At 61.9% G+C, this 57,671-nt stretch carries 50 protein-coding genes (2 of these 50 only partly in view); 25 read left to right on the forward strand and 25 right to left on the reverse strand.

Going from position 1 to position 57,671, the window contains the following annotated elements:
• Positions 1 to 3: the start of an adenylosuccinate synthase gene (locus AC1ECN_RS12155; RefSeq protein ID WP_130665003.1), read on the reverse strand. The gene continues 1,296 nt to the left of window position 1, outside the view; the window shows 3 of its 1,299 coding nt (coding positions 1-3); the start codon lies at positions 1 to 3; the stop codon falls past the left edge of the window.
• Positions 4 to 193: 190 nt separating this feature from the next.
• Here AC1ECN_RS12155 and AC1ECN_RS12160 point away from each other — a divergent pair, with 190 nt between their 5' ends.
• A complete protein-coding gene (locus AC1ECN_RS12160; protein ID WP_130673010.1) occupies positions 194 to 1,111 on the forward strand; it encodes a DMT family transporter in 918 nt (305 codons plus the stop codon).
• Positions 1,112 to 1,114: 3 nt separating this feature from the next.
• Here AC1ECN_RS12160 and AC1ECN_RS12165 read toward each other — a convergent pair whose 3' ends face one another.
• Entirely contained in the window at positions 1,115 to 1,963 is an 849-nt protein-coding gene (locus AC1ECN_RS12165; protein WP_130673011.1) for a GNAT family N-acetyltransferase, read from the reverse strand.
• A 107-nt stretch (positions 1,964 to 2,070) separates the two neighbouring features.
• On the opposite strand from AC1ECN_RS12165, the gene AC1ECN_RS12170 reads away from it, so the two are divergent.
• Positions 2,071 to 2,331 (forward strand): hypothetical protein, encoded by a 261-nt coding sequence (locus AC1ECN_RS12170; protein WP_130673012.1) that lies wholly within the window; start codon positions 2,071 to 2,073, stop codon positions 2,329 to 2,331.
• 13 nt (positions 2,332 to 2,344) lie between these two features.
• Here the strand turns inward: AC1ECN_RS12170 and AC1ECN_RS12175 are convergent, their stop codons facing one another.
• The 6 genes from AC1ECN_RS12175 to AC1ECN_RS12200 form a co-directional block, all read right to left on the reverse strand.
• The gene (locus tag AC1ECN_RS12175) at positions 2,345 to 4,135 is read right to left on the reverse strand and encodes a putative bifunctional diguanylate cyclase/phosphodiesterase (RefSeq protein WP_130673013.1); all 1,791 of its coding nucleotides are present in this window, start codon (positions 4,133 to 4,135) and stop codon (positions 2,345 to 2,347) included.
• Positions 4,136 to 4,293: 158 nt separating this feature from the next.
• Positions 4,294 to 6,078, reverse strand: a complete 1,785-nt coding sequence (locus AC1ECN_RS12180) for an IlvD/Edd family dehydratase (protein WP_130673014.1) — start codon at positions 6,076 to 6,078, stop codon at positions 4,294 to 4,296.
• The gene (locus AC1ECN_RS12185) at positions 6,075 to 6,986 is read right to left on the reverse strand and encodes an NAD(P)-dependent oxidoreductase (RefSeq protein WP_130662103.1); all 912 of its coding nucleotides are present in this window, start codon (positions 6,984 to 6,986) and stop codon (positions 6,075 to 6,077) included. Before AC1ECN_RS12185 ends, AC1ECN_RS12180 begins: the two co-directional genes overlap by 4 nt.
• 215 nt (positions 6,987 to 7,201) lie before the next feature.
• Entirely contained in the window at positions 7,202 to 10,402 is a 3,201-nt protein-coding gene (locus AC1ECN_RS12190) for an efflux RND transporter permease subunit (protein ID WP_130673015.1), read from the reverse strand.
• A gap of 118 nt (positions 10,403 to 10,520) precedes the next feature.
• A complete protein-coding gene (locus AC1ECN_RS12195; RefSeq protein ID WP_018495560.1) occupies positions 10,521 to 11,711 on the reverse strand; it encodes an efflux RND transporter periplasmic adaptor subunit in 1,191 nt (396 codons plus the stop codon).
• 46 nt (positions 11,712 to 11,757) lie between these two features.
• Entirely contained in the window at positions 11,758 to 12,570 is an 813-nt protein-coding gene (locus AC1ECN_RS12200) for an alpha/beta hydrolase fold domain-containing protein (RefSeq protein ID WP_130673016.1), read from the reverse strand.
• Positions 12,571 to 12,734: 164 nt separating this feature from the next.
• Here AC1ECN_RS12200 and AC1ECN_RS12205 point away from each other — a divergent pair, with 164 nt between their 5' ends.
• Positions 12,735 to 13,646 carry a LysR family transcriptional regulator gene (locus AC1ECN_RS12205; RefSeq protein WP_003561999.1) on the forward strand — a complete coding sequence of 304 codons (912 nt, stop codon included), beginning with the start codon at positions 12,735 to 12,737 and terminating at the stop codon, positions 13,644 to 13,646.
• A 266-nt stretch (positions 13,647 to 13,912) separates the two neighbouring features.
• Here AC1ECN_RS12205 and AC1ECN_RS12210 read toward each other — a convergent pair whose 3' ends face one another.
• Together AC1ECN_RS12210 and AC1ECN_RS12215 are read right to left on the reverse strand one after the other, a co-directional pair.
• On the reverse strand, positions 13,913 to 14,815 hold the full coding sequence (locus tag AC1ECN_RS12210; protein WP_130662105.1) for an SDR family NAD(P)-dependent oxidoreductase: 903 nt from the start codon (positions 14,813 to 14,815) through the stop codon (positions 13,913 to 13,915).
• 86 nt (positions 14,816 to 14,901) lie between these two features.
• Positions 14,902 to 15,642 (reverse strand): SDR family oxidoreductase, encoded by a 741-nt coding sequence (locus AC1ECN_RS12215; RefSeq protein WP_130673017.1) that lies wholly within the window; start codon positions 15,640 to 15,642, stop codon positions 14,902 to 14,904.
• Positions 15,643 to 15,763: 121 nt separating this feature from the next.
• Here AC1ECN_RS12215 and AC1ECN_RS12220 point away from each other — a divergent pair, with 121 nt between their 5' ends.
• The 3 genes from AC1ECN_RS12220 to AC1ECN_RS12230 are packed head-to-tail and all read left to right on the forward strand — an operon-like array spanning position 15,764 to position 17,668.
• Positions 15,764 to 16,672 (forward strand): LysR family transcriptional regulator, encoded by a 909-nt coding sequence (locus AC1ECN_RS12220; RefSeq protein ID WP_018073688.1) that lies wholly within the window; start codon positions 15,764 to 15,766, stop codon positions 16,670 to 16,672.
• A 39-nt stretch (positions 16,673 to 16,711) separates the two neighbouring features.
• On the forward strand, positions 16,712 to 17,026 hold the full coding sequence (locus AC1ECN_RS12225; protein ID WP_018073687.1) for a hypothetical protein: 315 nt from the start codon (positions 16,712 to 16,714) through the stop codon (positions 17,024 to 17,026).
• A 27-nt stretch (positions 17,027 to 17,053) separates the two neighbouring features.
• Complete coding sequence (locus tag AC1ECN_RS12230) at positions 17,054 to 17,668, forward strand: DNA-3-methyladenine glycosylase (RefSeq protein ID WP_130673018.1); 615 nt, start codon at positions 17,054 to 17,056, stop codon at positions 17,666 to 17,668.
• A 123-nt stretch (positions 17,669 to 17,791) separates the two neighbouring features.
• Here the strand turns inward: AC1ECN_RS12230 and AC1ECN_RS12235 are convergent, their stop codons facing one another.
• Genes AC1ECN_RS12235 through AC1ECN_RS12250 form a run of 4 tightly spaced genes read right to left on the reverse strand, consistent with a single transcriptional unit; the run spans position 17,792 to position 21,390 of the window.
• Entirely contained in the window at positions 17,792 to 19,333 is a 1,542-nt protein-coding gene (locus tag AC1ECN_RS12235) for a DHA2 family efflux MFS transporter permease subunit (protein ID WP_130673019.1), read from the reverse strand.
• Positions 19,326 to 20,555, reverse strand: a complete 1,230-nt coding sequence (locus tag AC1ECN_RS12240; protein WP_130673020.1) for an HlyD family secretion protein — start codon at positions 20,553 to 20,555, stop codon at positions 19,326 to 19,328. The genes AC1ECN_RS12235 and AC1ECN_RS12240 overlap by 8 nt, the downstream gene beginning before the upstream one ends.
• On the reverse strand, positions 20,548 to 21,012 hold the full coding sequence (locus tag AC1ECN_RS12245) for a MarR family winged helix-turn-helix transcriptional regulator (protein WP_130725887.1): 465 nt from the start codon (positions 21,010 to 21,012) through the stop codon (positions 20,548 to 20,550). The genes AC1ECN_RS12240 and AC1ECN_RS12245 overlap by 8 nt, the downstream gene beginning before the upstream one ends.
• Positions 21,013 to 21,027: 15 nt before the next feature.
• Positions 21,028 to 21,390 (reverse strand): hypothetical protein, encoded by a 363-nt coding sequence (locus tag AC1ECN_RS12250; RefSeq protein WP_165406116.1) that lies wholly within the window; start codon positions 21,388 to 21,390, stop codon positions 21,028 to 21,030.
• A gap of 147 nt (positions 21,391 to 21,537) precedes the next feature.
• On the opposite strand from AC1ECN_RS12250, the gene AC1ECN_RS12255 reads away from it, so the two are divergent.
• Positions 21,538 to 22,713, forward strand: coding sequence for an efflux RND transporter periplasmic adaptor subunit (locus tag AC1ECN_RS12255; RefSeq protein ID WP_130673022.1), 1,176 nt, complete (start codon positions 21,538 to 21,540; stop codon positions 22,711 to 22,713).
• Positions 22,710 to 25,898: an efflux RND transporter permease subunit gene (locus AC1ECN_RS12260; RefSeq protein WP_130673023.1), complete on the forward strand. Its 3,189-nt coding sequence runs from the start codon at positions 22,710 to 22,712 to the stop codon at positions 25,896 to 25,898. Before AC1ECN_RS12255 ends, AC1ECN_RS12260 begins: the two co-directional genes overlap by 4 nt.
• 102 nt (positions 25,899 to 26,000) lie before the next feature.
• Here AC1ECN_RS12260 and AC1ECN_RS12265 read toward each other — a convergent pair whose 3' ends face one another.
• Positions 26,001 to 26,777: a metallophosphoesterase family protein gene (locus AC1ECN_RS12265; RefSeq protein ID WP_024319354.1), complete on the reverse strand. Its 777-nt coding sequence runs from the start codon at positions 26,775 to 26,777 to the stop codon at positions 26,001 to 26,003.
• Positions 26,778 to 26,941: 164 nt separating this feature from the next.
• Here AC1ECN_RS12265 and AC1ECN_RS12270 point away from each other — a divergent pair, with 164 nt between their 5' ends.
• Complete coding sequence (locus tag AC1ECN_RS12270) at positions 26,942 to 28,069, forward strand: monooxygenase (RefSeq protein WP_130673024.1); 1,128 nt, start codon at positions 26,942 to 26,944, stop codon at positions 28,067 to 28,069.
• Between the two features lies 1 nt (position 28,070).
• Here AC1ECN_RS12270 and AC1ECN_RS12275 read toward each other — a convergent pair whose 3' ends face one another.
• Together AC1ECN_RS12275 and AC1ECN_RS12280 are read right to left on the reverse strand one after the other, a co-directional pair.
• Positions 28,071 to 28,535 carry an RrF2 family transcriptional regulator gene (locus AC1ECN_RS12275; protein ID WP_024319352.1) on the reverse strand — a complete coding sequence of 155 codons (465 nt, stop codon included), beginning with the start codon at positions 28,533 to 28,535 and terminating at the stop codon, positions 28,071 to 28,073.
• Positions 28,536 to 28,710: 175 nt separating this feature from the next.
• Entirely contained in the window at positions 28,711 to 29,499 is a 789-nt protein-coding gene (locus AC1ECN_RS12280) for an SDR family NAD(P)-dependent oxidoreductase (RefSeq protein ID WP_025395731.1), read from the reverse strand.
• A 143-nt stretch (positions 29,500 to 29,642) separates the two neighbouring features.
• On the opposite strand from AC1ECN_RS12280, the gene AC1ECN_RS12285 reads away from it, so the two are divergent.
• Positions 29,643 to 30,413, forward strand: a complete 771-nt coding sequence (locus AC1ECN_RS12285) for a TIM barrel protein (RefSeq protein WP_130673025.1) — start codon at positions 29,643 to 29,645, stop codon at positions 30,411 to 30,413.
• Here the strand turns inward: AC1ECN_RS12285 and AC1ECN_RS12290 are convergent.
• Positions 30,410 to 31,429, reverse strand: coding sequence for a LacI family DNA-binding transcriptional regulator (locus AC1ECN_RS12290; RefSeq protein ID WP_130725888.1), 1,020 nt, complete (start codon positions 31,427 to 31,429; stop codon positions 30,410 to 30,412). The genes AC1ECN_RS12285 and AC1ECN_RS12290 overlap by 4 nt on opposite strands.
• 181 nt (positions 31,430 to 31,610) lie before the next feature.
• On the opposite strand from AC1ECN_RS12290, the gene AC1ECN_RS12295 reads away from it, so the two are divergent.
• From AC1ECN_RS12295 to AC1ECN_RS12330, 8 genes are all read left to right on the forward strand, one after another.
• Positions 31,611 to 33,536 carry an ABC transporter substrate-binding protein gene (locus tag AC1ECN_RS12295; RefSeq protein WP_018073673.1) on the forward strand — a complete coding sequence of 642 codons (1,926 nt, stop codon included), beginning with the start codon at positions 31,611 to 31,613 and terminating at the stop codon, positions 33,534 to 33,536.
• An 86-nt stretch (positions 33,537 to 33,622) separates the two neighbouring features.
• Complete coding sequence (locus AC1ECN_RS12300) at positions 33,623 to 35,731, forward strand: family 10 glycosylhydrolase (protein ID WP_130673553.1); 2,109 nt, start codon at positions 33,623 to 33,625, stop codon at positions 35,729 to 35,731.
• Between the two features lie 104 nt (positions 35,732 to 35,835).
• Positions 35,836 to 36,822: an ABC transporter permease gene (locus AC1ECN_RS12305; protein ID WP_025395736.1), complete on the forward strand. Its 987-nt coding sequence runs from the start codon at positions 35,836 to 35,838 to the stop codon at positions 36,820 to 36,822.
• Positions 36,823 to 36,832: 10 nt separating this feature from the next.
• Positions 36,833 to 38,023, forward strand: coding sequence for an ABC transporter permease (locus AC1ECN_RS12310; protein ID WP_130673027.1), 1,191 nt, complete (start codon positions 36,833 to 36,835; stop codon positions 38,021 to 38,023).
• Positions 38,024 to 38,033: 10 nt separating this feature from the next.
• Complete coding sequence (locus tag AC1ECN_RS12315; protein ID WP_024319346.1) at positions 38,034 to 39,761, forward strand: ABC transporter ATP-binding protein; 1,728 nt, start codon at positions 38,034 to 38,036, stop codon at positions 39,759 to 39,761.
• Positions 39,762 to 39,771: 10 nt separating this feature from the next.
• Positions 39,772 to 40,566 (forward strand): 2-oxo-tetronate isomerase, encoded by a 795-nt coding sequence (otnI, locus tag AC1ECN_RS12320; RefSeq protein WP_130662114.1) that lies wholly within the window; start codon positions 39,772 to 39,774, stop codon positions 40,564 to 40,566.
• Positions 40,563 to 41,438, forward strand: coding sequence for a 2-hydroxy-3-oxopropionate reductase (locus AC1ECN_RS12325; RefSeq protein WP_130673028.1), 876 nt, complete (start codon positions 40,563 to 40,565; stop codon positions 41,436 to 41,438). The genes otnI and AC1ECN_RS12325 overlap by 4 nt, the downstream gene beginning before the upstream one ends.
• A 108-nt stretch (positions 41,439 to 41,546) precedes the next feature.
• Positions 41,547 to 43,649 (forward strand): beta-galactosidase, encoded by a 2,103-nt coding sequence (locus AC1ECN_RS12330; RefSeq protein ID WP_075225453.1) that lies wholly within the window; start codon positions 41,547 to 41,549, stop codon positions 43,647 to 43,649.
• Between the two features lie 4 nt (positions 43,650 to 43,653).
• On the opposite strand, the gene AC1ECN_RS12335 is transcribed toward AC1ECN_RS12330, so the two are convergent.
• Positions 43,654 to 44,196 (reverse strand): carboxymuconolactone decarboxylase family protein, encoded by a 543-nt coding sequence (locus AC1ECN_RS12335; RefSeq protein WP_130662116.1) that lies wholly within the window; start codon positions 44,194 to 44,196, stop codon positions 43,654 to 43,656.
• Between the two features lie 114 nt (positions 44,197 to 44,310).
• On the opposite strand from AC1ECN_RS12335, the gene AC1ECN_RS12340 reads away from it, so the two are divergent.
• Positions 44,311 to 44,784, forward strand: a complete 474-nt coding sequence (locus AC1ECN_RS12340) for a cupin domain-containing protein (protein ID WP_130662117.1) — start codon at positions 44,311 to 44,313, stop codon at positions 44,782 to 44,784.
• Between the two features lie 86 nt (positions 44,785 to 44,870).
• Here the strand turns inward: AC1ECN_RS12340 and AC1ECN_RS12345 are convergent, their stop codons facing one another.
• The 5 genes from AC1ECN_RS12345 to AC1ECN_RS12365 form a co-directional block, all read right to left on the reverse strand.
• Positions 44,871 to 45,980, reverse strand: coding sequence for a sn-glycerol-3-phosphate import ATP-binding protein UgpC (locus AC1ECN_RS12345; RefSeq protein ID WP_018073663.1), 1,110 nt, complete (start codon positions 45,978 to 45,980; stop codon positions 44,871 to 44,873).
• Between the two features lie 12 nt (positions 45,981 to 45,992).
• Positions 45,993 to 46,907: an ABC transporter permease subunit gene (locus AC1ECN_RS12350; RefSeq protein ID WP_018073662.1), complete on the reverse strand. Its 915-nt coding sequence runs from the start codon at positions 46,905 to 46,907 to the stop codon at positions 45,993 to 45,995.
• 10 nt (positions 46,908 to 46,917) lie between these two features.
• Positions 46,918 to 47,802 (reverse strand): carbohydrate ABC transporter permease, encoded by an 885-nt coding sequence (locus tag AC1ECN_RS12355; protein WP_130673029.1) that lies wholly within the window; start codon positions 47,800 to 47,802, stop codon positions 46,918 to 46,920.
• Between the two features lie 232 nt (positions 47,803 to 48,034).
• Positions 48,035 to 49,390: an extracellular solute-binding protein gene (locus tag AC1ECN_RS12360; RefSeq protein ID WP_130673030.1), complete on the reverse strand. Its 1,356-nt coding sequence runs from the start codon at positions 49,388 to 49,390 to the stop codon at positions 48,035 to 48,037.
• 358 nt (positions 49,391 to 49,748) lie between these two features.
• On the reverse strand, positions 49,749 to 50,960 hold the full coding sequence (locus tag AC1ECN_RS12365) for an ROK family transcriptional regulator (RefSeq protein ID WP_130656100.1): 1,212 nt from the start codon (positions 50,958 to 50,960) through the stop codon (positions 49,749 to 49,751).
• 222 nt (positions 50,961 to 51,182) lie between these two features.
• Here AC1ECN_RS12365 and AC1ECN_RS12370 point away from each other — a divergent pair, with 222 nt between their 5' ends.
• From AC1ECN_RS12370 to AC1ECN_RS12395, 6 genes are all read left to right on the forward strand, one after another.
• Positions 51,183 to 52,421: an extracellular solute-binding protein gene (locus AC1ECN_RS12370; RefSeq protein ID WP_018073659.1), complete on the forward strand. Its 1,239-nt coding sequence runs from the start codon at positions 51,183 to 51,185 to the stop codon at positions 52,419 to 52,421.
• A 74-nt stretch (positions 52,422 to 52,495) separates the two neighbouring features.
• Entirely contained in the window at positions 52,496 to 53,380 is an 885-nt protein-coding gene (locus tag AC1ECN_RS12375; RefSeq protein WP_018073658.1) for a carbohydrate ABC transporter permease, read from the forward strand.
• The gene (locus tag AC1ECN_RS12380; RefSeq protein WP_018073657.1) at positions 53,380 to 54,225 is read left to right on the forward strand and encodes a carbohydrate ABC transporter permease; all 846 of its coding nucleotides are present in this window, start codon (positions 53,380 to 53,382) and stop codon (positions 54,223 to 54,225) included. The genes AC1ECN_RS12375 and AC1ECN_RS12380 overlap by 1 nt, the downstream gene beginning before the upstream one ends.
• A complete protein-coding gene (locus AC1ECN_RS12385; protein ID WP_130673031.1) occupies positions 54,222 to 55,244 on the forward strand; it encodes an SIS domain-containing protein in 1,023 nt (340 codons plus the stop codon). The genes AC1ECN_RS12380 and AC1ECN_RS12385 overlap by 4 nt, the downstream gene beginning before the upstream one ends.
• Positions 55,245 to 56,174, forward strand: coding sequence for a PfkB family carbohydrate kinase (locus tag AC1ECN_RS12390; RefSeq protein ID WP_018073655.1), 930 nt, complete (start codon positions 55,245 to 55,247; stop codon positions 56,172 to 56,174). It abuts the gene before it with no gap.
• Positions 56,171 to 57,244 (forward strand): ABC transporter ATP-binding protein, encoded by a 1,074-nt coding sequence (locus tag AC1ECN_RS12395; RefSeq protein WP_130665017.1) that lies wholly within the window; start codon positions 56,171 to 56,173, stop codon positions 57,242 to 57,244. Before AC1ECN_RS12390 ends, AC1ECN_RS12395 begins: the two co-directional genes overlap by 4 nt.
• A gap of 131 nt (positions 57,245 to 57,375) precedes the next feature.
• On the opposite strand, the gene AC1ECN_RS12400 is transcribed toward AC1ECN_RS12395, so the two are convergent.
• Positions 57,376 to 57,671 carry the end of a glycoside hydrolase family 16 protein gene (locus AC1ECN_RS12400; RefSeq protein WP_130673032.1) on the reverse strand. Its footprint extends 532 nt past the window's final position, so the window shows 296 of its 828 coding nt (coding positions 533-828); the start codon falls outside the window, past its right edge; it ends in the stop codon at positions 57,376 to 57,378.

Consider the following 57,671-nt stretch of genomic DNA (forward strand, 5'->3'; position numbering starts at 1 on the left):
CATCCAACTCTTCCTGTTACCGGCGCGGAACCGCGCACCTGCTCAAACCCGCGCATCTATAAAGCTTTGTTTTTTGGAAAGCGACCCTGTTGTCACAGCAGATTGGGCTTTTTACGTGACAAATCAGCAGCCGACAGGCTATTTCCCCTCACAAAACGCCGCACGGCGATCGCGGAAAGACGGAAGAACGCTCTTGCAAGCCACGGCCTATATCTGCCTCGTTATCGCCACCCTCTGCTGGGGTGGCAACTCTGTCGCCGGCAAACTCGCGCTCGGGCATATCAGTCCGATGATGCTGACCTTCCTGCGCTGGTTCCTCGCTGTGGCGGTGATCGCCGTGATTTCGGTACCGCAACTGCGCAAGGACTGGCCGGTCGTCATGAAGAACCTGCCGCTGCTCCTCTTCTACGGCGTCATCGGCTACACCCTTTTCAACGCTATGCTTTACTCGGCCGTGCAATATACGACGGCGATCAACGTCGCCATTGAGCAGGCCGGCATCCCGATGCTGATCTTCCTGCTGAATTTCATGTTCTTCCGCACCGGTATCTCGCTGGCGCAATGCCTCGGCTTCGGCATGACGCTGATCGGCGTCGCCCTGACCGCTGCGCATGGTGACCTCTCAACGCTGCTGCAACTCGGCCTCAACCGCGGCGACGGGCTGATGCTGATCGCCATTGCCGCCTATTCGGTCTACACGATCTTCCTGCGCTGGAAGCCGCCGCTCGACTGGCGCACGTTGATGGCGGTCCCGGCGCTCGGCGCCATGCTGACCTCGCTGCCGCTGCTCCTTTGGGAGGCCGGCCGTGGCGCTGCGCAGTGGCCGGACCAGGCCGGCTGGGTCATCACTCTCTACACGGCGATCTTCCCGTCGCTGGTGGCGCAGATCCTTTATATCAAGGGCGTCGTGGCAATCGGCGCCAACCGGGCCGGCCTGTTCATTAATCTCGTGCCGGTCTTTGGAACGCTGCTCTCCGTCGCGCTGATCGGCGAGCAGCTGCAGTCGTTCCATGTGATCGCGCTGGTGCTGACCTTGGGCGGCATCGCGATCGCCGAAAAGGGCCGGCCGAAAGCTTCGGCACAAACCGTGCCCGCCTCACCCGTTGATTAGAGCCTAACCGAGTTCCAGCGTTGTCACGCCGAAGACGTGCTTCAGCGGGATGGCCGGCGCCGGCCCGCGATACATGCGTGTCGTCTCGAACACCGGTTGAAGACCGAGCCCTTCGGCAAGCGCGACTGCCTCGTGGTTCGCCGTGGGAATATCGATGAAGACCACGGCCCCCTTCGCCTCGGGGATCAATTCGGCAAGCAGCGCTGCAGCGCTATCGGCATCGTTGGAAAAGAGCGGGCCGATCTTGTAGCCCTCGTAGCAGCGGCGGATCGTGCCGTAACCGCGGATCTTGCCGCTTTTGCGCACCACGGCCGAACGGCGGCCCTTGCGTCCGGTGCACCAGGAGGTGAGGAAGGCATCCCGCGGCTGCGGAAAGATCGCCGAATCATAGCGCTGCAATCCCTCGAGACGCGAATCCAGCACCGGTTGCGCGACAAGCGTCGAGACAGGCAAGGAGGTGGCGACACCGCCGTAGCGAATGGTGGAATAGGCGGGTTCGAAGCCGGCCTTGCGATAGTTGTCCTGCTGTGCGGCGACGCCGTCGAGACCGATCGTGCGGTCTCCCGCACTGGCGATGCCTGCCGCCCAGATCGCCTTGCCGTAACCCTTGCCGCGGAAATCGGGATGGACGATGTAGAGGCCCAGGAAGGCAAAACTCTCGCCATATTTGACGACCGAGATCGAGCCGACGGGGACTTCACCGATAGAGCCGACGAAAAATCCTGATGGATCGGCCTCGAGGAACGCAAGCGAATCGTCAAGGCCTGGGTTCCAGCCCTCTTGACGCGCCCATTCGAGCACGAGTTCCAGTTCGCCGGGCCGCATCGAACGAACGGCAAATTCCGAATTCATGCGACCTTCCCAGATTGAATGTCCCGCAAGTCCATCCCGGCAACGGCAAAGCAATTGTCAGGCCCCAGCTCCCCGATTGCACCTGCGAATGATGGAGAGCCGCGCTCATGGGACTTGATGACGCGTATAATCATTTTTCGATGCAATGCAGAAATCTTCGTTTCCGCATTACCATGAAACAATGCCGTTGCAAGCTCAAGAAAATTACTTACGCGCCAATTATCTTCCTGCCGACGCGAATAAAACGCCGCGCCGAAAAAATATCGCCTGCGCGATTTGAACGGCGAGGAAAGCATTTCGGCAGAAAACACCTCCGCGACCCGGCAAGGACGTTGTTGAAACCAGGCGCGACGACGGCCACCCGCTGACGAATCAGCCGGTTCAGCTGCCCATCGCGGTCTTCTGCTTTTCAATCCCACTCGTCGTCGAGGAGAAAAGACGGCCTGTCTCGGCCGCCGGTGCGGGATAGCCGAACGCGTAACCCTGCAGGCCGTCGCAACCGAGTTGCGCCAGCACGACGGCATGCGCCTCGGACTCGATGCCCTCGGCGATCACCTCGACATCGAGTGCCTTGGCGATCTCCACGATCGAACCCACCACCCGCCGCTGCTCGGCAGAGCTGACAACTTCGGTGACGAGCTGCCGGTCGATCTTCAGCCGCTTCGGCCGCAGCTTGACGAGACCGATGAGCGAGGCATGGCCCGATCCGAAGTCGTCGATCTCGATATCGATGCCCATCTGTTTGATATCGCCGATATGATCGAGCAGTTTTTCGTCGCTGTCGTCGAGGAAAATCGTCTCCACCAGTTCGAAGACGATCACGCCGGGCGGGATATCGAGTTTCCTCAGCTTGTCGAGCAGCGCCGGATCAGCAAGACGCGACGCCGAGATATTGACGGCGATGCGCGGTACCACAAGGCCGCGCAACAGCCAGAACAGCCGGTCTTCGAGAACGTTTTTCAGGATTGCCGCGTCGATCTCCGCCGCAAGTCCGTGCTCATCGGCGATCTTCAGGAATACCCCCGGGGCGAGCACGCCTTTCTCGGGATGTTTCCAGCGCGCCAGCGCCTCGAAGCCGATGACTTCCCGCGTCCGTGCGTCGAGCTGCACCTGATAATAGGGAACGATCTCGCCGCGCTCCAGCCCAAGCTTCAGCTCTTCGGCGAGACGACGCTTGGAGCGCAGATCCTCCTGCAGTTGCCGCGTGAAGAATTCGACCCGGTTCCGCCCGAGCTTCTTGGCCTGGTAGAGTGCCAGGTCGGATTCGGCAAGCAGGTTGCGAGCCCGCCGATCGCCGCTCCAGGAAACGCCGATCGAGGCGCCGGATTGCAGCATCTCCTGGCCGAAGCGGATCTTCTTCCGCAGCCGGCGCTGGAGATCCTCGGTGATCAGCTTCAGCTCAGTGAGATCGGTGAAATTGACCAGCACGATGACGAACTCATCGCCGCCAACGCGGGCAACCATGCCATTTACAGGAATGGCAGCGGTGATGCGAAGGGCTGCGGCCCTGAGAACGATGTCGCCTGCCGCATGACCGTGGCTGTCGTTGATCTGTTTGAACTGGTCGAGGTCGAGATGCAGGACCGCGAGCGTCGTGATGCTCTTGTCGGCAGGCAGTTCCGCCAGCCGCTTGTCGAGAAGGCGCCGGTTCGGCAGGCCGGTGAGATAGTCGTGATCGGCGACATGCTCGATGCGCGCATTGCTTTCCTCGAGCGCCAGCGCCCTCGCCTCGGCTACCACCTTCTGCCGCGCCAGCTCCCCGTTGAGCAGTACGTCGGCCGTCACATCCCATTCGGCGCCGATGAAGGAGGGCAGCCCCCCCGCATCGACATAGAAATGCGCTCGCGAACGCAAGTGACGGATTTCGCCGCTCGGCAGCACGATTCGGAATTGTGAGTTATAGGCGCCGCGCGTCACGATCGCCTGCTCGAAGTCGCGTTCGGCCCGCTCGCGATCATCGGGATGGATGGCATTCGACCAGAGCGATGCCGCCACCAGCCGGCAGGTCTCGCCAGTCTCGTAAAGGCGATGCATCTGTGCATCCCACAAGATCCCGTCCTGCTCGATGCTGTGCTCCCAGACACCAATCTGGGATGCATCGAGAGCGAGTTCGAGCCGACGCAGAAGATCCTGAAACTCTCGTTCGGATCGTGTGGCTTTGTTCTCTGGCAACGCGGTCCCAGCCTTAGAAGCTTACATAACGGCAATATGGTCTCAGGCCGCCATTAATGAAGCCTTGTCTTGACCACCGAACTAATGACTAGGTGAACTGTTCGTTACGACTTTCCCTTTTTGGATCAAAGGGCTTGCAGTCGACGGCAGCTTCAAGATCAGTGGTTGTGCCGCGGCGGATTTTTCGCGATCTGGCGGAATTCCGCCGCTCCCTCCAGCACCGCACCATCCGACAACTGCGTAACCGAGCGGCGGTAGATCTGCTGCCACGGCGTCGCATCCGCCGGCACCGGCGGGATGCCGTCGCCTTTACGCCGTTCGATCTCGGCGTCATCGACCAGCATGTCGCAGCGCCCGTGGTTGAAGTCGATGCAGATCACATCGCCGGTACGAAGCCAGGCGAGGCCGCCGCCGGCGGCACTTTCCGGCGAGGCGTTGAGGATCGAGGGACTGTCCGCCGTGCCCGATTGGCGGCCATCGCCGATCGTCGGCAGGCTGCGGATGCCGCGCTTCAGGAGATGATCCGGCGGCTGCATGTTGACGACCTCAGCCGAACCAGGCCAGCCGATCGGCCCGGCGCCCCGGATGACGAGGATGGTATTTTCGTCGATGCCGAGTTGGGGATCGTTGATGCGCTTGTGATAGTCCTCGGAACCGTCGAAAACCACCGCTTTGCCCTTGAAGACGCCCTCGTGCCCGGGTTCCTCAAGATAGCGCCGGCGAAAATCCTCCGAGACCACACTCATCTTCATGATCGCGAAATCGAAGAGATTGCCTTTGAGAACGAGGAAGCCCGCCCGCTCCTTCAGCGGCTCAGCGAACGGCTTGATGACCTCGCGGTCGCGTGCTTCCTTGCCCTCTAGGTTCTCGGCCATCGTCCTGCCCGTCACCGTGCGACAGTTCCCGTCGAGCTTCCCGGCCTGCAGCAGTTCCCACATGATCGCCGGCGTGCCGCCGGCGCGATGGAAGCGCTCGCCGAGATAGGCGCCCGCCGGCTGGACGTTGGCCAGCAGCGGGATATCGAAACCATGCACCTGCCAGTCGTCGGGATGGAGTTCGACGCCGGCGTGCTTTGCCATCGCGGCCAGATGCGGCTGCGCGTTGGTCGAGCCGCCGAGCGCCGAATTGGTGCGGATGGCATTCAGGAAAGCCTTGCGCGTCAGGATATCCGACGGCTTCAGATCCTCGAACACGATCTCGACGGCACGCCGCCCGGTGCGGTAGGCCATCTGGCCGCGCTCGCGGTAAGCGGCCGGAATGGCGCCGCAGCCGGTCAGCGAAAGGCCGAGCGCCTCGGCCAGCGCATTCATCGTCGAAGCAGTACCCATCGTATTGCAGTGGCCGACTGATGGAGCCGAGTCGAGCGCCGCCTGAAGAAACTCTTCCCGATCGATCTCGCCTGCCGCATATTTCCGCCGCATCCGCCAGATCACCGTCCCGGAGCCCGCCAGCTCCCCCTCGTGCCAACCGTCGAGCATCGGCCCTCCGGAGAGCACGATCGCCGGAATATCGACCGTCGAAGCAGCCATGATCGCTGAAGGCGTGGTCTTGTCGCAGCCGGTGGTCAGCACGACACCGTCGAGCGGATAGCCGTAGAGGATTTCGACGAGGCCGAGATAGGCGAGATTGCGGTCGAGTGCCGCCGTCGGGCGCTTGCAATTCTCGAAGATCGGATGCGTCGGAAACTCGATCGGAATGCCGCCGGCGTCGCGGATGCCGTCGCGCACCCGCTTGGCAAGCTCAACATGCACTCTGTTGCAAGGCGTCAGATCGCTGCCGCTCTGGGCAATCCCGATGATCGGCTTGCCGGAGCGCAGCTCTTCCGGCGTGATGCCGTAATTCATGAAGCGCTCGAGATAGAGCGCTGCCATGTCGATATGATTGGGATTGTCAAACCAGTCCTGCGAACGCAGGCGCCGCTTCGGCGAATGGCTGTCCGTCACTGCTTTCCTCCCGGCCGGGCATTCTTCTCCTCGAGATGGAGGAGCAGGCCGCTGTGATCCTTTTCGCCATTGCCATTGGCGACGAATTCGCTGAATTCGGCATGCACCGCCGCCGTCAGCGGCAGCGTCAGCGACAGGGTCTTGGCCGTCTCCATGGCGGCATTCAGATCCTTCAGCTGGTTGCTGGACGAACCGCCTGGGGTAAACTGCCGCTCGACCATGCGCTTGCCGTGCAGTTCGAGGATGCGGCTCTCGGCAAAGCCGCCGCGAATGGCGTCCCGGAAGGCCGCCGGCGAGCCGCCGCCCGCTTCGATCAGCATCATCGCTTCGGCGACGGCGCCGATCGTCACCGCGACGATCTGCTGGTTGGCGAGCTTGGCAAGCTGGCCCGCACCGCTCGGACCGACGCGGGTCACCCGCCCCATCGGCGCAAAGATATCCGCAAGCCGGTCGATCACGTCCTCGTCGCCACCCGCCATGATCGCGAGCGTACCGGCTTCCGCCCCGACGACGCCGCCGGATACCGGCGCATCGACGTGATCGACGCCGCGCTCGGCAAGCCTCGCCGAATGGTCACGGGCGAAATGCGGGGCAATCGAACTCATGTCGATGACGGTAGCACCAGGCGTCATCGCATCGGCCGCGCCACGGTCGAACAACACGTCCTTCACCGCCTCGGCGTTAGTCAGCATGGTGATGACGACATCGGCGCCTGAAACGGCATCCGCCGGTGTTTTCGCGCGAACCGCGCCGTCTCCCGCAAGCGCCTCGGCCTTGCCGGGATCGCGATTCCAGACGGTGACGGCAAAGCCCGCGCCAAGCAGCCGGCGAGCCATCGGCGCCCCCATCAGGCCGGTGCCGAGAAGGGCGATCCGCCTGCCCTCATCACCTTTTCTCGAACCTGTCATTCAGTCCTCCCAACTGTTGTCCGTCTTTGATAGTCCCCTCGCCCACCGTTGCAAACCGTTTTGACGGACGTAACCCATTTTTGTGGTGTGTCCTTAGATGCGGATGATGTCGTCCGAAAACCGCGCCCACTTTTCGGCATCATGCTCTGAAAACGATCCGGGCGAGAACCGAAGTTCCCGCCCGATTTACCCGACAAAGGAAGGTTGAATTCCGTTTATTCCGCCGCGAGCCGGATGACCTCCGCCTCTTCTTCCTTGTGTTCGTCCGGCTTGTGCTGGACGAGCGGACGGTTGCCCGTCAACCGCCGCAGCAGCACGTAGAAGACAGGCGTCATGAAGATGCCGAAGAAGGTCACGCCGATCATGCCTGAGAAGACCGCGACACCCATGGCCGCGCGCATTTCCGCGCCGGCGCCAGTGGAGACGACGAGCGGCACGACGCCCATGATGAAGGCGAGCGAGGTCATGAGGATCGGGCGAAGGCGAAGGCGGCTGGCCTCGATCGCGGCCTCCCGCGGTGTCCTTCCCTCGAACTCCAGTTCGCGGGCGAATTCCACGATAAGGATCGCGTTCTTCGCGGATAGGCCGACAAGCACCACCAGACCGATCTGAGTGAAGATGTTGTTGTCTCCACCGGTGAGCCAGACGCCGGTCAAGGCAGCCAGAACACCCATCGGCACGATCATGATGATCGCGAGCGGCAGCGTCAGGCTCTCATACTGGGCAGCCAGCACCAGGAAGACGAGCAGCAGAGCCAGCGGGAAGACGACGATACTGGAGTTACCGGCAAGGATCTGCTGGTAGGTCAGATCCGTCCATTCGAAGTCGATGCCCGCAGGCAGCGTTTCGTGAAGGATCTTCTCGATTGCCGCCTGCGCCTGGCCGGACGAGAAGCCCGGTGCCGGGCCGCCGTTGATGTCGGCAGCGAGGAAGCCGTTGTAGCGGTTTGCACGCTCAGGACCGGTGCTCGGCTCCACCTTCAGAAGGGCCGAAAGCGGGATCATCTCACCCGATGCCGAACGAACCTTCAACTGGCCGATATCTTCCGGCTGGGCGCGGAATTTCGCATCGGCCTGCACACGGACACTGTAGGTGCGGCCGAAAGCGTTGAAGTCGTTCACATAGAGCGAGCCGAGATAGATCTGCAGCGTCTGGAAGACGTCGGTGACGGAAACTCCGAGCTGCTCGGCCTTGGCACGGTCGAGATCGGCGTAGAGCTGCGGCACGTTGATCTGGAAGCTGGAGAACAGCCCGGCGAGTTCAGGCGTCTGATAGGCCTTTGCAAGCACTGCCTTGGTCGCCTCGTCGAGTGCCTGGTTGCCGAGGCCCGCACGATCCTCGATCTGCAGCTTGAAGCCGCCTGTCGTGCCGAGACCATTGACCGGCGGCGGCGGGAACATGGCGATGAAGGCATCCTGGATGACGCCGAACTTCTGGTTCAGCGCCATGGCGATTGCACCACCCGAGAGATCAGGCGTCTTGCGCTCCTCAAAGTCCTTCAACGTCACAAAGACGATGCCGGCATTCGAGGAGTTGGTGAAGCCGTTGATCGACAGGCCTGGGAAGGCGATCGCATTGGCAACGCCCGGCTGCGCCAGCGCGATTTCGGTCATGCGCTTGATGACGTCCTCCGTGCGGTCAAGGCTTGCGGCATCCGGCAACTGGGCGAAGCCGATCAGATACTGCTTGTCCTGCGACGGCACGAAGCCGCCCGGAACCGTGCTGAACAGGCTGTAGGTCGCACCGACCAGTGCCAGATAGATCACCATGACGATGCTCTTGCGCGACAAGAGCCCACCTACACCCTTGCCGTAGGCATTCGAGCCCGCGCCGAAAACACGGTTGAAGCCGCGGAAGAACCAACCGAAGACGGCGTCCATGAAGCGCGTCAGCCAGTCCTTCGGCTGATCATGGCCCTTCAGGAGAAGGGCTGCCAGCGCCGGAGACAGGGTGAGCGAGTTGAAGGCCGAGATGACGGTCGAGATTGCGATCGTCAGCGCGAACTGGCGATAAAACTGACCTGACAGGCCGGAGATGAAAGCGAGCGGCACGAAGACCGCGACGAGCACCAGCGCGATCGCGACGATCGGACCGGAGACTTCCTTCATCGCCTTGTAGGTGGCGGCCCGCGGGGACAAGCCTTGTTCGATATTGCGCTCGACGTTTTCGACCACGACGATCGCGTCGTCGACGACGATACCGATCGCAAGCACCAGGCCGAACAGACTGAGCGCGTTGATCGAGAAGCCGAAGACATACATGACCGCGAAGGTGCCGATAATCGATACCGGAACCGCGATCAGCGGGATGATCGAGGCGCGCCACGTCTGCAGGAACAGGATGACGACGAGGACGACGAGCGCAATGGCTTCGAGCAGCGTGTCGATGACCTTCTCGATCGAGGCGCGCACGAATTTCGTCGTATCGTAGACGATCTCGTACTTGACGCCGGCAGGCATGGCGAGCTGCAACTGATCCATGGTCGCGTTCACATTGTCCGCGATTTCGATCGCGTTCGAACCCGGCGCCTGCAGAACAGCAACGGCGACGGCCGGCTTGCCGTCGAGCAGCGAACGCAGGGTGTAGTCCGCAGCACCGAGCTCGATGCGGGCGACATCGCGAAGGCGGGTGATCTCGCCACTGGCGCCCGTCTTGACGATGATGTTGCCAAATTCCTCAGGCGTGCGCAGGCGACCCTGGGCATTGACGTTGAGCTGCAGGTCCACACCGGGCTGGCTTGGCGATGCGCCGATGATACCAGCGGCGGCCTGGATGTTCTGGGAGCTGATCGCGCTGCTGATGTCGCTGGCGGCGAGATTGTGCTCAGCGGCCTTCTGTGGGTCGATCCAGACACGCATGGAATAGTCGCCGGCGCCGAAGACCTGTACCTGACCGACGCCTGCGATGCGGGCGAGCCGATCCTTGATGTTCAGGGTCGCGTAGTTGCGAAGATAGGTGATGTCGTGATCGCCCCCGTCAGAGACGAGGTTGACGACCATGATGAAGTTGGGCGAGCTCTTGACTGTCGTAATGCCGAGCGCGCGGACTTCCGCCGGCAGGCGCGGTTCGGCCTGCGAAACGCGGTTCTGCACGAGCTGCTGCGCCTTGTCCGGGTCGGTGCCGAGCTTGAAGGTGACGGTGACGTTGAGCACGCCGTCCGACGTCGCCTGGCTGGCCATGTAGAGCATGCCCTCGACCCCGTTGATCTGCTCTTCGAGCGGCGTCGCCACCGTTTCGGCGATGACGGACGGGTTGGCGCCGGGATAGGTGGCGCGCACGACGATCGACGGCGGCACGACCTCCGGATATTCGGAAATCGGCAGCGCGCGCAGGCCGATCAAGCCGGCAACCAGGATGAGGACCGAAAGAACACCGGCAAAAACCGGGCGGTCGACAAAGAATCTGGAGATGTTCATATCAAAGCCCTCTCCGGGGTGAACATGGATGCAACGTCCCTCTCCGGCGGTTTGGGAGTCGCCGGCGGGTCATATCATTTCGGGTATTGGCCTTCCCCCGGAGGGGAAGGCAAAGTCTTTACTGCGCGGTCGCGACCTTCTCTTCCATCTGAGGTGCGACGACTGCACCTGGACGGATGCGCTGCAGACCGTTGACGACGATCTTTTCGCCGACGTTCAGGCCGCTTTCGACTACACGCTGGCCGTCGGCCAGCGTGCCGAGCTGGACCTGCCGATAGGCGACCTTGTTCTCACCATCGACGACGAAGACGAACTTCTTGTCCTGGTCCGTGCCGACGGCACGGTCGCTGATGACGATCTTGTTCTCGGCCTTCGGCTGACCCATGCGCACCCGCACGAACTGGCCGGGGATGAGACGTCCACCCGGATTATCGAAGACGGCGCGTACGCCGATCGTACCGCTTGATGCATCGACCTCGTTGTCGATCAGCTGCAGCTTGCCCTTGATCGGCGTGCCGCTGTCGGTCAGCGTACCGACCTCGACCGGAATCTGCTCGACGGCAGGCAGGGCGCTATCCGTCTGCGGAAGCTGGGCAAGCGCGCGCGTCACCATCTCTTCGCTGGCATTGAAGCTCGCATAGATCGGATCGACGGAAACGAGCGTCGTCAGCGCCGGCGAGGTCGAACCGGCCGCGACGAGGTTACCGGCGGTCACCTCGATCTTGCCGATGCGGCCGGAAACCGGAGCCCGCACCTGCGTATAATCGAGATCGAGCTGGGCCGACTGCAGTGCGGCCTGCGCCGAACGCAGCCCCGCCTGAGCCTCGGCCAGCGAACTCTGACGCTGATCGAGATCACTCTGGGAGATGGTGCGGTTGTCGGAAAGCCTGCGGCCGCGGTCGAGTTCAGTCTGCGCCAGGCTAACTTTGGCTTCGGCCGAAGCGACCTGGCCTTGCGCCTGCGCCACGCTCGCCTGGTAGGGGGCCGGGTCGATGGTGAAGAGCAGGTCGCCCTGCTTCACCAGCGCCCCTTCACGGAAAGCCACCGACAGGATGGCGCCGGCCACACGGGAACGCACCTGCACACGATCGACGGCTTCCAGACGGCCGGAGAAATTCTCCCAGGCCGTCACATCATGCGCCGCAACGACGGCCACCGTCACCGGCACAGCGGGAGCCTGTGCAGGGGCGGAAGCGGCCGTGGCGGTCGTGCTCATCGGCAATTCGAAAAACAATGCGGCGCCGGACACGGACGCAACAAGGCCTATGCCGGCGCCCACCAGGGCCCAGCGCTTCTTTCTGGACGTCATCGGTACTCTCCTTACGGCTCAAGGCCGCCGAAATATCAGGTCTTCTTCAATGCAATTGCGGTTGAACGCTTACGTCCCGAAGGAAGCTTCCGAAATGGCGGCTGACGTTTTCCTGCCAGTCGGGCGCTCCGTCGGATTTCCCACCATAAATCGAGGGCCAGCCCGTCCCGGCGGGAAGGACATGCTGGCGCACACCGACGCCGGCCTGTTTCAGGCGGGCACCGTAACCAATTGTCTCGTCGTGCAGAGGATCGTCCTCGGCAGTGAATATCAACGCCGGCGCGACGCCCGAAATACGAGAACAGAGGCAAGGCGCCGCATAAGGGTGGCAACCGCCGCCGCTCAGATAGTGGCTCCAGCCCTCCGTCCAGCGTTGGCGCATGCCGATGGCTTCGGCCTTGCGGATCGAGGACGTGCCCATGAAGGGATCGAGCAGCGGCGAAATCAGGATCTGGCCGTCGAGCGCGTCCGGCATCTGGTCGCGCGCCTTCAGCGCCACACCGGCGGCGACATTGCCGCCTGCTTCTTCGCCAGCGACGAAGAGCAACGATTTCCGGTCGCCGAGACCGGCGCGTTTGTTGGCGAGATAGGTGAAAACGGAAAAGGAGACTTCCAGCGCTTGCGGGAATAGGTTGCCGGACAGGCTGCTGTAGTCAGCAGCGACGACGATGGCGCCAGCCTTGGCGAGACTCATCGCCACCGGCCGGTCGACGTTCTTGTCGCTATCCAGAAACGCGCCGCCGTGCAGGTAAAGCACAATCGGCGGACCCTTGCCGTAATCGGCGCCCTGGTAGATGCGTGCGGAAACGGGGCCGATGACCACCTTGTCCAGCATCATATCTTTCCATTCCACCGTCATGCTTCCGGTCTCTTTTGCGTCGGCCACAAGCAGACAACGCCTGCCGCTTGCATTTTGTACAAAAAAGATATTGTTATTCCAACCAAGGAATAAGAAGCTATATCGCGATAACACTGTTCCAGATCTCGAACAATGGTGCAACGCAAACTGCGGATTTGAAACCGATGGATCAGCTCTCGGCAATGCGCGTCTTCATTCGCGTCGTGGAGACGGGCAATTTCACCCGCGCCGCCGACATGCTCGCCATGCCCAAGGCGACGGTAACCAATCTCATCCAAGGCCTGGAGGCGCATCTGCGCACCAAGCTTTTGAATCGTACCACGCGCCGGGTGATGGTGACCACGGACGGCGCGCTTTATTACGAACGCGCCGCCCAGATTATTTCGGAACTGGAGGAACTCGACGGCAGCCTTTCCAATTCACAGAGCCTGCCGAGCGGGCGGCTCCGCGTCGAGATGGCCGGCGCTTTTGCCGATTGGATCGTCGTCCCCGCACTATGCGATTTTTATCAGCGTTATCCCGATATCCGTATCGACCTCGGTGTCGGCGACCGCACGGTCGATTATCTTGCAGAAAATGTCGATTGTGCGCTGCGGGCCGGCACGCCGGCCGACCAGTCGCTGATTGCGCGGCGCGTCTCCGAAGTCGAGATGATCACCTGTGCTTCGCCGAGCTACATCCAGAAATTCGGCATGCCCGAGCGGCCGGAAGATCTGGAGGCGGATCATTACTCCGTCAACTATTTCCGCGCCCAGAACAACCGGACGCTGCCCTTCGAATTTCGCCGGCACAACGAGGTGATCGAGACCAGTCCGCGTTACATCGCCTCGGTCAACGATAGCCGCACCTATCTGACGGCTGCGCTGACGGGTCTCGGCATCGCGCAGGTGCCGATCTTCATGGCGCGCGAGCCGATGGCAAGGGGCGAGCTCGTCCGCGTGCTGCCGGATTGGCGTCGCGATCCGCTGCCGCTCTATGTCGTTTATCCGCCGAACCGCCACCTCAGCAACAAGGTCCGCGTCTTCGTCGACTGGCTGGTGAAGCTTCTGGTCGAGGCGAGACTGAACGACGTCTGAGCGCCAAAACAAATACGGCCCGGAAGGCAGGGGAACCTTCGACGGGCCGCAATGTACAACTTTGAACATCAAGCCTGTCGCACGGTAGCAAGGGCGCGGCAGGCTCTGGAGGTTCGGAAGAGAGCGGCAGGGAATTCCACTCTCTCGCGATAAAACAGATATACGCACTCCCCGCAGGATTGTAAGAAAAAATTCCGCAATCGCGTTCACATAATTGCGATGAGGGCCTGGCTCCCATGTTTCCGCGCGGGGCGGCGGTCCAGGTTTCAATTCCTGACAGCCGGCTTCAGCAGGTCCTCGAGGCCGATGCGGCGGAACAATTCCGCCCGGACACGGTCGGCAACGCCGTTGACGATCTCCGCGCCGTCCTCGGACGGATCGATATGGACGCGGAACGGCCTCGTACCGAAGGGCTTGCCGACGACATCGACGATGGCGGCGGCTACCGCGCCGGCATCGGCGTCGGCCGGTTCAAGCGCTGCCAGGCCCTGCAGCGCCTGCTCCGGCACACCCTTGTAGGGTCCTTCATTATATTCGGCGGCGCGGGCAGTATCATCCGGCGAGCCGGAATGGGCGAAATGGTTGGTGCCCTTGGTGAAGGCGCCAGGCACGATGATCGAGGTCTCGATGCCCCAGCGGGTAAGCTCGCTGGCATAGGAGACGGCAAGTGAATCCATCGCCGCCTTGGCGGCGAAATAGGGCGAGAGATAGGGAGGCGTGCCGCCACGGCTGCTCGACGACGATACCCAGACCACCAAGCCCCTGCCCTGCCTGCGAAGATAGGGAAGTGCAGCGCGGTTCACACGCTGGGTGGAGAGCACGTTGACGTCGAAGAGCTCGGCGAACTGTTGCGGCGTGAAGGCTTCTGCCGGGCCGAAGGACATATGGCCGGCATTGTGGAGGATGACATCGAGGCGACCAGCATCGGCGATAATCCTGGCGATGCCTGATACAACCGAAGCGTCGGAGGCGACATCGAGTTCGACGCTGCGCAGATCGACATTATTGTCCTTGGCGAATTGAGCAGCGTCGGCGACGGCGGCAGCGTTGCGGCCTTCCGTGGCACGCATGCCGGCATAGACGGTGTGACCGGCCCTGGCCAGCGCGCGGGCGGTAAGAGCGCCGAAACCGCTGGAAGCGCCTGTTATGACGATGACTTGCTTGCTCATGATCGTATTCCTTCTAGGTTCGATTGGGGTTGGCTGAAGTGGAAGCTTGGGCGGGCGACGGCCGGAAGACCGTCGTCGGTCTTTCGTCAGATCACGCCGCCATTGGCGCGCAGCGTCTGGCCGTTGATCCAGCCGCCATCAGGGCCGGCGAGGAAGGCGACCGCAGCGGCGATGTCGTCGGGCGTGCCGAGACGCTCCAGCGGGTTCATCTTCGCCATCCGGGCAACGAGTTCGTCCGACTTGCCGTTGAGGAAGAGGTCAGTTGCAACGGGACCGGGCGCGATGGCGTTGACGGTAATGTTACGGCCGCGCATCTCCTTGGCCATGATCGCCGTCAGTGTTTCCACGGCAGCCTTGGTAGCGGCGTAGACGCCATAGGTTTCGAGCTTCAGGCCGACGACGGATGTCGAGAAATTGATGACCCGGCCACCGTCGCGCAGACGCTTGGTGGCTTCCCTGAGCGTATTGAAGGTGCCCTTCAGGTTGACGCTGATCTGGCGGTCGAAATTAACGTCGTCGGCCTCGGCAAGTGAAGACAGCATCATGATCCCGGCATTGTTGACGAGCACATCGACGCCGCCGAAGGCGGTTTCCGCAGCATCGAACATGCGGCGGACGGCTTCGACATCGCCGACATCGGCCTTCGCCGTCAGTGCCTTGCCGCCCGCCTGCTCGATCTTCTCAGCCAATTCCTCGGCCGGAGCGGCGTTGCCGGAATAATTGACGACAACGGTAAAGCCGTCTCTGGCGAGGCGCTCTGCGACTGCTGCGCCGATGCCGCGGGAAGCGCCAGTCACCAGTGCGACCTTGTTTTCGTTGCTGGCCATTTTCGTTCTCCTTCAGGGATGCGCCGCAGCGCGTTTTCGATGAGGAGAAGATGCCGCTTTTCTCTGGGCGGATAATCAGGCATTATCCGGCATCACTATCCGGGAATGACGAACAAACAAGATGGACAGATTCGATGCCATGCGGGTCTTTTCCCGCGTCGTGGAACGCCGCAGCTTTACTCTTGCGGCCGAAGATACCGGCCTGCCGCGCTCGACCGTCACCGATGCGGTGAAACAGCTCGAAGCCCGTCTCGGCGTGCGCCTGCTCGAGCGTACGACGCGCCATGTCAGCCCGACGCTCGACGGCGAAGCCTATTACCAGCGCTGCCTGTCGATCCTCGCCGATATCGAGGAAGCCGAAGGCGCCTTTGCCGGCGCCAAACCGAAGGGCATGCTGCGCGTCGACGTGCATGGCACGCTGGCCCGCCATTTCGTGCTGCCGAGCCTGCCGTCCTTCCTGGAGACCTATCCTGAGATCGAATTCTACATGAGCGAGGGCGACCGGCTGGTCGACCTGGTGCGCGAGGGCATTGACTGCGTGCTGCGCGTCGGCACGCCTCAGGACAGCGACATGATCGCCCGGCGCGTCGCCATGCTTGTTGAGGTGACACTCGCCTCCCCCGCCTATATCGCCCGTCACGGCCAGCCGCAGCATCCGAACCGGCTTGCCGGCCATCGCATGGTCGGCTTCCGCTCCAGCGGCACCGGCAGTCTGCTGCCGCTCGAATTTATCGTCGACGGCGCAGTAGCCAACATCGGCATTCCGGCGACCGTCGCCGTCAATGCCGCCGAAAGCTATATTTCAGCGGCCAGGCTGGGCCTCGGCATGATCCAGATCCCGCGCTATCACGCTGAAAAGGATCTGGCCGAAGGCACGCTGGTCCAAGTGCTGCCGGATTTTCCGCCGATGCAAACACCGGTGTCCCTGCTCTATCCCCGTAACCGCCAGCTTTCGCCGCGCGTACGCGTCTTCATCGACTGGCTGGTGAAGGTCTTCGCTCGACAAAATTCTGAAAACGCGCTTCACTAAAATGCGCCTTGCTAATATGAGCGCCCTCGGAGAACGGCCATGGCACTCAACGATATCACCGTCTACCAAACGGAGGACGGCTTCGTTGTCGAATTCGGCGGCGAAGGCGAAGACAGCGTTGCAGTGACGCTGCGCAGCACGCCTGAACTGACGCCGGAAAACGCCGTCTTGCGGGCCAAGGCCCTGCTCGCAGCGGCGATCGAACCTGCCCATGGCGACAGCGCCCGCGGCAAGGATCCCGCTTTGCTCGAAGAAGAGCTGGAGGAGGGTCTGGAAGATTCTTTCCCCGCGAGCGACCCCATCTCGGTCACCTCATCGTCGATCCCGATGCGCGATCCGAATGCCGGCCGTTAGACGCGGCTTGGCAGATCGGCAAGGGGAATGCTATCGGCGTTCATCATGACGGATGCAACGACGAATGGCGCGATCGGCGTCGGCGCACTTGCCGGCGAAAGCCTCAGAAAATTTTTCGAGCGCGATGCGATCACCGTCTCTCGCGACCTGCTAGGCTGCCATCTGACCGTGGATGGCGTCGGCGGACGCATCACCGAGACCGAAGCCTATTTCCCCGATGACGAGGCCTCGCACAGCTTCCGCGGCCCGACCAAGCGCAACGGCGCCATGTACGGCAAGCCGGGCAACGTCTATATCTACCGCATCTACGGCATGTACTGGTGCCTGAATTTCGTCTGCCATCCGGGCTCGGCTGCCCTCATTCGCGCCCTGGAGCCGGAAACGGGAATCCCTGTGATGATGGCGCGGCGCGGCACCGATATGCTGACGTCGCTTTGCAGCGGTCCCGGCAAGCTCTGCCAGGCGCTTGGCATCGATATCGCCATCAATGACCGGCTGCTCGATCGCCCGCCCTATGCGATCGCGCCGTCGGCACCGGTGCCGATCGTCTCGGGAAAACGCATCGGCATCACGAAAAATGCCGAAGCACCATGGCGCTTCGGCATTCAGGGATCGCGTTATCTCAGCAAGCCGTTTCGCTAGAGCATGATGCCGAAAAGTGTAAGCGGTTTTCGGGCGACATCATGCTCCAACTATTTAATTTATAACAAAATTCCAGGAAAAGTGCGAAGCGGTTTTTCGTCCGGAATTGCGCGAATCTGGAGTTCATTCCATGACGGCGCTGTGGTCGACGGCGGGTGCTGCCTTCGGTTTGCGCAGCAGCAGCACCAGCGGAATGACCGCAAGCGACATCAGCATCAGCAGCTTGAAATCGTCCATGTAGGCGATGATCGTCGCTTGCAGCGTGATGATCTCGTTGAGCGAAGCACGGCCGGCCGCCGTCACCGGGCTGAGCCCCTGCGCCGCCACCGCATTGAAGGCGTGGTTGAACGGCGTCACATAGGCCGCGATCGATTCATGATTGCTCTGCGTGTTCTCGACGATCAGCGCCGAGACGATCGAGATGCCGACCGCCGAGCCGATGTTTCGCGACAGGTTGTAGAGACCGGTGCCGTCGCCGCGCATATGGGCGGGCAGCGTGGAAAAAGCGATCGTCGTCAGCGGCACGAACAGAAAGCCGAGGCCGGCGCCCTGGATGAAGCCGACCGAGACGATCGTCCATTGCGAGACGTCGGGTGTCCAGCCGGTCATGTCGTACATCGCCCATGCGGTGAGCCCCAGGCCGAGCGCCAGCAACGCGCGCGTATCGACCTTGCCGACCAGCCGCCCGACGATGAACATGCAGAGCATGGTGCCGAGCCCGCGCGGCCCCATGACGATGCCGGCTGTGATAACGGGATAGCCCATCAGCGTCTGCAGATAGGGCGTCATCAGCGCCAGTGAGGCGAGATAGGTAATGCCGACCACGAAGATGAAGATCATACTGATCGAGAAGTTTTGATCGAGGAACAGCTTCGGGTTCACGAAGGATTTCTCCGCCGTCAGAGTATGCACGATCAGCAGATAGAAGGCTGAGGCGCAGATCAACGCCTCGAGCATGATCTCACCGGAGGAGAACCAGTCGAGCTGCTCGCCGCGGTCGAGGAAGAGCTGCAGCGCGGCGATGCCGAGGCTCATCATCCCGAAGCCGAACCAGTCCAGTTTGGCGAGCAGATCCCTCTTGGTCTCGGTGACGTAGACAACAATGCCCATGAAGGCCAGCGCGCCGATCGGCACGTTGATATAAAACACCCAGCGCCAGCTAATATTGTCGGTCAGCCAGCCGCCGATGACGGGCCCAAGCACCGGCCCGACCATGACCGAGACGCCGAAAAGGGCCATCGCCGAGCCGCGCTCCTCGACCGTATAGATGTCGAGGAGGATGCCCTGGGAAAGCGGCACCAGCGATGCCCCAAACAGGCCCTGCAGCAGACGGAAGGCGACGATCTGGTTCAGCGATTGCGCCAGGCCACAGAGAACGGAGGCCGCCACGAAGCCGGCAATGGCGACGAGCAGCACGCGTTTGCGGCCGAACTTGGCGGCAAGAAAGCCCGACGGCGGCGTCATGATGGCCGCCGCGACGATATAGGAGGTCAGCACCCAGTTGATCTGGTCGGCAGAGGCCGACACGCTGCCCTGGATATAGGGCAGCGCCACGTTGGCAATCGTCGTATCGAGCGCCTGCATGATGACAGCGAGGATGACGCAGGCGGTGATCGCACCCCGATTGGCAATCGGGGCTGCCGGGGAAGCGGGAGCGTTACTCATGACCCTTGCCCTGAGGCCGGCCCAGAAGTGTGTTGACGAAATCGGGCAGGCCGCGGACGTGGCCGGTCTCGACATCGACGACCGTGCTCATGCCGACGCGAAGCGGCGGCTTGCCGTCCGTGTCCTCGATGCTGACGCGCATCGGAATGCGCTGGACGACCTTCACCCAGTTGCCCGTGGTGTTCTGCGCCGGCAGCAGCGAGAAGCTGGAGCCGGAGGCCGGGCTGATGCTCTCGACCTTGCCCTTCCAGACCACACCCGGATAGGTGTCGACGGAGATATCGGCCGTCTGGCCGGGCTTGACGTAAGTGAGTTCGGTTTCCTTCGGGCTGGCGGCGATCCAGAGATGGTTGGTGCCGACGAGCGAGAAGGCCTGCTGCGAGGCTTCCAGGTAGGAGCCGACCTGCAGCGCGTTGACGTTGGTCACGATGCCGTCGAACGGCGCCTTGACGACGCTGTGGTCGAGTTCGCGCTGGGCATTGTCGACCTGCGACTTGGCCTGCAGGTAGAGCGGGTTTTCCTCGACCGGCTGGTCGGCATTGCCGCCGAGTTGGGCGAGCGTCGTTGCGGCTTCCGCCTTGGCGACGGCAACCTTCTGCTGTGCGGCTTCCAGATTGTGCTTGGCTTCGTCATAGGCCGACTGCGTCGCGCTGCCGTTGTTGACGAGGTTTTGCTGCCGGTCGAACTGATCCTGATAATAGGGCAGATCGGCTTGCGCCTGCGTGATCTCGGCAAGCGACTGCTGATAGCTGGCCTTGAGATTCATGATCTGGTTGCGCTGCGCGCCGAGCTGCGCCTTGGCGCCATCGAGCGCGATCTTGAAAGAATCCGACCGCAGGCTGAAGAGCACCTGTCCCGCCTTGACCGCCTCGTTCTCATGGACGTTGATCTGGTCGACGATGCCCGACACATCGGTGGTCAGCCCGACCATGTCGGCCTGGATATAGGCGTTGTCGGTCGACATCACCTGGCCGCCATTGACGTAATAATAACCGCCGACGACGAGCGCCACCGGCAGCAGGGCAAACAGGATCGGCCGCGTGAGACTGCGCCGGCGGCGGACCTTGTTGCCGCCAGGCGCAGCCACGGCGGCAGCCGGCGCTGAATTGGATGAAGGCGCTTCGGCTACCGTTTCCTGCTGTTTCGCTTCATTGTCTTCGACAGGAGTCTTGGTCTTGGCATTGGCGCCAGCAACGACGCGGAGGGGGGATTGATCAGCCATCGTTCGTCTCATTCTCGTCAACCGGGCTCCGGCATGCCTGAACCAGGTTCGTCTTCATTACGGATAGGATGTGGAAAAGCAGCTCGCGCTGCTCTGGCAAAACGCCTTGCAACGCTTCTGCGCGGGTGGTGTCACCGAGCTCGCGCATTTCGGCGAGCAACGGGTGCGCCTCGTCGCGCATATAGAGCAGCCAGATGCGCCGGTCGGTCGGGTGCTGGCGGCGCTCGATCAGCCCGCGCTCGGCGAGCTTGTCGAGAATGCGCACCAGCGTGATCGGCTCGACTTCCAGGATTTCGGCAAGGCCACCCTGATGGATGCCTTCATTGTTCGAGAGATAGGCAAGCGTCTGCCATTGCGACCGGGTCAGTCCAAGGCACTTCGCGCGCTGCTCGAACCGCTTGCGCAGCAGCCGTGCGACGTCGTGGAGAAGGAAACCGAGGGTCGGAGTGGCGTTCATGAAAACCTATGACCGTTATTTATAAGCATCCTTATAATATCGGTAGATATATTGAGCATGTGCACTGCACAAGGGCATGAACGGCAGATTCAACGGCAGCGGCGAAAATGCCGCAGACTGGGTCAAGCATATCTGCGGCTCCTCCCTTTCTCTCGCGCCGACGAGATCGACGATGATGTCTTTCACATGCTGGAACAGGAGCTCGACTGGGGCCGAACTCGCCGCCCTGCCACCCCGGCAGAGACGAGATCGTCGAGAGCTGATGCCCTCTGTGACGTTTTGATGGATTCCGGAATCGTTACCAATTGGCATTTGCAATTTTTCGCCGCTGCCGTTTATAGTCCAATTCCATAGGGTTACGATTTTTCCGATGTGCATTGCGTGCCGGCCTTCCTTTTCCAGGGGATTGAATGCCGGGGGAATCACGGGGGCAGAGACCCTCGTTCAAAGCAGCAAGACATGAACAGCATCACTTCATCTTGAGGTTGGCGGCAGTGAATCGGCCGTCGAGATTGGAGGACCGGTATGACTTACGCGCTTCGACTGATGGTGGTGCTTGGCTGTATTGCCGCATTCATGCCTCTCCCCGCGCTGGCCCAGAGCGCCCCGCCGCCCCCGCCCGTCACCGTCGCCAAGCCTGTCGTGCGCGATGTCGTCGACAGCGACGAGTTCATCGGCCGTTTCGAGCCCGTCGACGAAGTCTCCGTCCGTTCGCGCGTCGGTGGTTACCTGCAGGAAATCCATTTCCAGGACGGCGCCCTGGTCAAGCAAGGCGATCTGCTCTTCGTCATCGACCAGCGGCCGTTCGTAACCGCGCTCAATCAGGCAAAGGCAGCACTCGAAGCCTCGCAATCCGCCCTGGTCTTTGCCGATGCGCAGTATAAGCGCGCGCAATCGCTTGCTTCGAGCGGCAGCCAATCGGCGCAGACGCTGGACGATCGTCGCCGCGAATTCGATTCGGCCCAGGCCAATGTCCGCGGCGCCCAGGCTGCCGCCGATCGCGCATCTCTCGACATGGAATATACCGAAATCAAAGCGCCGCTCAGCGGCCGTATCGACCGCCGGCTGATCTCCGCCGGCAACCTCGTGCAAACCGACCAGACCATTCTCACGACGATCGTTTCTCTCGACCCTATCGATTTCTATTTCGACGTCGATGAGCGCCGCCTGCTGAATTTCGCCGACACGGCGCGCAAGCTGGGCAAGGATCTCCAGCAGGGCGGTGGCGGACTGGATGTATCCGTCACGATCTCCGATCCCAATGCCAAACCATTCAAGGGAAAGCTCGATTTCGCCGAGAATCGGGTCGACAATGAGAGCGGCACCATTCGTCTGCGTGCCCGCTTCCCCAACCCCGATCTCGTCCTTCAGCCCGGCCTCTTCGGTCGCATACAAGTCGAAGCTTCCAACACCTACCAGGCCATTCTTGTCCCCGACGAGGCGATCGGCTCGGACCAGAATGAGCGCGTTGTTTATGTCGTCGCCGAAGACGGCACGGTTTCGACCAAGCCCGTAAGGCCCGGACCGCGTCTCTACGGCTACCGGGTCATACGCGAGGGCCTTGATGGCACCGAGACGATAATCGTCAACGGCCTGATGCGCGCCCGGCCAGGTGCAAAGATCACGCCTCAGATGACCGAACTGCTGCAGGAGCGGCAGGACACTGCGCCCGAAACCGCCGGCGCGGAGAGCGGACAATGAGATTTGCTCATTTTTTCGTGGACCGGCCGATCTTTGCGGCCGTGATCTCGATCCTTCTTCTCGTCGTCGGCGGCATTGCCTATACGCAATTGCCGGTATCGCAGTATCCGGAGATAGCGCCGCCGACCATCGTCGTGCGCACCTCTTACCCGGGTGCCGACCCACAGACGATCGCCGATACCGTTTCGACGCCGCTCGAACAACAGATCAACGGCGTCGAAGACATGCTTTATATGTCTTCTTACTCCAGCGCCGACGGCGCCATGTCGCTGACGATCACCTTCAAGCTCGGCACCGATCTCGACAAGGTCCAGGTGCTCGTCCAGAACCGCGTTTCCATCGCCCTTCCCCGTCTTCCCGAAGAAGTCCAGCGACTTGGCGTGACCACCGACAAAAGCTCGCCGGATCTGATGATGGTGGTGCATCTGCTTTCGCCGTCGCACCGCTATGATCAGCTTTACGTCTCGAACTACGCCCGCAACCGCATCCGCGACGTTCTCGTGCGCCTAGACGGCGTCGGCGACGTGCAGATCTTTGGCGAACGCCAGTATTCGATGCGAATCTGGCTGGATCCGGAAAAGCTCTCCGCCTACGGGATGACGTCAGATGACGTCGTCTCCGCATTGAGAGACCAGAACGTTCAGGTATCAGGCGGCAAGATCGGTGCCCCACCCGTCACCGGCAAGAATGCATTCGAATATACGGTGCGAACGGACGGCCGCTTCTCCGACGTGCGCGAGTTCCGATATGTCATTGTGAAATCGACGACTTCGGGCCGGCTCGTGCAGTTGCAGGATGTCGCCCGGATAGAACTCGGCGCACAGGATTACGTCACCAACAGTTATCTCAACAACGATCCCGCAGTTGCTCTCGGCATCTTCGCCCGGCCGGGAACCAACGCCCTGGACACGGCCCATCAAGTCCAGACGCTGATGAAGGACATATCCCAGAATTTCCCGCCGGGTCTGGAATATCGTATCGTCTACGACACGACTGAATTCATCTCGGATTCGATCACCGAGGTCTATAGAACCATCGCCGAAGCGGCCATCCTGGTAGCAATCGTCGTTCTTGTCTTCCTGCAATCCTGGCGAACCGCGATCATTCCAATCATTGCCATCCCGGTATCGCTGATCGGCACCTTCGCCGTCCTGCTCGCCTTCGGCTTCTCGCTCAACATGCTCACCCTGTTCGGTCTCGTGCTGGCGATCGGTATCGTCGTCGACGACGCGATCGTGGTGGTGGAAAACGTCGAGCGCAATCTGGCACGCGGCATGACGCCGAAGCAGGCGTCCCATGTCACGATGGACGAAGTTGGAACCGCCGTCGTCGCCATCTCGCTGGTGCTGATCGCCGTGTTCGTGCCGACAGCCTTCATTCCAGGCATCTCAGGACAATTCTACAGGCAGTTCGCGGTCACGATCTCCGTCACCACTGCAATTTCCGCATTGAATTCGCTCACCCTGTCGCCCGCGCTCGCAGGCATATTGCTGAAAACCCATGACCATGAAACCAAGCGCATGAATGTCGCATCCCGTGTGGGAAGAGGGCTTGCAGATGGCTTCAATCATGGATTCGATCGACTGAGTTCCGGCTATTCATGGACCGTTCGGCATCTGGTGAGCAGCTGGATTGGGTTGACAGCCGCGATGGTCACCTTCGTCTGCCTGCTCGGAGCGACCTGGTACATGGGCACGAAAGTTCCCGCGGGCTTTATCCCGACCATGGACCAGGGTTACGCCATCATCGTCATACAGCTACCTGATGGAGCCTCGCTTGCGCGTACCGATGCCGTCGTCAAGCAGGTGGGCGATATCGCCCGCACCGTGCCCGGCGTCGGCAATGCCGTGCAATTTGCCGGCTTCAGCGGGGCGACGTTCACCAATGCCTCAAATGCCGGCGTCGTCTTCGTCCCGTTCAAATCCTTTGCCGAACGTGAAGAAGGCGGCGAGAACGCCAACAAGATCATCGGCGAGCTTTATGGAAAGCTGCAAAGCATCCAGGAAGCCTTCATCATCGCCATTCCACCGCCATCCGTGCGTGGCGTCGGCAATTCCGGCGGCTTCAAGATGCAGATATCCGATCTCGAGAACGCCGATATGACCCGCGTGCTCGGCCTCGCCCGGCAGATGATGGGTGCGGCGGCAACGACCGAGGGGCTGACTGGCGTCTTTACGACATTCTCCGATGCCAGCCCGCAATACTTCCTGGCGATCGACCGCGACAAGGCGCGGTTCCTGAATGTGCCGATTCCCAACATTTTCAACGCCCTTTCCATCAATCTCGGCGTCGCCTATGTGAACGATTTCAATGCGTTCGGCCGCGTCTACCAGGTTCGCGCCCAGGCCGACCGGCAATACCGCATGGACCGGGAAGACATCCTCGCCCTCAAGGTCCGGTCCGCGACCGGGGCGCTGGTTCCGCTTGGAACCTTGATGGACATCCAGGATGCCAGCGGCCCGGCGCTGGTCCAGCGCTACAACATGTACGTCTCGGTGCCACTTCAGGGCAATCCGACGCCCGGCACGTCGACGGGCGATGCCATCGCCAAGATGGAGGCCTTAGCGGCGAAGATCCTGCCGCAGGGGACCACCTTCGAATGGACGGAACTCGCCTATCAGGAGACCCACACCGGCAACACCGCCATCTACATCTTTGCCCTGTCTGTCGTCTTCGTCTTCCTGGCGCTGGCGGCACAATATGAAAGCTGGGTTCTGCCGCTCGCGATCATTCTCATCGTCCCGCTTGCGGTGCTCGCGGCGCTGATCGGTGTCTCGCTGAGAGGAATGGACAACAATGTCCTGACGCAGATCGGCCTGATCGTCCTGATCGGCCTTGCGGCCAAGAACGCCATTCTGATCGTCGAGTTCGCCAGGCAGGCGGAAGACGAGGGCAAATCGCCGGTAGAGGCGGCCATCGAGGCTAGCCATCTTCGCCTGCGCCCGATCCTGATGACGGCATTCGCCTTCATCTTCGGTGTTCTGCCGCTTGCCATCGCCACCGGCCCCGGCGCCGAAATGCGCCAGTCGCTCGGCACCGCCGTATTCTCGGGCATGCTCGGCGTGACCTTCTTCGGCCTGTTCCTGACGCCGGTCTTCTACGTCGTGCTGCGCGGCTGGCGCCGCAACCGCCCGGCCACTGTAGAACCAGCGAAGACAGAGCCGGTCGAGGAAGGGGTCGTCTGAGACGATCCCGCCCGGCTCTGCAGCGCCGCGCGTCTTTTCAGACGCGCAAAGGACGCTGCAACGCTTTGAATCGACGCATCGGCTGGGAAACAGGCACAGAAGTCAGGTCGAAAACAGATGGACCTTGCCCTGCCACAAGCGGGCGACGGTGAGCTTGCCGCTGCGAAAGGCGCGCGTATCGAGATTGAGCCGCCTCGGCCGTATGTCGGGTTCGTCGTTCGGCGTATGACCGTGAACGACGAGTTTCGGCAACGGCACCCGGCTTTCGAGAAACCGCTGGCGGATGAGCACCAGATCCTCGTCCGTCTGCTCGCTCAGCCGCAGCTTCGGATTGATGCCGGCATGCACGAAAATCACGCTCGGGGTCTCCAGCAGCACGGGCATCGCCCGCATGAAATCGATATGCGTCCGCGGCAGCGACTGGCGGATGAAGGCATCGAGCTTCGCGCCGGAGGGAAAGACCAGCGGCAGGTGCTCCGGATCGAGGCCATAGGATTTGAGCGACTCCGCTGACCCCATCTGCATCCAATCGTCATAGGAGATCCAGCCGTCGACATAGTCGAGCATGGCGACTTCGTGATTGCCGGCAAGGCAGATGCGGTCGAATCCATCTGGCGGTGGCTCCATAAGATGGGCGATCACCTGTGACGATTCCGGGCCGCGGTCGATATAGTCGCCGAGCGTGACGATCAGCTTACGCCCGGGCAACTGCGCGCCATCACGCAGGATCGCCTCTTCGGCTTTCACAAGCAGATCGTACCGACCGTGAATGTCGCCGATCGCATAGGTTGGAATAGCGGCAATATCCAGCGTCAGGCGCGGTCTCGGCTGGCGTGCCATTTTCGAAACCTCGCTGTTGCGAGCACGAGAGTCGCTCATCATATTTCTCGATCAAGGAAGCCCCACCTAACCGTAAGTAGAGTGAAGGACAAGGCAATCAAGCTGGTAAGAAAATTCAAAGCACCCGCGTTTTGTAGAAAAACCGGCCTTATCATTCGAGGGGCAATTCCTCACTCCTGTATCCGTCGAGAAAAGAGTGACCGATGGGAACGGTATCGCAGTTTCATGAGAGCCTGAGGCCTCCCGCGCATCGCATCGAAAGCGAAGAGGAGGCGATATCCACGGCCCGGGGCCTCGCCGCCGCATTCCGGCATCAGGCGAGCGAGCGCGATATCAACCGCATCCTGCCCTTTGCCGAGCTTGATGCGCTGTCGGTATCGGGACTGACGGCAATCACTGTTCCGCCAGACCATGAAGGGCTCGACGTGTCGAACGCCCTGCTCGCCGAAATCGTTGCAATCATCGCCGAGGGCGATGCTTCGATCGGCGAGGCGCTGGAAAATCATTTTTGCGCGCTGGAAACGTTGCGCACTCAGGCTGCCGAGGATTTGAAGGCATCGCTGTTTCCCCGCGTGCTGCTCGGTGACCGCTTCGCGGGCGCCGCCTTCACCGACGGGGCCGAACTGACCGCCGAAGGTCCGGGCTACCGCCTGAGCGGGCGCACGCAGCGGGCACCTGGTATTCTCTTCGCTGACTGGATCGCCGCTGCCGCCACCGCTCCGCCCAGCCGCCCGGTGACGCTCTACCTCGCAGGCGCTGAGGAAGGCGTGCAGGTGGTCGACGATTGGGACGGCTTCGGCCAGCGCACCAATGGATCGGCGACGGCGATCGTCGGCACGCTTCATGTCAATGCCGATGCGATTGCGCCTGCCCCCTCCTCCGGACATTCGACCGGCATCTCGCTCGGCCTGCTGCTCAAGGCCGGCGTCAGCCTGGGCATCGCCCGGGCTGCATGGAGCGACCTGATGACCGCGATCGGCGATCCCAGCACGCCCGTCCTGCCCGGGATCGGCAAGCACGCCATCCGCATCGAAACGACGGCGGCAGCCTTGGAACGGGCTGGCCGCAAACTCGACATTGCCCAGGTCAATCCTGTGGAGGCCGCAATGGCGGACGCACATTTTTCCGCCTCGGCCGCCGCAATCCTTGCCGGGGAAACGGCACTCGACACCGCAAACGCGCTGTTTGAACTTGCAGGAGAAACATCGGCCGGCATCGGCCTCAATCTCGACCGCCATTGGCGCAATGCCCGCATTCACGCGCTATCGCTGCCGCGGGATAAGCTGTTGCACACCGCAGGCGAATATATGTCGAAGCCCGGCAGGCTCTAATTCAGCTGGCCGCGGAGATTGGGAATTCTTCCTTCGCGCCTTCGACGCGGCCGCCGTCGGCGACGAACTGCTCGAGGGTCATATTGTCGAGAATGGCGGCGATCGCGTCCCGAACATCGGTCATCGAGCGCCGCACCTGACAGGTTTCCGGATCGGCACAGTCGTCGCAGGCCTCGTAAGCCGTACGGCTGGCGCAGCGGATCGGCGCTAAGGGCCCGTCGAGCGTGCGGATGACATGGCCGATGCGGATTTCAGAGGCCGGCCGCGACAGGGAATAGCCGCCGCCCGGCCCCTTCTTCGAGCGCAGGATGCCGACATTGCGCAATTCGAGCAGGATCGTATCGAGAAACTTCTTCGGGATATTGTTACGGGCGGCGATGTCATTGATGAAGGCGGTCTCGCCCGGCGCCAGCCGTGCCAGGTCGACCAGCGCCTTCAGCCCGTATTTTCCCTTTTTCGTCAGCATCGTCGTCGCCTTGTAGAAATCGCAGTATTTATCCTGCCAATAGCAGGCAAATAGCGTCAAAAGCGTGAACATACAACAAAATAGCTATTATTTATAGCTTGTATCGGCAACGTCCACAGAAACGCCCGGCAGCCTCGAGAAAGACCGGCCGCCGCGCGCTTTCCGACCTCTTCGGTTAGATCGTCTTCAGCATGCCGCCATCGACGAAATAGGTCGAGCCGATGCAATAGCTCGCACGCTCCGAACTGAGGAAGACAAAGACGTTGGCCAGTTCCTCCGGCGTGCCGAACCGTTTGGAGGCGGCGTGCTCGTTGGCGACGCTCTGCAGATAGCCTTCCCAGTTGCCGCCGGTTTCCGCCGTCAATTGTTTGGCGGTCTTGATCCAGTCGGGCGTCAGGATAAGGCCGGCATTGACGCAGTTGACGCGGATATTGTCCTTGATGAGTTCGGTCGAGAGCGTCTTCGAAAACATCATCAGCGCCGACTTGCTGACATTGTAGATCGGCTCGTACCAGAGCGGCTGGACGGCGCAGATCGAGGCATTGTGCAGGATCACCCCGCCACCGCGTTGCTTCATCTGCGGCGCGATGCCGCGCGCCAGCCGCACGGCGGCCATCACATGCAGGTCCCAATAGTCCTGCCACTTCTCGTCGGGTGCCTCCATCACCGTCTCGTTCGATCCGGTGCCGGCATTGTTGATGAGGATATCGGCGCCACCTTTTTCGGCCGCCGCCGCGATGATCGCCTCGGTTCCCGCAACCGTCGCCACATCGGCCGCGACAGCGGCGGCGCTGACGCCGTACTTCTCGGCGATACGGGCGGCTTCCGCCTCGAGCCGTTCGCCGCCACGGGCTGCCAGCACAAGGTCGGCGCCCTCAGCCGCCAGTCCCTCGGCGATCGCCAGCCCGATGCCGACCGACGCACCGGTTATGACGGCAGTCTTTCCCTTCAATCCGAGATCCATGTCTTCCTCCGCAAACGGCCGGAGATCCCGGCCTGATGTGCTGAGTGTTCCGCCAATGAGCCCCGGGCGTCAAGCGCCCGAACCCCTCTTGCGGCAGGCGCCGATCTGTCGCATGCCTGCATCAACAGATGGGAGGAGTTTTCATGCGACGTTATTCAGCCTGCATAGAGTGGCTGTTTGCCGAAGAAGGCGACAGCTTTCCCGATCGCATCCGCTGCGCCCATGCGGCCGGCCTGACGGCAATCGAATTCTGGCGCTGGACCGGCAAGGATCTGGATGCGATCGAGGCGGCGCTGAAGGAAACCGGTCTTGCCGTCTCCAGCCTCGTCGCCGAACCGATGATCGCGCTGACCGACGCCGCCAATCGGCAGGCCTGGCTGAAAGGCCTTGCCGATTCCGTCGCTGTCGCCAAGCGTCTCGGCGCGCCGGTGCTGATTGCCCAGGCGGGCGACGATCTCCCGGGCTTGACCCGCGAAGAACAGCGCCGGGCGCTCACCGAAACGCTGAGAGCCGGCGCCGACATCCTCAAAAGCAGCGGTGTCCGCCTCGGCGTCGAGCCGCTCAACATCCGCATCGACCATGTCGGCTATTTCCTCGATTCGACCCGCGAAGGTCTCGACATCATCGATGACGTCGCCCGCCCCGAGATCGGCATCGTCTACGATATCTACCATTCCGCCGTGATGGACGAGCGCACCGAGGAGGTGCTGAACGGCCGTCTCGACCGTATCATCCACGTCCATGTCGCCGATCACCCCGGCCGCAACGAACCGGGTTCCGGCGGCATCGACCTTGCTCACCGCCTCGGCTGGATCTTCGCCAACGGTTACGACGGCGCCGTCGGTCTGGAATACCGGCCGACCAGGCCCGGCGCGGATGCGGTCAAGGCCGCGATTGCTTCGCTCGGCGGTTAAACCTCGGCGGCATCGACGCTTGCCACCACCTTGCAGGGGCCGGCCGAGCGGCGTTCGATGATCCGCGAGGCGATCATGATGCGTCGCGCCGGCATGCCCGGCAGGCGTGGATTCTCGATGCGTTCGAGCAGCAGACGTAGGCCGACGGCGCCACACTCCTGCCCCTCCATGCGCACCGTCGTCAGCGCCGGCGAGATCTGCGTCGCCGGCGAAAAATCGCCGAAACCGACGACCGAGACGTCGTCGGGAATGCGGTATCCCTGACCGAGCAGTTCGGACACCACGGTCAGCGCCAACCCATCATGGGCGCAGAAGAAGGCCGTTGGCCGGATGCCCCTTTGCTTCAGTGCCTGGTAGGCCGTCGCGAAGCCGTTCTGCTCGTCGAACTGCATAACGTGTAGGGTAACATCGGAATAACGTTCGGCGACTTCGCGGGCACCGTAATAGCGCTCCTGCCGCCCCCGAAAGCCCGGCGTGCCATAGACATAAACGATCGAGCGATGGCCGAGACCGGCCAGATATTCGATCACCGCCTGCCCCGCCTCATGATCCGTACCCGTCACCTGGTCGGCCTGCTCCAGCGGATCGACCCAGCCAAAACGTACGATCGGAACGCCCGTGGCACTCGCCGCCGCCACTGCCTCGCGGTCATGGGGGCCGACGAGGATCAGTCCGTCACAGGCGCGTGCCAGCTCTTCCAGCTGCCCCTGATTATGGGTCCAGCGGAGGCGCAGCGTCATGCCCAGCCGGTGCGCCTCGCGCTGCACGCCGTTCTGAACCTGCATATAAAGCTCGCTATTGACGGCATCCAGGTCGTGAAAGACCACGGCGACCTCGCCTGCAGCACCCTGCCCGGCTGGCCTCGTATAGCCGAGGCGCTGCGCCGTCTCGCGGATCAGTGCGCGCGTTTCCTCGCTGACGCCGCTCTTGCCGGCAAGCGACCGCGACACCGCATATTTCGACAGGCCGACCTCCCGCGCGATCGTCTGCAATGTAACCCGGCCTCTGCTTCCCACGTGGCACCCCTACATTCGGTTGATGGGACGCTGGCTATATCAACCGCATCCCAAAAGCAAATTTTCGCACTAACGAAAACATAACGCTTTACCTAACAATATCCAAATGTAATCTTTCCCTCATCCCAAGCCCAACAGCAAAATAATGAATAAGGGCACGGATTTTTGGAGGATAACCCCTATGATCAAGCTGAAACGACGTGCGTTTCTGGCCGGGACATCGGCCGTATTCATCTTGCCGGCGCTGCCGGTTTTCGCCACAGAGTTCAAGGAAGCCGATATCCTGAAAACGAAGGTGTCGAGCGGCGCCCTGCCGGCCCTGAAGGACCGGCTTCCCGAAAATCCGCTCGTCGTCAAACCGGTCGAAAGCGTCGGCAAATACGGTGGCGATTGGAACATGGCGCTGGTCGGCGGTGGCTCGCTGTCGATGCTGTTCCGCTACCAGGCCTATGAGCCGCTGCTGCGCTATACGCCCGACTGGTCCGGCGTGACGCTGAACGTTGCCGAGTCCTTCGAGGGTGACGCCGATTCCAGAGTCTATACGATCCGCCTGCGCAAGGGCATGAAGTGGTCGGACGGTCATCCCTACACCACCGCCGACATCAAGTTCTGGTACGACACCGTCTTTACCGACAAGCGCGTCGCCTTCGTCGGCCAGGATCATTGGAAGTCCGGCGGCAAGCCGGCCAAGCTGGAGATCGTCGACGAGCAGACCTTCAAGGTCACCTTCGACAAGCCGAACGGTCTTTTCCCGCTGCAGGTCGCCTGGGCCAACAACGACCAGACGACGCGCACGCCGAAACATTATCTCGAGCAGTTCCACATCGACTTCAATCCGAAGGCCGATGAACTCGCCAAGCAACGCGGCTTCGAAAGCTGGATCGCCTCTTTCCAGGCGGCCGCCGGTTTCCAGGACGACAACGCCTTCTTCTTGAACTCCTCGAAGAAGCCCTGCGTGCATGCCTGGATGTTCACGATAGCGCCCGGCGAAAACACCGAACGCGCCGTTGCCGAGCGCAATCCCTACTATTGGAAGGTCGACACCGAGGGCAACCAGCTGCCCTATATGGACCGCATCGTCTACCAGATGGTCGCCGACCCGCAGGTTCTGCTGCTGAAGGCCATGCAGGGTGAAGTCGACCTGATGGACCAGTATATCGCCACACCCAACAACAAGTCGGTTCTCTACGATGCGCGCGAGCAGGGCGGCTATGATTTCTACACGCTGACTTCGACCGAGGCCAATGTGATGAATTTCATCTTCAACCTGAACCACAATGACGAGACCAAGCGGACGCTCTTCCGGAACAAGGATTTCCGTGCGGCACTCTCGACCGCACTCGACCGGCAGTCGCTGATCGATGCCGTCCTCGTTGGCCAGGGGGCGGCTGCCCAGCCGTCGATCAAGAAGGAAGATCCGCTTTACAACGAGCAGCTCGCCACGCAGTTCACGGCCTATGACGTCGACAAGGCGAATGCCATGCTCGACCAGATCGTGCCGAAGCGCGACGACCAGAACTTCCGCCTCGACGAAAAGGGCCGCCGCCTGACGATCATCTTCGAGATCGACCAGGCGCGCGCCGTCTTCCTCGATCTCTTCCAGCTTGTCATTCCGATGTTCCAGGCGGTCGGCATCGATGCGCAGATGCGCTCGATGGACCGTTCGCTCTGGGAGACGCGCGTCCGCCAGGGCCGCGATTTCGACGCGACCGCCCACCAGTTCGGCGCAAATGGCGGCGTCGCCGCCATGCTCGACCCACGCTACTACGTGCCGACCGATGCCAACGCCATGTATGCCCCGGCCTGGCAACTCTGGTATCGCGACCGCGCCAATGCCAATGCCGAGGAACCGCCGGAAAGCACGAAGAGCCAGCTTGCGCTCTACGACAAGCTGAAGGCGACTTCCGACTCATCAGGCCAGCGCGAGGTCATGAAGCAGATCCTGCAAGGCGCCGCCGACAACTTCTATGTCTTCGGCATCTCGCTGCCGCCTGATGGATACGGCATCGTCAAGAACAACATGAAGAACATCACGAAGATCATGCCGAACTCCTTCGGCTGGCCGACGCCCGCTCCGACCATGCCGGAGCAGTTCTACAAGGCCTAATGGCCTTCAACCTCATGAGCCATACCAGGCGCCCGACGAGCCGGTCGGCGCCGGGGGCCTTCTTTGCCAATGATTGGATGAAGACGATGCTCGACGCCAGAAAACAGAACACCCACACGCTGAGGACGCCGGATTGGTTCAAGACCGCGACCCGCTGGACCCAGCTGACCTTCGTGGAAGACGACCCGGAGAAATACGACCCGGCCTTCTGGATCAATGTCTTCAAACGCACGAAATCGAACGCGGTCTGCCTCAGCGCCGGCGGCTATATCGCCTATTATCCGAGCGACGTGCCCTACCACTATGTGAGCAAATATCTCGGCGACAAGGACATCTTCGGCGCGCTCGTCGACGCCGCCCGCAAGCTCGACATGCATGTCATGGCCCGCGTCGACCCGCATGCGATCCATGACGATGCCGCCAAAGCCCATCCGGAATGGGTGATGATCAATGCCGACGGCACGCCGCGCCGCCACTGGGCCTATCCCGGTGTCTGGGTCACCAATGCCTATGGCGACTACAACAGCCTCTTCATGCCTGAGGTGGTCAAGGAGATCGTCCGCAAATACGATATCGATGCGGTCTTCGCCAATCGCTGGCAGGGCCACGGCGTCGATTATAGCGAAGACAGCGCCCGCCGCTTCAAGGATATGTCCGGCCACGCCCTGCCGGTAAAACCCGATGCCGAGGATCCGGCCTGGCAGGCTTGGGTGCAATGGCGCCGCCGCGTGCTCACCGACATGATCGCGCAATGGGACGATGCCGTCAAAGCGATCCGCCCGCATGCGAGCTTCATTCCGAACATGGGCGGCGCGTCGCTGATGGAATTCGACCTCTCGGTCATCGCCAGGCACTGCCCCTTCCTCGTCGTCGACCATCAGGGCCGCAAGGGGCTCGAGCTCGGCTGGTCGGCCGGCCGCAACGGCAAGCGCATTCGCGCCACCTTCCCCGACCGCCCGGTCGTGCTGATCACCTCGATCGGCCCGGAGGAGGAATATCGCTGGAAGGATGCCGTCACCTCGGGTGAGGAGATGCAGCTCTGGATCAATGACGGCACTGCCCACGGTCTCTATGCCTGGTTCACCAAGTTCAACGGTGTCGTGCCCGACAAACGCTGGGTCGAGCCGGTGGCCGACGCCTTCGGCCTGCAGGCAGCCGTCGAGCCCGTGCTGGAAAGCATGAAGCCGACCGCCGAAATCGCCGTCATCGATCCCTCGACAACGCTGCGCCACTGGGCGCCGGAAGAGCGGCATTCCGCCGAGAAGCACGATCTCGGTCTCTATCACGCCCTCGTCGAAGCCCGGCTGCCCTTCGAGCTGCTCTCGGACCAGGTGCTGACCGAGGAAAACCTCGACCGCTTCAAGCTGATCATTCTCGCCAACGCCTCCTGCCTTTCGGATGCGCAGAACGCGGCGATCCGCGCCTATGTCGATCGTGGCGGCAGCGTGATTGCCTCTTATGAGACCTCGCTGCGTGATGAATTCGGCAAGAGGCGTGCCGACTTCGGCCTGGCCGACGTGCTCGGCGCCAAATACGTCTCCGGCCCGCGCGGCATCGTCAAGAACACCTATGTCGCCCTTTCCGGCGATCACCCGATCAATCGGGATTTCGACGACGCCGAACGCATCATGGGCGGCACCCGCCTGATCCACGCCGAACCGTCGGCCGATGCCAAGACTCCCTTCCTTTATATCCCCGACTTTCCCGATCTGCCGATGGAAGAGGTCTATCCGCGTGAAGAGCCGAAAGGCGCTGCCGTCATCGCCCGCGAGACTGGCAAGGGTGGCCGCACGGTTTACATCCCCTGGAACATCGGCGAGATCTTCTGGGAGGTCTTTGCGGTCGATCATGCGCGGCTCATCGCCAACGCCGTCCATTGGGCACTCGGCAAGACGCCGCGTGTCACCGTCAAGGGCAAGGGCGTCATCGATCTGGCGCTGCGCGAAAACGGTGAGGGCCTGGCGCTCAGCCTCTTCAACCTCACCAATCCGATGATGATGAAAGGTCCGATCCGCGACAATTACCCTCTGGCAGCGCAGACCGTTTCGGTGGAGATTCCGGAGGGCCGATCGGTGGCGAAGGCGTGGCTCGTCGTTGCCGACCGCGCCGCAAGCTTCAGCTTCGGGAATGGCCGCGCCCAGGTGGAGGTACCTGGTATCGATCGGCTGGAGGTCCTGCACATCACCTGGAAATGAGGTGACACGCGACGGAGGAGCGCTTTCGGCCTGGAGGGCCGAAGGCGGGTGAAGATCCGGGGGAATCGCCTCACAGCGTTCCCGACGGGAGGAGAAACGTTTCGATGCTTGGCTATATCTTCAAGCGCGTGCTCTACATGATCCCGACCTTGTTTGGCATGTCGCTGATCTCGTTCCTGATCATCCAGCTGCCGCCGGGTGACTATCTGACGTCGATGATCGCCACCATGAGCGACAGCGGCCAGACCGTCGATCCGGCGCAGATCGAGCGGCTGAAGGAAATCTACGGCTTCGACGACCCCTTCTATGTCCAATATCTGAAATGGATCTGGGGCATCGTCAGCCGCGGCGACTTCGGCTACTCCTTCGAGTGGGGCCAGCCCGTCTCCGGGCTGATCTGGGCGCGCATGGGCTCGACGCTGGTAATCTCGCTCTTGAGCCTGCTCTTCGTCTGGATCGTGGCTTTGCCGATCGGCATCTATTCCGCTGTCCGCCGCCACTCCATCGGCGACCACGTCTTCACCTTTCTCGGCTTCATCGGCCTTGCGGTGCCGAACTTCATCCTGGCGCTGACGCTGATGTACATCGCCTATAAATATCTCGGCCAGAGCGTCGGCGGGCTGATCTCGCCTGAGTATGCGGAGGCGCCTTGGAGCCTCGCCAAGGTCGGCGATTTCCTCGCCCATCTCTGGATCCCGATCATTATCATCGGCGCATCCGGAACGGCAGCGATGATCCGCATCCTGCGCGCCAACCTGACCGACGAACTGCACAAACCCTATGTCGTCACCGCCCGCGCCAAGGGACTGCCGGAATACAAGGTCATCTTGAAATATCCGGTCAGAATCGCGCTCAATCCCTTCGTCTCGGCGATCGGCTGGGTTCTGCCGCACCTCGTCTCTGGCGTGACGATCACCGCCATCGTGCTGAACCTGCCGACCGCCGGCCCGCTGCTTTTCCGCGCGCTGATTTCGCAGGATATGTATCTCGCCGGCAGTTTCATCCTGCTTCTGAGCGCGCTCACCCTCGTCGGCATGCTGCTGTCGGATCTGCTGCTGGCGCTGCTCGATCCGCGCATCCGGTTCAATTGAGGGGGACGCGATGAGCACGCACGAAACCTTCGGAAACCACGCGGGTCCGCTTCACACTGTTGCCGATGGCCCGTCGATCAGCCCGCTGAAACAGGGCAAGACCGTCTCGACCGCCGCGATCGGCCCTTGGCGGCTGGTCGCCGGCAAACTGATCCGCCAGAAGGTGGCGATAGTGGCCGGCGCCATCATCCTCTTCCTCTATCTGGTCGGCCTCTTCGCCGAATTCCTGGCGCCGGCTTTGCCGATGACCTCTCGGCCGCAATATACCTATGCCCCGCCGCAAGGCTTCAGCTTCTTCGTGGAAAAGCCGGACGGCAGTTCGGAGTTCAATTTCCATGTGAAGGGCTACAAGGTCGAGATCGACAAGGTGGCGCTGCGCCGCACCTTCGTCGTCGACGATACCAAGGTGGCGCCGATCGGCTTCTTCGTCAAAGGCGCGGCCTATGACCTCTGGGGCCTGATCCCGATGAACCGGCATCTGATCGGCCCGCTCAACCAGAACGACCCGATGTATCTGCTCGGCGCCGATCGGCTCGGCCGCGACGTCTTCTCGCGCCTCGTCTACGGCACCCGCGTATCCATGTCGATCGGCCTCGTCGGCGTCGCCATGTCGCTGATCCTGGGCGTCGTGCTCGGCTCCATCTCCGGCTTTTACGGCGGCTGGGTGGATACGCTGATCCAGCGTGTCATCGAGGTCGTCAGCGCCATGCCGACCATTCCGCTGTGGCTTGGCCTGGCGGCGGCGATCCCGCTGACATGGTCGCCGGTCAATGTCTACTTCGTCATAACGATCATCGTCTCGCTGCTTGGCTGGACCAGCCTGGCGCGAGAGGTGCGCGGCCGGTTCCTGGCTCTGCGCGGCGAGGATTTCGTCGTTGCCGCCCGGCTCGACGGATCGAGCGAGGCGCGGCTGATCTTCCGTCATATCCTGCCGTCGCTGACGAGCCATATCCTTGCGGTCGTGACGCTGGCCGTGCCGACCATGATCGTCGCCGAGACCTCGCTTTCCTTCCTCGGCATCGGCCTCAAGCCGCCGGTCGTCAGTTGGGGCGTACTGCTGCAAGATGCGCAGAACATCCGCACCGTCGCGACCGCGCCGTGGCTGCTGATCTGGCCGTCGCTCGCAGTCGTCATCGCCGTCCTGTCCTTTAATTTCTTCGGCGACGGCCTGCGCGATGCCGCCGACCCCTATGACAATTGAGGAGGAAACCATGACCGATCTTTCAGAAGACGTCGTTCTCTCCGTCGAAAACCTCTCGATCGATTTCAGGCTGCGCACCCACATCCTGCACGCCGTCGAAAATGTCAGCTTCGAGCTGAAGCGCGGTGAGACGCTCTGCCTCGTCGGCGAAAGCGGCTCCGGTAAGAGCGTCACCGCCCGCTCGCTCCTGCAGATCGTCGACAGCCCCGGCAGCATCGTTTCCGGCCGCATCCTGCTCAGCAACGGCGACGGGGTCACCGGGAGTAACGGCATCACCGATATCGCCGCGCTGAAACCGTCCGACCGGGCGATGCGCGCCATCCGCGGCCGTCGTATCGGCCTGATCTTCCAGGAGCCGATGAGCTCGCTGTCACCGGTCCATACCATTGGCTCGCAGATCATCGAGGCCGTGCGCCTGCACAGCAATCTCGATCAGCGTGCCGCCCGCGAAAGGACCATCGAACTGCTGCGCCAGGTCGAAATTCCGAATCCGGACAAGATGGCCGACCGCTACACCTTCGAGTTCTCCGGCGGCATGCGCCAGCGCGCCATGATCGCCATGGCGCTTGCCGGCAATCCAGACATTCTCATCGCCGACGAACCGACGACGGCGCTCGACGTCACCACCCAGGCCGAAATCCTTGACCTGATCAAGCGATTGCAGGTCGAACGCGGCATGGCCATGCTGCTCATCACCCATGACATGGGGATCGTCGCCGAAGTGGCAGATGACGTCGCCGTCATGCGCTTCGGCCGCATCGTCGAACGCGGCCCTGTGGATGCGATCTACCATGCCGCCGAGCATCCCTATACCCGGCAGTTGCTGGCCTCGACGATCAAGCTCACCCACCATGTCGAAGGCCGGCTGCCCGCCGTGGCGCTCTCGCCGGAGGCGCCGCAGCCGATCCTGTCCGTCCGCAATCTCGGCAAGATCTACGGCTGGCACGGCAAATCAAACACGCTGCGCGCCGTCGACGACGCCAGCTTCGATCTTTATCCCGGCGAAAACCTCGGTATCGTCGGCGAAAGCGGCTCCGGCAAGACGACGCTCGGCCGGCTCATCCTGCGCACCGTCGAGCCGACATCGGGCAGCATCAGCTATCGCGGCAAGGACGGTAGCGAGATCGACGTCACGAAACTCACCAAGCGCGAACTCCGCACCTTCCACCGCGAGGTCCGCCTGGTCTTCCAGGACCCTTTCGCCTCGCTCAATCCGCGCATGACCGTCAAGGAAGTGATCGGCGATCCGCTTGTTGTCAACGGGCTGGCCAAGGGCAAGGCGCTGGAGGACCGCGTCGCTGAACTGATGCGTCTGGTCGGCCTCGACCCGATAGCTATGGAGCGTTATCCCCATGCCTTCTCCGGCGGGCAGCGCCAGCGCATCGGCATCGCCCGCGCCCTTGCGCTCGATCCGCGCATCATCATCGCCGATGAGGCGACGTCGGCACTCGATGTCTCGATCCGCAGCCAGATCCTCGACCTGCTGCTCGATATCCGTCAGCGGCTGAACCTGAGCTTCATCTTCATTTCGCACGATATTTCGGTCGTGCGTTATTTCTGCGATCGCGTCGCCGTCATGCATCGCGGCAAAATCGTCGAACTTGGCGAGGCCGAACAGATCTGCACCGCTCCCGAAGAGGCCTATACGAAGAGCCTCATCTCCGCCGTGCCCAATCCCGACCCTCGCGACAAGCGCATGCTGCACCGGCATCGTTTCGTCGCGCCTGCCAATATTTAAGGACGATCCCGTGCCGAAATTTTCCGCCAACCTTTCCTTCCTCTACCAGGACCTGCCCTTTCTCGACCGTTTCACGGCAGCCGCAAAGGACGGCTTCGGCGCCCTCGAATATCTCGGCCCCTATGCCGAACCCAAGGAGAAGGTCGCCGAGGCGCTGAAGGCGAGCGGCCTGAAACAGGCGCTCTTCAACGTGCCATCAGGCGACTGGGCCGGCGGCGAGCGCGGCATCGCCTGCCTGCCGGAGCGAGTAGAGGAGTTCCGCAACGGGATCGCGCAGGCGCTCGATTATGCCGCAGCGCTCGATTGCCGGCAGGTGAATGTCATCTCCGGGCTGGTGCCGAAGGGTGCGGACCTTCAAACGCTGGAAACGGTGCTGGTCGATAATCTGAAATATGCAGCAAAGCGTTGTGCCGACGTCGGCGTCAGGCTGCTGGTCGAGCCGATCAACCTGCGCGATATTCCCGGCTTCTTCCTGTCGACCACCGCTGATGCCGAACGCATTCTCGACCGGGTCGGCTCGGACAATCTCTACATCCAGTATGATTTCTACCACATGCAGATCATGCAGGGTGACCTGATCCCCACCTTCACAAGGCTGAAGGAGAAGATCGCCCATGTGCAGATCGCCGACAATCCCGGCCGCAACGAACCCGGCACCGGCGAGATCAACTACCACTTCATCCTCTCCGAGCTCGACCGCCTCGGTTACAACGGCTGGGTGGGCTGCGAGTACAAGCCGAAATCCGGCACCAGCGAAGGCCTCGGCTGGATGAAACCCTATCTGAAGTCAGCGAGGACAGCATGAACATCGGATTTATCGGACTGGGCGTCATGGGCCGCCCGATGGCGGAACACCTGATCGACGCCGGCCACACGCTGCACCTGAGCCGGGTGAAGGAGGCTTCGCAACATCTTGTCGACAAGGGCGGCAAAGCCGCCGCCAGCGCCAGGGCGGTGGCGCGCGCCTCCGACATCGTCATCCTGATGCTGCCGGATACATCAGATGTCGAGGCGGTGCTGTTCGGCGAAGACGGCGTCGCCTCCGGCCTCTCCCAGGGCAAGCTGGTTATCGACATGAGCTCGATCTCGCCGGTCGCCACCAAGACTTTCGCCAAACGCATCGAGGCGCTCGGCTGCGACTATCTCGATGCCCCGGTTTCCGGCGGTGAGCTCGGCGCCAAGGCCGCATCGCTGACGATCATGGTTGGCGGCAAGGAGCAGGTATTCGAGCGCGCCAAGCCGCTTTTCGAAAATTTGGGCAAGAGCATCACCCATGTCGGCGGTAGCGGCGACGGCCAGACGGCCAAGGTCGCCAACCAGATCATCGTCGGTCTGACGATCGAGGCGGTTGCCGAAGCGCTGCTGTTTGCCAAGCGTGCCGGCGCCGATCCGGCCAAGGTGCGCTCTGCACTGATGGGCGGCTTTGCCGCTTCGCGCATTCTCGAAGTGCATGGCGAGCGCATGGTCAAGCAGACCTTCGAGCCCGGCTTCCGCATCCGCCTGCACCGCAAGGACATGACGCTTGCCGTCGATGCCGCCCGCGCACTCGATCTGTCGCTGCCGAACACGGCCGCCACGCAACAGCTGATGAATGCGGCGATCGCCAATGGCGACGGCGAACGCGACCATTCCGCCCTCATCCGCACCCTGGAACTCCTCGCCGGAGGACCGCGCTAGATCAACGCTTTTTAGAATAACCGGACGACATCTTCGATTGCCGACTGCCGGAGCCTTCTTTCCGGACGGCGAAGCCATGTCCGGGCATCGATAGAAAAGGATAGGAAAATGCTCAACAAAGATATCCAGTTGCCCTACGGCGCCGTCTATTTCCGCAAGTCGAATCCGCCCCGCGAGGATTGGGAACGCGACTACGCCACCGCTGGGCAGGACGGCCTCAACATCTTCCGCCACTGGTTTATGTGGAGCGCGATCGAAACTGCTCCCGGCGTCTATGACTGGGAGGAATATGATCGTCAGATGGACCTTGCCGCCGCAAACGGCATCAAGACCATTATCGCCGAGCTGATCCATGCCGTGCCCGACTGGGCGGTGCGCAAATACGCTTATGCGTTGCAGGTCAATGCCGACGGCACGAAACTCGGTTCCTATATGGGCGTCTCGTCGGCGACCGGCGGCTTCTCCAACAATGGTGGCGGCGCCGGCGCCTTGACGCTAAACTGCCCCGAAGTGAAGGAAGCCGCCGGCAAGTTCCTGACCGCGCTCGCCACCCGCTATAAGGATCATCCGGCGATCTATGGCTACGACGTCTGGAACGAGTGCAACTATTCCGCCGATGTCGATTACAGCCCCTATGCCAAATCAGCCTTTCGCAAATGGCTGGAAAAGAAATACGGCAGCCTGAAGGTCCTGGCGAAAGCCTGGTACCGCTACAGTTATGCCGAATGGGACGATATCGAGCCGCCGGTGCACATGGCGCCCTATCCCGAATGCATCGACTGGCTGCAGTTCAAGCGCGACAATTTCTACGACCAGATGCAGTGGCGCATCGACACGATCCGCGCCGTCGACAGCAAGAATGTGATCGCCGCCCACGGCATATCGGGCGCAATTCCCAACATGGCGGCCAACGGCTGCGACGACTGGCTCGCCGCCTCCAAGGTCGAGGTCTACGGCTTCACCTGGATCCAGGCCCGCAAGGGGTCGGAAGCCTGGAGGAACTGGTACGGCGTCGACATCAACCGCGCCGCCGCCCGCGGCAAGCCGTTCTGGCATGCCGAACGCCAGGGCGGCCCGCTCTGGCTGCAGCCGCAGGTGATCGGCCGCGACAAGGAGGATGGCCGCGTCGTCGAGCCCGAGGATATCCGCCTCTGGAGCATGACCTCACTTGCCGGCGGCGCCCGCGGCGTGATCAATCTGCGCTGGCGCCCGCTGCTCGACGGTCCGCTCTTCGGCGCTTTCGGCTCCTACGGCATGGACGGCTCGCGCACGCCGCGCTCCGATATGGCAAGCGCCATGGCGAAATGGGCAAATGACAAGGCGCAAGGCCCCCTCTGGGAAGCAAAGCCCGTGCGCGGCGAGGTCGGCATCCTCGTCGTTCGCGAAACGCAGGAATTTGACCACCTCCTGAACCACGACCGCAAGGAAAAGCCCTATCCCGAAGCCATGTGGGGGGCCTATCGCGCCTTTCTCGAAAATGGCGTGCAGCCAGACTGGGTGCATATCGACGATATCGCAGCCTATGATTTCCTCTATTTCCCCTATCCGATCATGTTCACATCGGAGCAGGCAAGGAGCCTGAAAGCCTGGGTCGAAAACGGCGGCACGCTGATTGCCGAGGCATGCCCCGGCTATTTCGGCGATCGCGGCCATGTCGGCACCGTGCAGCCGAATATGGGCCTCGACGAGGTCTTCGGCGCGCGCGAGGAGGACGTCGAATTCATGCCCGATATCGGCGACCGCATCCATTTCGATCTCGACGGCGCGGCGGTCGACGGTGGCGGCTTCCTGCAGTCTTATCGGCTGACCGGCGGAACGGGACGCGGCCACTTCACCGACGGCCGTCTTGCCGTCGTCGAAAATGCCTATGGCAAGGGCCGCACGCTGCTGATCGGCACCAATCCTTCCGTGGCCTATTACCGCACGCAGGGGAAGGCGAACGGCGCTTTCTTCGCCGAGCTATTGAGATGGAGCGGGAAGAAGCGCCACGTGACGCTGTCGAATGCTGCACTCTTCGCCCGTATCCACGAGGGAGAAAAGGGCAGCTTCCTCTGGCTCGTCAATCCGACAAGGGCGGCGCAGAAGACCGAGGTGACGCTCGCCCGGGGAACGCTTGCGCAAAGCCAGGCAGTCTGGCCGATGGACCATATCGGCAATAGTGGCATCGAGGTGCCGCCGCGCGATGTGCTGATCCTGCCGCTTGATAGCTGAAACTTCAGGATGCGGATGAACTGGCGCCTTCGGCAAAGGCTTCAAGCTCGGGATCGAAATCGACCTCGACGACATTGTTGAAGACGGCGGTCGCCAGCATGATGCCGGCGAAGGCGACGAGATCGACGAGCACCTTGGTCTCGTAGCGCTCTTTCAGCTCTGCCCAGAGTTTGGCGGGAACGGCGTTGGAATCCGCGACGATCGCCCTGCCGAAGGTGTCGAGCAGCGCTTCCTCGTCTGAAAACTTCAGCGCATCGGGATTGAAACCCTTGTTGATCAGCGCCCGGCGAAAGAAGGTGATGGCGATCTTCGATTTCGCCGCCTTCGAGATCGCATGCGAGAAGATCCAGATCGCCCGGTCGCTGACAGCAGGATCAAGCTCGGCCCGCAGCGTGAACCATTCGGCATAGATGCGATGGGCGGCTGGCGAATGCAGCAGTGTGCGCTTCATGTTGGTCATCCGCCCGCGCAGCCTGACTTCCTCGTCATGCGCCGCACAAACCTCTTCCGAAGCGGAATCGTAATCGATCTGCGGGAGGTGGCTCATCGGGTCCGTCCTTTCCTTGTGCACAGAAGCTATGTGCGGCAGCACAGCCGTAAATCCACTTGGCCACCGCCCAGCTCGAGCCTAGACTGATAAAATCGAAGCTGGAGGCAAGGCATGAGCGACGATCACGAGCATCATCATGTCGACTGGCGGGAACATGGCGTCAAGGTCATTCCCGGCAATTCGCTCGATCCGAACACCACGCAGACGCCGGGCATGAACCGCGCGACCGCGATCAACAATGCGCGCGCCGGGGCCGAGAATATCTGGGCCGGCACGGTCACGATCCATGCCAATGCCAAGACTGGCGCCCATCACCACGGCGATCTCGAAAGCATCATCTACGTGGTCAAGGGCAAGGCCCGCATGCGCTGGGGCGAGCATCTGGAATATACCGCCGAGGCCGGCCCCGGCGACTTCATCTACGTTCCGCCCTATGTGCCGCATCAAGAGATCAACGCCAGCCGCGACGAGACGCTGGAGTGCGTTCTCGTCCGCTCAGGCCAGGAACCGGTCGTCGTCAACCTCGACATCGAGCCGGTCGAAAAGCCGGAAGACGTTGCGTGGATCGACCCGATCCACCGATAGAGCAATTCACGATCGAGCAAGCGGCTGACATCCTCAGCCGCCGAACGCTCTGCCAAGATCCTCGCAAAGGATCATCGCAGACCGCTTTAGGCGTGAACAGCACCGACACCGCTCATGGCGGGGTTCTCGATGACCCGGCCGGTATCGGCGGCATAGAGGTGGATCTGGTCGTAATCGATCGCGATGCCGATCGGATCGCCCGACTTCACCTTCACGGCCTCAGTCAGCGCCACGGCAAAGGGCAGCCCATCGAAATCGGCGTGGACGACGCGGCTTGCGCCGAGCTCTTCGATGAAATCGGCCGTTGCGGTGAGGGCGCCGGGAGCATCCGGGGCGACCAGCCGGGCGGCCTCGGCGCGCATGCCGAGCACGACGCGTTTGCCTTTCAGCGGTGCGGCGCGCTCGCGCGGCAGCGCGACTTTGCGGCTTTGATCGTAGACGAAGACGCCCTCGTCATTGATTGTGCCCTCGAGCAGGTTCATCGCCGGCGTGCCGACGAAGCCTGCAACGAAACGCGAGACCGGATGATGATAAACCTCTTCCGGCGTGCCGACCTGCTCCACCCTGCCGCCATTCATCACCACCAGCCGGTCGGCCAGCGTCATCGCCTCGGTCTGGTCATGCGTGACGAAGATTGACGTGGCGCCGAGGCGGCGGTGCAGGCGGCGGATTTCGGCGCGCATGGCGATGCGCAGCTTGGCGTCGAGGTTCGACAGCGGCTCGTCGAAGAGAAACACCTTCGGCTCGCGGATCATCGCGCGGCCCATGGCGACGCGCTGGCGCTGACCGCCGGAAAGAGCGGCGGGCCGACGGTCGAGGAAGGGTTCGAGGCTGAGCGCCTTGGCGACCTCGCCGATGCGCCGCTGACGCTCCGCCTTCGAGACGCCGGCCACCTTCAATGCGTAGCCGATATTCTCGGCAACACTCATATGCGGATAAAGCGCATAGTTCTGGAACACCATGGCACAGCCGCGCTCGCGCGGCTCCAGCTGGTTGACGACGCGGCCGTCAATGGCGATTTCACCGCCGGTGATTTCCTCGAGGCCGGCGATCATACGCAGCAGCGTGGACTTGCCGCACCCGGACGGGCCGAGGATGACGATGAACTCGCCCGACTGGATGTCGAGATCGACGCCGTGAACGACGGGGGTCTTGCCGTAGTTTTTCTTCACGCCACGAATGGAGATCGGTGCCAAGGGAGTACTCCTTCACTTCTCGGTGGAGATAAGGCCGCGTACGAACCAGCGCTGCATCAGAATGACGAGGATCAATGGCGGCGACATGATGATCAGGGTTCCGGCCATGGCGACGTTCCAGTCGGGCAGGCCGAATTCGGACGGGATGAGGGTCTTGAGCTGCGTCACGGCGATGCCGAAATTCGGATCGGTGGTGATCAGCAGCGGCCAGAGATACTGGTTCCAGGCCCAGACGAACATGATGGTGAAGAGCGCGATCATATTTGGGCGCGAGAGCGGCAGCAGAATGTCCCAGAAGAACCGGACCGGGCCTGATCCGTCCATCTTCGAAGCCTCGGCAAGCTCGTCCGGAACCGTCAGGTAGAACTGCCGGTAGAGGAAGGTGCCGGTCGCGGTTGCGACCAGCGGCAGAACGAGACCGGGATAGGAATTCAGCAGACCCCATTCGAGCTTGATCTGGACGCCGGTGATCTGCGCAATGAGCCAGCTTATGCCGGTAACGTCGAGGATCGTCTGGAAAGGCTGCAGCGCATTGGCCGCAATCGAATAGGTCGGCACGATACGGACTTCCAGCGGCAGCATCAGCGTGATGAAGATGATCCAGAAAATCACATACCGGCCACGGAAGCGGAAGTAGACGATCGAGAAGGCTGCCATGGAAGACAGCATGACCTTGCCGGCGCCGACGGTTGCGGCGAAGATGATGCTGTGGAACAGCTTGTTGCCGAGATCGGCGCGAACCCAGGCGGTCTGCGCGTTTTCCCAGAAATGCGAGCCTGGAACCAGCGGCAGCGGCACGCGATTGACCGTCTCCAGATCGAGTGTCGACGCGATGATGACGATGGCGAAAGGCAGAAGCGCGATCACCATGCCGAGCGCGAGAAGCGTATAGCAGATGAAGTTGAATATCGGCGTGCGTTCGATCATGTTCGCGACCTCACTTGTAATGCACGCGCCGCTCGATGAAGCGGAACTGGAAGATGGTGAGAAGAACAACGAGCACCATCAGGATGATGGACTGCGCTGCGGCGCCCGAATAATCGAGACCTCTGAAGCCGTCGAAATAGATCTTGTAGACCATGAGTTCGGTGGCGCGCGCCGGGCCGCCCTGCGTCATGACGTCGACGATACCGAAGGAATCCTGGAAGCTCTCGGTGATATTGATGACGAGCAGGAAGAACAGCGTCGGCGTCAGCAGGGGCAGCTGGATATCCCAGATCCGGCGCATCGGCCCCGAACCATCCATCGCGCCGGCCTCGATCAGCGAGCGTGGAATGCCTTGCAGCGCCGAGAGGAAGAAGATGAAGTTGTAGCCGATATATTTCCAGGAGAAGGCGACGATGACGGCGATCATCGCATCCTTGCCGTCGAGTGCGGGGTTCCAGAGGCCGGGCCAGACGTGGTTGATGACCGACAGAAGGCCGGCCTCCGGCGCCAGGATGAAGCGGAAGGCGAGGCCGAGAGCGGGAGCCGCAATTGCGTAAGGCCAGATGAAGACTGACCGGTAGACTTTGTGGCCGCGCAGTTCACGATCCGTCAAAAGCGCCAGGATAAGCGCCAGCCCCATGGCAATGGCCGTCGAGCTGAAGCCAAAGATCATGCTGCGGGTGATCGAGTCCCAATAGATCGGATCGGTGAGCAGCTGTTTAAAATTGTCGAAACCGACCCAGGCATTACCGCCGCCCCATGGCTGCTCGAGCGTAAACGCCCAATAGAGCGCCTGCGCACTCGGCCAATAGAAGAAGACGAAGATCAGCAACAGCATCGGAAATGCGAAGAGCAGCCCGATCGTCGTTGAGGAGAAAGTGACGCGCTTTTCCATGAGTGGTCGTTTTCGTCCTGGTTTGGTTTAAAACATGTCGCGCAAAAATGTGCAGCGGTTTTGCGGTAACGACATGCGTCAAAATAGAGATCTAAAGCGCGAGGAGCGAATCTGAAAGATTGCGGCGCGCTTTAGGCGCGGGCGGCAAGTTCGCATCCGCGGCTGGCTAAATAACTTACAAGGACGCACCCGGCGCGCGAAACGCGGGCCGGGTGCGGCTCATATCAAGCGATCAGGGGAGCTGAACGTTCTTATAGGTCTGCTGGAACCGACGCAGAAGCGTATTGCCGCGTTCAGCAGCGCTGTCGAGCGAAGCCTGGATATCGGCATTGTTGACGAAGATTGCCTGCAGACCATTGGCGATTTCGGTGCGGACCTGCAGCAGGCCACCGAGGCGGATGCCGTGCGGAGCAGCATCGCCAGCAGGCGATGCGGTCAGGCTCTGAATGGCGAGTTCGCGGCCGGCATAAGGAGCCTTGTCGTAGAAGCCCTGCTTCTTCAGATATTCGAAGCCGGAGTTACGAACCGGGATGTAGCCGGTAACGGTCGACCAGGTAAGAGCTTCTTCCGGCTTTGCGATGAAGTTGAAGAAGGCAGCGGCAGCTTTGTATTCAGCGTCGGAATGACCCTTCAGAACCCAGAGCGAAGCGCCGCCAACGTAAGAGCTGCGCCGGGTTGCGTCGCCGTAGGTCGGGAGCATGGCAACGTCCCAGTTCATGCCTTGCTTGGCGGTGCGGCCAACATTGCCGTGGTCGCCGACCGAGGTCAGGATGACCTGGCAATCGCCAGCGGCAAAAGCTTCGACGAAGGTCTGGCCGACAGCCTTGTTCTTGATGATCGCAAGCTTGTTGTCGTACCAGGACTTGAGATCCTTGACGTAGCTGACGAGAAGCGGGTTCTTGTTGAACACCAGCTCGGCGTCGAGACCTTCAAAACCGTTCTTCTTCGTGGCGATGGCTTCGCCGTTTACGGCTTCGAACTGCTCGATGTACTGCCAGACTTCGTTGTTGGATATGTCAAAGCCGAGCGGGCAAGCATAGCCTGCATCCTTCAGAGCCTTGAGGTCCTCGCCTGCTTCCTTCCAGGTCGCCGGAGCATGATCCTTGCCGATCTTGGCGAAGGCGTCCTTGTTCCAGTAGAGAAGAGCGGTCGAGGAGTTGAAGGGGAAGGAGTACATCTCGCCCTTCGATGTCGCGTAGTAGCCGGAGATACCGGAGAAGTAGTCCTTCCAGTCGACGGTGTAGCCCATGTCGGTCATCAGCTTGTTGGCCGGGTAGTAGGCGCCGGAGAGCATGATGTCGAGGGTGCCGGCGTCGGAGACCTGGGCGATGGTCGGCTGCTTGCCGGCGCGGAAGGCAGCAATGGTGTTCTGCAGGGACGCGTCGTAGCTGCCCTGGCTGGTGCAGACGACTTCGTAGTCGGCCTGCGACTGGTTGAAGCGATCGCACTGCTCCTGGACACGCTTTGCGATGTCACCGGAATTGCCGAACCAGAAGTCAATCTTGGTCTTATCGGCGGCGGCAGCGGGACCAGCAAGAAACGCTGTAGCGAGAAGGGCGCCAACGGCGCCGAGAAGCTTGGCTTGCATGAGAACCTCGAACGTAAAAGGGACGCGCACTTTCAGCGCACGCCCTATTAGCTGGTTCAAATTGCCGCGGCCAATGAATATTACATGACATGAAATTATCTAAATACAGTTGTCATAAAACCTTCACACAACCATTATTCGCAAATCTCAGGGAAATATTTAGAGAAAATTCAAAGCTTGCTTCAGCATATTGCCAATAAATTACAGCTATATTCGAAACAATGGAATTTTAGGGGATATTTAATATTTATTTATATTGCAACAGAGTGCCTTTATTCGGCTACTCCGCCGCAACGAAACTTGTAAAAACGCTGGCATTTTCGCCATTGCACTGGTGTGCAACCTAAGGGTTTAGGCCTCAGGATTGAAGGGAATCCTTGAGGATCGCCGCAAAACGCGGATCGAATGCACGGCTGATCGGTCCGGCGGCAGCGCCAAGCGCCACCGACCAGGGATCGGCCATGCCGGGCTGCAGGCGCGGCAGCGTCCGGCCACGACGTTCGGCGATCGAGGGCAGCAACGGCCCGATTGCCGCAATCAACCTGTTCACCAGCGCTTCCGGCGCGCTGCCGCAGAGGATCACCGTCTGTGGATCGAACAGTGTCTCGATGAGATGGATGCTCCAGCGCAGGTCCACTGCCGCTGCTTCGACCCAGGCGTGGATGCTTTGATCGCCTCTCAAGGCAAGATCGTTGATATGTGCGTGCAGATGAGGATCGGCGGGATCGACCGATAGATGCTGATAAAGCGAGGCGAGCGAAGCTCGATGTTCGAGCGGCGTCGATTTGCCGTCGGCAAATAACAGCGCCATGCCGATCTCGCCGGCATTACCGTTGGTGCCGCGGTAAAGCTCGCCGTTCAGAATGAGGCCGGCGCCAATGCCATAACCGACGAAGAGGCAGACGGCATGATCGAGGCCATGGGCGGCTCCCACCATGCGCTCGGCGGTCGCCGCCGCCGCCGCATCGTTCTGCAGGCCGACATCGAGCCCGGTGCCGGCGGTCAGCGTTTCCAACAACGGAAATTTCTGCCAGGCCTCCATCATCCACGGATCGTCGCCGCTGCCGGCGACCCCGAAGGGCCCTGGCATGGCGGCGCCGAGACCGACAAGCCGTTTTTCCGACTGCTGGACGATCCCTGCAAGTTTTGACCGCACACCGGCAACGAGATCGAGGACGACCTTCGTCCCGTTCGACGGACCGCCTGGTGGGAGGCCTGCCTCATCACGCACGAGAACGCTACCGACGAGATTGACGGCGACCGCTCGCGTCACATGTCGGTCGATCTGCAAGCCGATCGCAAAGGCGCCTTCGGGCACCAGGCCGTAGGGTGTCGACGGCTGGCCCCTGCCCCTCCTCACCGCCTCCTGCGAACTGACGAGACCGTCGCGCTCGAGCTCTTCGATGATATTGGACACCGTCTGTTTGGTCAGCCGCGTCGCCCGTGCCAGATCGGCGCGTGAAAGCGCACCGTTGATCCTCAGGGCATCGATCATCACACGCCGGTTATGCGCGCTAGTGCCTTCGTGATTGGTGCCGCTCTTGGCCCGGATCGGGCGGCTGTCATTCATGTGCAATTCCCTCTTGACTCCAATAGAATGTTGAAGAAGTAATAAGTCAAGACACTTGACTTAATGAGGAACCGGAGAGTTCCAGGGAACGCAGGAGCCCGCAAGGCGCTCCGACGACGCTCCGAGACGACGAACCGGCACGTTTTCGCGCGTGCCTTCTCGAACACCGATGGCGGAGGACCGCCCTCGGCAATGCGTAAATGTCAAAAACTGGAGGCTGCAATGCTGAAATCCTTTAACAAGACGCTTCTGGGTGCGGCCTTGATCGGCGCATCCCTTGCGCCGCACGCTTTCGCCGAAACGACGCTGAACGCGCTTTTCATGGCGCAGGCCGCCTATAGCGAGGCCGACGTGCGCGCCATGACCGACGCCTTCGCCAAGGCGAACCCCGACATCAAGGTCAATCTCGAATTCGTCCCCTATGAAGGCCTGCACGACAAGACGGTGCTGGCGCAAGGTTCCGGCGGCGGCTACGACGTCGTCCTCTTCGACGTCATCTGGCCGGCCGAATACGCCACCAACAAGGTGCTGGTCGATGTCTCCTCTCGCGTCACCGACGACATGAAGAAGGGCGTGCTGCCGGGTGCCTGGACCACCGTGCAATATGACGGCAAATATTACGGCATGCCGTGGATCCTCGACACCAAATATCTGTTCTACAACAAGGAAATCCTCGAAAAGGCCGGCATCAAGGCTCCGCCCAAGACCTGGGACGAACTGACCGAACAGGCAAAGACGATCAAGGACAAGGGCTTGCTTGCCACGCCGATCGCCTGGAGCTGGTCACAGGCCGAAGCCGCGATCTGCGACTACACCACGCTCGTCAGCGCCTATGGCGGCGATTTCCTGAAGGATGGCAAGCCGGCCTTCCAGACCGGCGGCGGCCTCGATGCCCTGAAGTACATGGTCTCCAGCTATTCCTCCGGCCTGACCAATCCGAATTCCAAGGAATTCCTGGAAGAGGACGTCCGCAAGGTCTTCGAAAACGGCGATGCCGCCTTCGCGCTGAACTGGACCTACATGTACAACATGGCCAACGATCCGAAAGACAGCAAGGTCGCGGGCAAGGTCGGCGTCGTGCCGGCGCCGGGTGTTGCCGGTAAGAGTGAGGCTTCGGCCGTCAACGGTTCGATGGGCCTCGGCATCACCTCGGCCAGCAAGCATCCTGATGAGGCCTGGAAATACATCACCTTCATGACCTCGCAGGCGACGCAGAATGCCTATGCCAAGCTCAGCCTGCCGATCTGGGCGTCGTCCTATGAGGACCCAGCCGTCACCAAGGGCCAGGAAGAGCTGATCTCCGCCGCCAAGATCGGCCTGGCCGCGATGTATCCGCGTCCGACGACGCCGAAATATCAGGAGCTCTCGACCGCGCTGCAGCAGGCGATCCAGGAATCGCTGCTCGGCCAGTCCTCTCCCGAGGACGCGCTGAAGTCGGCCGCAGACAATAGCGGCCTCTGATTGAGCCATGAAAACCCGGGCGGCGCCTGCCGTCGCCCGGTCTCCAAAACCTGTAATGAAGAAGGGTCGCCTTGATGTCGGGCACTTGGCTGACAACCCGCGCGTGGCTTTTGATGCTGCCGCTTCTCGTGGTCATGATATCAGTCATCGGCTGGCCTCTGATCGATACCGTCGGCCTCTCCTTCACCGATGCCAAGCTCGTCGGCACGGAAGGAAACTTCGTCGGCATCGACAATTACGCGAAGATGATCTCAGGCTCGAATTTCCAGCGCACGCTGATCACCACTGCATGGTTCGCGATCGTCTCGGTCGCCGCCGAAATGGTGATCGGCGTGCTTGCCGCCCTGCTGCTGAACCAGCAGTTTCGCGGCCGCACTGCGCTTCGCGCCCTGATGATCCTGCCCTGGGCGCTGCCGACCGTCGTCAACGCCACGCTCTGGCGGCTGATTTACAATCCGGAATACGGCGCACTGAACGCCGCGCTGACCCAACTCGGCCTGTTGGAGGCCTACCGCTCCTGGCTCGGCGAACCGGGCACCGCGCTGGCGGCCCTCATCGTCGCCGACTGCTGGAAGAATTTCCCCCTGGTGGCGCTGATTGCGCTCGCAGCACTCCAGGCCGTGCCGCGCGACATCACCGCCGCCTCGCTGGTCGACGGCGCCGGCGCTTTCGCCCGCTTCCGCTTCGTCATTCTGCCCTATCTCGCCGGTCCGCTGATGGTGGCGCTGGTGCTGCGCACGATCGAGGCCTTCAAGGTGTTCGACATCATCTGGGTCATGACCCGCGGCGGCCCGGCCAACAGCACGCGCACGCTGTCGATCCTGGTCTATCAGGAAGCTTTCTCCTTCCAGCGGGCAGGCTCCGGCGCCTCGCTGGCATTGATCGTCACGCTGCTGGTAACGCTGCTTGCTGCCGGCTACGCCGCTCTGGTGCGCAAGACGGCGGGGAGTGCGGCCTGATGGAACGCCAGAGCCCGCTCTTTTCCGCCTTCATCCACCTCTGCGCATTGCTGCTTGCCGCCGTCATCCTGGCGCCGATCCTGTGGTTGTTCATCATGAGCATCTCGCCGGCCGCCGACCTTGCGGCAAAGCCGCTGCGCTGGTGGCCGCAGACGGCGGATTTCTCTCGCTACGGCGTGCTGCTCTCGACGCTCGAAAACAGCGCCGGCGACGCCTTCACCTCGTCGCTGCGAAACAGCATCGAAGTGGCGGGCATGGCGACGATCGCCGCCATTGCACTCGCCATTCCGGCCGGCTGGGCTGTGTCGCGCACGCCTTCGGTCGGCTGGTCGCTGTCGATGGTGATCGCCACCTACATGCTGCCGCCGGTGGCGCTTGCCGTGCCGCTCTATATGGGCCTCTCCTATCTAGGATTGCTGAACAACGTCTTCGGCCTCGCCCTCGTCTATCTCACCATCCTTGCGCCTTTCACCACCTGGCTGATGAAATCGGGTTTCGATTCCATCCCGCGCGAGATCGAATCCGCCGCGATGATCGACGGTGCCGGCCTGTTCCAGACGCTGCGGATCATCACGCTGCCGCTGGCAGCCCCCGTGGTCGCGACGTCAAGCCTCTTTGCCTTCCTGCTTGCCTGGGATGAATTCTTCTATGCGCTGCTCTTCACCTCGGACCAGCGCGCCAAGACGCTGACCGTCGCCATTGCCGATCTCGCCGGCGGCCGCGTTTCCGATTACGGACTGATTGCGACGGCAGGCGTGCTCGCCGCCCTGCCCCCGGTGCTGATCGGTCTTGTCATGCAACGCGCCCTGATTTCGGGGCTCACCAGCGGCGGCGTCAAGGGATGATCATGACAGCAGAAAGAACCCGGCCGGCCGGGCTTGCCGCGATCGATCGCGAAATGGCACGCCAGCATGCCGATGCGATCGCCTCCTATGAAGCGGCCCAGCCAATGGCGGCAAGGGCCGCCGCCTCGCTGAAAAAGACCGGCAAGCTGCTGCTCATCGGCATGGGCGGCTCGCATGCCGTCAACCGCGCCGTCGAGCCGCTCTACCGGGCCCTCGGCATCGATGCCGTCGCCCTGCCGCTGTCCGAGCAGCTTGGCCAGCCGCTGCCGATCGCCGGCAGAACGATCTTCGTCACCTCGCAATCCGGCGAAAGCGCCGAGGTCGTGCGCTGGTTCGACGAGACCGGCGGCACGGAAGAGACCTTCGGCCTGACGCTCGAAGGCGGCTCCTTCCTGGCAAGAACCGCCCCGTCGCTGGTCGGCGCCGGCGGCACCGAGCTAGCCTTCGCCGCGACCCGCAGCCTGACGGTGACCTTCGCCCTGCATCTGGCAATCCTCGCAGCCCTCGGCGAAAATCCCGACGCTGCACTTGCCGTCCTCAAGGCGCCGGAAGACCGTGACATCACCGCAGCCCTCACCGCGCTCGAAAATGTCGCGACCGTCGTCACCTCAGGCCGCCGGCTGCAGGGTATTGCCGAGGCGCTGGCGCTCGGATTGACCGAGCTGTCGCGCCGTCCCTGCTTCTCGCTTGAAGGCGGCCAGCTGCGCCACGGACCGATGGAAATGCTGGGATCGGAGATCGGCGTCGTGCTGTTCCGCGGCTTGGACGAGACAGCCGGCCTGGTAACGGCGATGGCGACATCCGCTGTCGAGACCGGCGCCCCGGTCATCCTGTTCGACGCGTCGGGAGAAGCGCCGGTCGCCGGCGCGGTGACGATCCGCTTTGCGCCTGCAACCGGTCTTGCCGCGATCTTCGCCATGCTGCCGGTCGCCCAGCGGCTGATGATCGCCTTTGCCGATGCCCGCGTGGTGAATGCCGGAACGCCGGTCCGCTCCACCAAGATCACCCGGAGCGAATGAATGCAGCCGCTTGCAGTCATCGGCAACGTCAACATCGACCTGATCCTTGGACCGGCCGCCCCCTGGCCGAAGGCAGGGACGGAAATCATCGTCGATCATGACGAGTTGCGGGTCGGCGGAGCCGCCGGCAACAGCGCGCTCGCCTGGCAGGCACTCGGCGTCGAATTCGAGATCGCCGCCAATATCGGCAGCGACCAGTTCGGCCGCTGGCTGAGCGAAGCCTTCGGCCACCGTTCCGACAAGTGGCCGGTACGTCCGGAGAAAACGACGCTCTCCGTCGGCATCACCCATCCGGACGGCGAGCGCACCTTCTTCACCACAAAAGGCCACCTGCCGCGCTTCAGCCTGGCAGATGTCTTCGCGGTCATCGAGGGTGCAAGGCTGCAGGGCGGCTACGCCCTTCTCTGCGGCTCGTTCCTGACCGACGACCTGACAGCAGATTATGGCGCCTTCTTCGACTGGGCCGACAGCCATGGCATCACCGTCGCGCTTGATACCGGCTGGCCGCTCGACGGCTGGACAGACGAGAATTGCGCGGCGACACGTGCCTGGCTCTCCCGCAGCGGTATCGCGCTGCTGAACGAGGTCGAATCGACGACGCTTGCCGGCATCGCCGATCCGATCGAGGCGGCCCGTCACATCAGGTCGCATATGCCGGAGGGTGCAATCATCGTCGTCAAGCGCGGCCCGGACGGCGCTCTCGCGATCGGGCCGGACGGCCTGTTGGTTTCGGTGGCGGCACCCGTTGTCGAGGTCGTCGATACGATCGGCGCCGGCGATGTCTTCAACGCCGCTTTCCTCGCCGCACTCGCAAGCGATGAGCCGCTGATGTCCTGCCTGGAGGCGGGAACCGCGGTCGCCTCGCGCGCCATCTCCACCCTTCCCCGCAACTACGGCGGCCCGTCATCTCCTGAGGAGCCTGTGCGATGAGCGCGCTCGAAATTCAGAACATCCGCAAGACCTATGGCGACGTCGAGACGCTGAAAGGCATCGACGTCTCATTGGAAAGCGGCGAGTTCCTGGTGCTGCTCGGTTCCTCCGGCTGCGGCAAGTCCACCCTGCTGAACATCATCGCCGGCCTTGCCGAGGCAACGAGCGGCGATGTCAGGATCGGCGGCCGCTCGGTGCTCGACGTGCATCCGAAGGACCGCGATATCGCCATGGTCTTTCAATCCTACGCGCTCTATCCCAATCTGACGGTGCACCGGAACATCGGCTTCGGCCTGGAAATGCGCAAGGTGCCGGCGCCGGAGCGCGACAGGGCCGTACACGATGCCGCAAAGCTCCTGCAGATCGAAAACCTCCTCGACCGCAAGCCGAGCCAGCTTTCCGGCGGCCAGCGCCAGCGCGTCGCGATCGGCCGCGCGCTGGTGCGCAAGCCGGAGGTATTCCTCTTCGACGAGCCGCTCTCCAACCTTGATGCCAAGCTGCGCATGGAGATGCGCACCGAGATCAAGCGACTGCACCAGATGCTGAAGACGACAGTCGTCTATGTCACCCATGACCAGATCGAGGCGATGACGCTTGCAAGCCGCATCGCCGTCATGCGCGACGGCCGCATCGAGCAGCTGGGCACGCCGGAGGAGATCTACAACCATCCGGCAACGCTCTATGTCGCGACCTTCGTCGGCGCGCCGCCGATGAACCTGCTGAAGGCGACGGCGCGCGACGGTCGCCTGGCGCTTTCAGGCTCGGATGCGATCCTGCCCCTGCCCGCCCGTTTCCGCGAAGCGGCCGGCAATGGCTGCGACCTTATCCTCGGCATCCGTCCCGAGGCGCTTCGCACGGACGGCGCCGGCCCGTCGATCGAGGCAACCCTTGAGGTCGCAGAGCTGACCGGCCCGGAACTCGTCGTCACCGCCCTTGCCGGAAATCAGCGCCTGATGGCCTGTCTGCCGCCACGCACGCCGATCCGCGACAACGAAAAGCTCACTCTCTTTTTCGACGAGGAGGCAATGCATCTCTTCGACCCGGAAACAGGTCTCAGCTGCGGCCGCTAGAGCATGTCGCGCAAAAGTGTGCAGCGGTTTTGCGACAACGACATGCGTAAAAACAAGGACCTAAAGCGCGAGGAGCGAATCTGAAAGATCGCGACGCGCTTTAGCGACCGAACGGTTATCCCGTCAGTTGTTCAATTCGCTGCGTCAGTCGGCTTCCGCTGGTAGACGTGAATATAGTCGACGAGCAGGATGGAAGGATTCGGCGTTTCATCGATCGGCCAACCCGAGCCGAGTGCCAGGTTCACCAGCGGATAGAACGGCATGTGGAACTCCTTCGGCGTATCGAAGCTCCAGATGAACTGACGGTCGAGGTAGAAGCTCGTCTTGTCAGCTTGGATATCGACGCCGTAGGTGTGGTATTCGCTGTTCAAAATTCCGTCCTGGACGGTTTGCCAATGGCCGCCGGTCGTGTTCTGGCCGCCCTGGC

The sequence above is a fragment of the Rhizobium sp. 01N447_2 genome (genome assembly GCF_056399245.1).

Coding starts and splice junctions, on each gene's coding strand:
- AC1ECN_RS12210 (WP_130662105.1), bottom strand. CDS start 14,815: ATGAGCAAGCAAGTCATCGTCATAACAGGCGCTTCCAGCGGTTTCGGC.
- AC1ECN_RS12170 (WP_130673012.1), top strand. CDS start 2,071: ATGGGACTTGATGACGCGTATAATCATTTTTCGATGCAATGCAGAAAT.
- AC1ECN_RS12280 (WP_025395731.1), bottom strand. CDS start 29,499: ATGGATCTCGGATTGAAGGGAAAGACTGCCGTCATAACCGGTGCGTCG.
- AC1ECN_RS12340 (WP_130662117.1), top strand. CDS start 44,311: ATGAGCGACGATCACGAGCATCATCATGTCGACTGGCGGGAACATGGC.
- AC1ECN_RS12205 (WP_003561999.1), top strand. CDS start 12,735: ATGGATCAGCTCTCGGCAATGCGCGTCTTCATTCGCGTCGTGGAGACG.
- AC1ECN_RS12375 (WP_018073658.1), top strand. CDS start 52,496: ATGTCGGGCACTTGGCTGACAACCCGCGCGTGGCTTTTGATGCTGCCG.
- AC1ECN_RS12365 (WP_130656100.1), bottom strand. CDS start 50,960: ATGAATGACAGCCGCCCGATCCGGGCCAAGAGCGGCACCAATCACGAA.
- AC1ECN_RS12165 (WP_130673011.1), bottom strand. CDS start 1,963: ATGAATTCGGAATTTGCCGTTCGTTCGATGCGGCCCGGCGAACTGGAA.
- AC1ECN_RS12235 (WP_130673019.1), bottom strand. CDS start 19,333: ATGAGTAACGCTCCCGCTTCCCCGGCAGCCCCGATTGCCAATCGGGGT.
- AC1ECN_RS12360 (WP_130673030.1), bottom strand. CDS start 49,390: ATGCAAGCCAAGCTTCTCGGCGCCGTTGGCGCCCTTCTCGCTACAGCG.
- AC1ECN_RS12285 (WP_130673025.1), top strand. CDS start 29,643: ATGCGACGTTATTCAGCCTGCATAGAGTGGCTGTTTGCCGAAGAAGGC.
- AC1ECN_RS12390 (WP_018073655.1), top strand. CDS start 55,245: ATGCAGCCGCTTGCAGTCATCGGCAACGTCAACATCGACCTGATCCTT.
- AC1ECN_RS12380 (WP_018073657.1), top strand. CDS start 53,380: ATGGAACGCCAGAGCCCGCTCTTTTCCGCCTTCATCCACCTCTGCGCA.
- AC1ECN_RS12190 (WP_130673015.1), bottom strand. CDS start 10,402: ATGAACATCTCCAGATTCTTTGTCGACCGCCCGGTTTTTGCCGGTGTT.
- AC1ECN_RS12305 (WP_025395736.1), top strand. CDS start 35,836: ATGCTTGGCTATATCTTCAAGCGCGTGCTCTACATGATCCCGACCTTG.
- AC1ECN_RS12335 (WP_130662116.1), bottom strand. CDS start 44,196: ATGAGCCACCTCCCGCAGATCGATTACGATTCCGCTTCGGAAGAGGTT.
- AC1ECN_RS12275 (WP_024319352.1), bottom strand. CDS start 28,535: ATGCTGACGAAAAAGGGAAAATACGGGCTGAAGGCGCTGGTCGACCTG.
- AC1ECN_RS12265 (WP_024319354.1), bottom strand. CDS start 26,777: ATGAGCGACTCTCGTGCTCGCAACAGCGAGGTTTCGAAAATGGCACGC.
- AC1ECN_RS12325 (WP_130673028.1), top strand. CDS start 40,563: ATGAACATCGGATTTATCGGACTGGGCGTCATGGGCCGCCCGATGGCG.
- AC1ECN_RS12230 (WP_130673018.1), top strand. CDS start 17,054: ATGCTATCGGCGTTCATCATGACGGATGCAACGACGAATGGCGCGATC.
- AC1ECN_RS12240 (WP_130673020.1), bottom strand. CDS start 20,555: ATGGCTGATCAATCCCCCCTCCGCGTCGTTGCTGGCGCCAATGCCAAG.
- AC1ECN_RS12270 (WP_130673024.1), top strand. CDS start 26,942: ATGGGAACGGTATCGCAGTTTCATGAGAGCCTGAGGCCTCCCGCGCAT.
- AC1ECN_RS12185 (WP_130662103.1), bottom strand. CDS start 6,986: ATGACAGGTTCGAGAAAAGGTGATGAGGGCAGGCGGATCGCCCTTCTC.
- AC1ECN_RS12315 (WP_024319346.1), top strand. CDS start 38,034: ATGACCGATCTTTCAGAAGACGTCGTTCTCTCCGTCGAAAACCTCTCG.
- AC1ECN_RS12215 (WP_130673017.1), bottom strand. CDS start 15,642: ATGGCCAGCAACGAAAACAAGGTCGCACTGGTGACTGGCGCTTCCCGC.
- AC1ECN_RS12350 (WP_018073662.1), bottom strand. CDS start 46,907: ATGATCGAACGCACGCCGATATTCAACTTCATCTGCTATACGCTTCTC.
- AC1ECN_RS12195 (WP_018495560.1), bottom strand. CDS start 11,711: ATGACGTCCAGAAAGAAGCGCTGGGCCCTGGTGGGCGCCGGCATAGGC.
- AC1ECN_RS12370 (WP_018073659.1), top strand. CDS start 51,183: ATGCTGAAATCCTTTAACAAGACGCTTCTGGGTGCGGCCTTGATCGGC.
- AC1ECN_RS12260 (WP_130673023.1), top strand. CDS start 22,710: ATGAGATTTGCTCATTTTTTCGTGGACCGGCCGATCTTTGCGGCCGTG.
- AC1ECN_RS12310 (WP_130673027.1), top strand. CDS start 36,833: ATGAGCACGCACGAAACCTTCGGAAACCACGCGGGTCCGCTTCACACT.
- AC1ECN_RS12255 (WP_130673022.1), top strand. CDS start 21,538: ATGACTTACGCGCTTCGACTGATGGTGGTGCTTGGCTGTATTGCCGCA.
- AC1ECN_RS12385 (WP_130673031.1), top strand. CDS start 54,222: ATGATCATGACAGCAGAAAGAACCCGGCCGGCCGGGCTTGCCGCGATC.
- AC1ECN_RS12330 (WP_075225453.1), top strand. CDS start 41,547: ATGCTCAACAAAGATATCCAGTTGCCCTACGGCGCCGTCTATTTCCGC.
- AC1ECN_RS12245 (WP_130725887.1), bottom strand. CDS start 21,012: ATGAACGCCACTCCGACCCTCGGTTTCCTTCTCCACGACGTCGCACGG.
- AC1ECN_RS12250 (WP_165406116.1), bottom strand. CDS start 21,390: ATGCACATCGGAAAAATCGTAACCCTATGGAATTGGACTATAAACGGC.
- AC1ECN_RS12220 (WP_018073688.1), top strand. CDS start 15,764: ATGGACAGATTCGATGCCATGCGGGTCTTTTCCCGCGTCGTGGAACGC.
- AC1ECN_RS12200 (WP_130673016.1), bottom strand. CDS start 12,570: ATGACGGTGGAATGGAAAGATATGATGCTGGACAAGGTGGTCATCGGC.
- AC1ECN_RS12225 (WP_018073687.1), top strand. CDS start 16,712: ATGGCACTCAACGATATCACCGTCTACCAAACGGAGGACGGCTTCGTT.
- AC1ECN_RS12355 (WP_130673029.1), bottom strand. CDS start 47,802: ATGGAAAAGCGCGTCACTTTCTCCTCAACGACGATCGGGCTGCTCTTC.
- AC1ECN_RS12300 (WP_130673553.1), top strand. CDS start 33,623: ATGCTCGACGCCAGAAAACAGAACACCCACACGCTGAGGACGCCGGAT.
- AC1ECN_RS12395 (WP_130665017.1), top strand. CDS start 56,171: ATGAGCGCGCTCGAAATTCAGAACATCCGCAAGACCTATGGCGACGTC.
- AC1ECN_RS12295 (WP_018073673.1), top strand. CDS start 31,611: ATGATCAAGCTGAAACGACGTGCGTTTCTGGCCGGGACATCGGCCGTA.